Annotated in this window: 45 protein-coding genes (1 of these 45 cut by a window edge); 21 read left to right on the top strand and 24 right to left on the bottom strand. The window is 44.6% G+C overall.

The features are described from left to right. Positions 1–567, bottom strand: partial view of an OmcA/MtrC family decaheme c-type cytochrome gene (locus L3V27_RS10530; protein WP_237311818.1) — the beginning only. It extends 1698 nt beyond the left edge of the window; the window shows 567 of its 2265 coding nt (coding positions 1–567); it begins with the start codon at positions 565–567; its stop codon lies off the left edge, out of view. A 452-nt stretch (positions 568–1019) separates the two neighbouring features. Here L3V27_RS10530 and L3V27_RS10525 point away from each other — a divergent pair, with 452 nt between their 5' ends. Together L3V27_RS10525 and L3V27_RS10520 are read left to right on the top strand one after the other, a co-directional pair. Beyond that, complete coding sequence (locus L3V27_RS10525) at positions 1020–1643, top strand: c-type cytochrome (RefSeq protein WP_006742630.1); 624 nt, start codon at positions 1020–1022, stop codon at positions 1641–1643. A gap of 22 nt (positions 1644–1665) precedes the next feature. Beyond that, positions 1666–2250 (top strand): NapC/NirT family cytochrome c, encoded by a 585-nt coding sequence (locus L3V27_RS10520; RefSeq protein ID WP_012841927.1) that lies wholly within the window; start codon positions 1666–1668, stop codon positions 2248–2250. On the opposite strand, the gene L3V27_RS10515 is transcribed toward L3V27_RS10520, so the two are convergent. Continuing rightward, the gene (locus L3V27_RS10515; protein WP_012841926.1) at positions 2207–3685 is read right to left on the bottom strand and encodes a DUF2867 domain-containing protein; all 1479 of its coding nucleotides are present in this window, start codon (positions 3683–3685) and stop codon (positions 2207–2209) included. The genes L3V27_RS10520 and L3V27_RS10515 overlap by 44 nt on opposite strands. A gap of 95 nt (positions 3686–3780) precedes the next feature. On the opposite strand from L3V27_RS10515, the gene L3V27_RS10510 reads away from it, so the two are divergent. From L3V27_RS10510 to fabV, 8 genes are all read left to right on the top strand, one after another. Continuing rightward, a complete protein-coding gene (locus L3V27_RS10510; RefSeq protein WP_237311816.1) occupies positions 3781–5157 on the top strand; it encodes an MATE family efflux transporter in 1377 nt (458 codons plus the stop codon). Positions 5158–5344: 187 nt separating this feature from the next. After that, positions 5345–6016, top strand: a complete 672-nt coding sequence (locus L3V27_RS10505; protein WP_005378040.1) for an ABC transporter ATP-binding protein — start codon at positions 5345–5347, stop codon at positions 6014–6016. Continuing rightward, positions 5997–8450 carry an ABC transporter permease gene (locus L3V27_RS10500; RefSeq protein WP_237311814.1) on the top strand — a complete coding sequence of 818 codons (2454 nt, stop codon included), beginning with the start codon at positions 5997–5999 and terminating at the stop codon, positions 8448–8450. Before L3V27_RS10505 ends, L3V27_RS10500 begins: the two co-directional genes overlap by 20 nt. Next, positions 8450–9574 carry a lipocalin-like domain-containing protein gene (locus L3V27_RS10495; protein ID WP_203342304.1) on the top strand — a complete coding sequence of 375 codons (1125 nt, stop codon included), beginning with the start codon at positions 8450–8452 and terminating at the stop codon, positions 9572–9574. Before L3V27_RS10500 ends, L3V27_RS10495 begins: the two co-directional genes overlap by 1 nt. A gap of 329 nt (positions 9575–9903) precedes the next feature. Continuing rightward, entirely contained in the window at positions 9904–11055 is a 1152-nt protein-coding gene (gene nhaA / locus L3V27_RS10490) for a Na+/H+ antiporter NhaA (RefSeq protein WP_006742626.1), read from the top strand. Between the two features lie 722 nt (positions 11056–11777). Further along, entirely contained in the window at positions 11778–12422 is a 645-nt protein-coding gene (locus tag L3V27_RS10485) for a TetR/AcrR family transcriptional regulator (protein ID WP_005393225.1), read from the top strand. Between the two features lie 62 nt (positions 12423–12484). Beyond that, positions 12485–14767, top strand: coding sequence for an acyl-CoA dehydrogenase (locus L3V27_RS10480; protein ID WP_237311812.1), 2283 nt, complete (start codon positions 12485–12487; stop codon positions 14765–14767). 174 nt (positions 14768–14941) lie between these two features. Next, on the top strand, positions 14942–16144 hold the full coding sequence (fabV, locus tag L3V27_RS10475; RefSeq protein ID WP_006742624.1) for an enoyl-ACP reductase FabV: 1203 nt from the start codon (positions 14942–14944) through the stop codon (positions 16142–16144). Between the two features lie 76 nt (positions 16145–16220). Here fabV and L3V27_RS10470 read toward each other — a convergent pair whose 3' ends face one another. Beyond that, entirely contained in the window at positions 16221–17903 is a 1683-nt protein-coding gene (locus L3V27_RS10470; protein ID WP_006742623.1) for an aspartate:alanine antiporter, read from the bottom strand. A gap of 174 nt (positions 17904–18077) precedes the next feature. Then, complete coding sequence (locus L3V27_RS10465; protein ID WP_005378026.1) at positions 18078–18344, bottom strand: GrxA family glutaredoxin; 267 nt, start codon at positions 18342–18344, stop codon at positions 18078–18080. A 376-nt stretch (positions 18345–18720) separates the two neighbouring features. Here L3V27_RS10465 and L3V27_RS10460 point away from each other — a divergent pair, with 376 nt between their 5' ends. Continuing rightward, positions 18721–19965 (top strand): iron-containing alcohol dehydrogenase, encoded by a 1245-nt coding sequence (locus L3V27_RS10460; protein WP_237311811.1) that lies wholly within the window; start codon positions 18721–18723, stop codon positions 19963–19965. A 78-nt stretch (positions 19966–20043) separates the two neighbouring features. Here L3V27_RS10460 and L3V27_RS10455 read toward each other — a convergent pair whose 3' ends face one another. From L3V27_RS10455 to L3V27_RS10435, 5 genes are all read right to left on the bottom strand, one after another. Further along, complete coding sequence (locus L3V27_RS10455) at positions 20044–20898, bottom strand: MurR/RpiR family transcriptional regulator (protein ID WP_005378021.1); 855 nt, start codon at positions 20896–20898, stop codon at positions 20044–20046. Between the two features lie 311 nt (positions 20899–21209). Further along, positions 21210–22856 (bottom strand): pyridoxal-dependent aspartate 1-decarboxylase PanP, encoded by a 1647-nt coding sequence (gene panP / locus L3V27_RS10450; RefSeq protein ID WP_237311810.1) that lies wholly within the window; start codon positions 22854–22856, stop codon positions 21210–21212. 200 nt (positions 22857–23056) lie between these two features. Next, positions 23057–23569, bottom strand: coding sequence for a hypothetical protein (locus L3V27_RS10445; RefSeq protein ID WP_012841922.1), 513 nt, complete (start codon positions 23567–23569; stop codon positions 23057–23059). 206 nt (positions 23570–23775) lie between these two features. Then, positions 23776–24681 (bottom strand): lysine exporter LysO family protein, encoded by a 906-nt coding sequence (locus L3V27_RS10440; RefSeq protein ID WP_006742620.1) that lies wholly within the window; start codon positions 24679–24681, stop codon positions 23776–23778. 152 nt (positions 24682–24833) lie between these two features. Further along, positions 24834–25754, bottom strand: a complete 921-nt coding sequence (locus L3V27_RS10435; RefSeq protein WP_005393212.1) for an HDOD domain-containing protein — start codon at positions 25752–25754, stop codon at positions 24834–24836. A 369-nt stretch (positions 25755–26123) separates the two neighbouring features. On the opposite strand from L3V27_RS10435, the gene L3V27_RS10430 reads away from it, so the two are divergent. After that, a complete protein-coding gene (locus tag L3V27_RS10430; RefSeq protein ID WP_005393210.1) occupies positions 26124–26711 on the top strand; it encodes a TfoX/Sxy family DNA transformation protein in 588 nt (195 codons plus the stop codon). 190 nt (positions 26712–26901) lie between these two features. Here L3V27_RS10430 and L3V27_RS10425 read toward each other — a convergent pair whose 3' ends face one another. The 3 genes from L3V27_RS10425 to L3V27_RS10415 form a co-directional block, all read right to left on the bottom strand. Further along, positions 26902–27450, bottom strand: a complete 549-nt coding sequence (locus L3V27_RS10425) for a hypothetical protein (protein ID WP_005393208.1) — start codon at positions 27448–27450, stop codon at positions 26902–26904. A gap of 289 nt (positions 27451–27739) precedes the next feature. Next, positions 27740–28237, bottom strand: a complete 498-nt coding sequence (locus L3V27_RS10420; protein WP_012841921.1) for a response regulator — start codon at positions 28235–28237, stop codon at positions 27740–27742. Beyond that, entirely contained in the window at positions 28234–30174 is a 1941-nt protein-coding gene (locus tag L3V27_RS10415; RefSeq protein ID WP_237311809.1) for an ATP-binding protein, read from the bottom strand. Before L3V27_RS10415 ends, L3V27_RS10420 begins: the two co-directional genes overlap by 4 nt. A gap of 186 nt (positions 30175–30360) precedes the next feature. Between L3V27_RS10415 and L3V27_RS10410 the strand changes: the two genes are divergently transcribed. From L3V27_RS10410 to L3V27_RS10400, 3 genes are all read left to right on the top strand, one after another. After that, positions 30361–31629, top strand: coding sequence for a DUF945 family protein (locus tag L3V27_RS10410; protein ID WP_005393205.1), 1269 nt, complete (start codon positions 30361–30363; stop codon positions 31627–31629). A gap of 138 nt (positions 31630–31767) precedes the next feature. After that, complete coding sequence (gene serC / locus L3V27_RS10405) at positions 31768–32862, top strand: 3-phosphoserine/phosphohydroxythreonine transaminase (protein ID WP_085343139.1); 1095 nt, start codon at positions 31768–31770, stop codon at positions 32860–32862. Between the two features lie 83 nt (positions 32863–32945). Next, entirely contained in the window at positions 32946–34277 is a 1332-nt protein-coding gene (locus L3V27_RS10400; protein ID WP_237311808.1) for a D-serine ammonia-lyase, read from the top strand. Positions 34278–34374: 97 nt separating this feature from the next. On the opposite strand, the gene cydC is transcribed toward L3V27_RS10400, so the two are convergent. From cydC to trxB, 3 genes are all read right to left on the bottom strand, one after another. Continuing rightward, positions 34375–36096, bottom strand: a complete 1722-nt coding sequence (gene cydC / locus L3V27_RS10395; protein ID WP_237311807.1) for a cysteine/glutathione ABC transporter ATP-binding protein/permease CydC — start codon at positions 36094–36096, stop codon at positions 34375–34377. Then, positions 36089–37876: a cysteine/glutathione ABC transporter permease/ATP-binding protein CydD gene (gene cydD, locus L3V27_RS10390; protein ID WP_237311806.1), complete on the bottom strand. Its 1788-nt coding sequence runs from the start codon at positions 37874–37876 to the stop codon at positions 36089–36091. Before cydD ends, cydC begins: the two co-directional genes overlap by 8 nt. Positions 37877–37979: 103 nt before the next feature. Beyond that, positions 37980–38939: a thioredoxin-disulfide reductase gene (trxB, locus tag L3V27_RS10385; RefSeq protein WP_005393195.1), complete on the bottom strand. Its 960-nt coding sequence runs from the start codon at positions 38937–38939 to the stop codon at positions 37980–37982. A gap of 359 nt (positions 38940–39298) precedes the next feature. On the opposite strand from trxB, the gene L3V27_RS10380 reads away from it, so the two are divergent. Together L3V27_RS10380 and L3V27_RS10375 are read left to right on the top strand one after the other, a co-directional pair. Next, positions 39299–39955, top strand: a complete 657-nt coding sequence (locus L3V27_RS10380; protein ID WP_005393193.1) for a 2OG-Fe dioxygenase family protein — start codon at positions 39299–39301, stop codon at positions 39953–39955. Continuing rightward, positions 39939–41174: a cysteine desulfurase-like protein gene (locus tag L3V27_RS10375; protein ID WP_167426683.1), complete on the top strand. Its 1236-nt coding sequence runs from the start codon at positions 39939–39941 to the stop codon at positions 41172–41174. The genes L3V27_RS10380 and L3V27_RS10375 overlap by 17 nt, the downstream gene beginning before the upstream one ends. A 95-nt stretch (positions 41175–41269) precedes the next feature. On the opposite strand, the gene L3V27_RS10370 is transcribed toward L3V27_RS10375, so the two are convergent. Continuing rightward, positions 41270–42094: a DUF2797 domain-containing protein gene (locus L3V27_RS10370; protein ID WP_005393189.1), complete on the bottom strand. Its 825-nt coding sequence runs from the start codon at positions 42092–42094 to the stop codon at positions 41270–41272. Between the two features lie 336 nt (positions 42095–42430). On the opposite strand from L3V27_RS10370, the gene L3V27_RS10365 reads away from it, so the two are divergent. Beyond that, positions 42431–43768 carry a GGDEF domain-containing protein gene (locus tag L3V27_RS10365; protein WP_167426682.1) on the top strand — a complete coding sequence of 446 codons (1338 nt, stop codon included), beginning with the start codon at positions 42431–42433 and terminating at the stop codon, positions 43766–43768. Between the two features lie 142 nt (positions 43769–43910). Here the strand turns inward: L3V27_RS10365 and L3V27_RS10360 are convergent, their stop codons facing one another. From L3V27_RS10360 to L3V27_RS10350, 3 genes are all read right to left on the bottom strand, one after another. Next, the gene (locus tag L3V27_RS10360; protein WP_005395853.1) at positions 43911–45281 is read right to left on the bottom strand and encodes a DASS family sodium-coupled anion symporter; all 1371 of its coding nucleotides are present in this window, start codon (positions 45279–45281) and stop codon (positions 43911–43913) included. Positions 45282–45500: 219 nt separating this feature from the next. Continuing rightward, positions 45501–46235 (bottom strand): ElyC/SanA/YdcF family protein, encoded by a 735-nt coding sequence (locus L3V27_RS10355; RefSeq protein WP_031780501.1) that lies wholly within the window; start codon positions 46233–46235, stop codon positions 45501–45503. Between the two features lie 154 nt (positions 46236–46389). Beyond that, the gene (locus tag L3V27_RS10350) at positions 46390–48078 is read right to left on the bottom strand and encodes an NAD-dependent malic enzyme (RefSeq protein ID WP_237311805.1); all 1689 of its coding nucleotides are present in this window, start codon (positions 48076–48078) and stop codon (positions 46390–46392) included. Positions 48079–48291: 213 nt separating this feature from the next. Here L3V27_RS10350 and L3V27_RS10345 point away from each other — a divergent pair, with 213 nt between their 5' ends. The 3 genes from L3V27_RS10345 (at position 48292) to L3V27_RS10335 (ending at position 53315) form a co-directional block, all read left to right on the top strand. Further along, on the top strand, positions 48292–50646 hold the full coding sequence (locus L3V27_RS10345) for a helicase-related protein (RefSeq protein ID WP_237311804.1): 2355 nt from the start codon (positions 48292–48294) through the stop codon (positions 50644–50646). Between the two features lie 288 nt (positions 50647–50934). Next, a complete protein-coding gene (locus L3V27_RS10340) occupies positions 50935–51312 on the top strand; it encodes a hypothetical protein (protein ID WP_005377965.1) in 378 nt (125 codons plus the stop codon). Positions 51313–51641: 329 nt separating this feature from the next. Continuing rightward, positions 51642–53315, top strand: a complete 1674-nt coding sequence (locus tag L3V27_RS10335) for an alkaline phosphatase D family protein (RefSeq protein ID WP_164666180.1) — start codon at positions 51642–51644, stop codon at positions 53313–53315. A gap of 78 nt (positions 53316–53393) precedes the next feature. On the opposite strand, the gene L3V27_RS10330 is transcribed toward L3V27_RS10335, so the two are convergent. The 5 genes from L3V27_RS10330 to L3V27_RS10310 all read right to left on the bottom strand — a co-directional run bounded on the left by L3V27_RS10330 (position 53394) and on the right by L3V27_RS10310 (position 57580). After that, on the bottom strand, positions 53394–54497 hold the full coding sequence (locus L3V27_RS10330; RefSeq protein ID WP_237311802.1) for a phosphoribosylaminoimidazolesuccinocarboxamide synthase: 1104 nt from the start codon (positions 54495–54497) through the stop codon (positions 53394–53396). 203 nt (positions 54498–54700) lie between these two features. After that, positions 54701–55093 carry a SulA-like leucine-rich domain-containing protein gene (locus tag L3V27_RS10325; RefSeq protein WP_237311801.1) on the bottom strand — a complete coding sequence of 131 codons (393 nt, stop codon included), beginning with the start codon at positions 55091–55093 and terminating at the stop codon, positions 54701–54703. A 413-nt stretch (positions 55094–55506) separates the two neighbouring features. Further along, positions 55507–55689, bottom strand: coding sequence for a hypothetical protein (locus L3V27_RS10320; protein WP_005377960.1), 183 nt, complete (start codon positions 55687–55689; stop codon positions 55507–55509). Positions 55690–55866: 177 nt separating this feature from the next. After that, positions 55867–56844 carry a J domain-containing protein gene (locus L3V27_RS10315; RefSeq protein ID WP_237311799.1) on the bottom strand — a complete coding sequence of 326 codons (978 nt, stop codon included), beginning with the start codon at positions 56842–56844 and terminating at the stop codon, positions 55867–55869. Positions 56845–56920: 76 nt separating this feature from the next. Next, positions 56921–57580: an OmpA family protein gene (locus L3V27_RS10310; RefSeq protein WP_005377956.1), complete on the bottom strand. Its 660-nt coding sequence runs from the start codon at positions 57578–57580 to the stop codon at positions 56921–56923. Positions 57581–57671: the final 91 nt, after the last annotated feature.

Genomic DNA, 57671 nt, shown 5'->3' with positions numbered 1-57671 from the left:
GTTGCCTTGCTCGCCATACGCCATGACGATTCGGTGGAGTTTATCCGCATCCCAAGCGATAAAACCATTGTTGCTAGAAGAGTCGGCAGTATAAGGATCGGACACTTTCAAAACGTCAGGAATGGCAAACGTGTAGCGATACCCCTCGTCTGTTTTTACTAGTGTTCCATCCCAAACACTCTCCATGCTGGCACGGTTATTTGCGGTATTACTTGAGTGATGGAAACTCTTCCAATAAGTGTTGCCATGGCGCCCATTGAAGGCAAAGGCTGGATCGCTCGAGTTTTGTGTATCGACACGAGAGGGCATTGCTTTAAGAAGTGCGATGCGAAAATCTTTCGTTTCGTCTAGCTCATGAGGTCTGTCACTGCCGTCTTTAACGGTAAAATCGACCACCAGTTTGGTTTCTCCGGTTTCTTGAGTGACCAATGATGGCTTGGAAACACTGATCTCGAAATCACCAAGTGCAGGTGGTGGTGTATTCTGATCGTTTTTGCTGTCTGGACCACATCCGGTGAGCAGTAAAATAAAAAATATTAATGTAGCGATCGACTTTAAACCGTTCATAGTCCCTCTCGATTCGTCCTAAAGTAAGTGGGAATGCATGGGAATGGTTGAATATTTCAATAAACGATTGATTGAAATATTAATTTCATATTCAAGGCAAAAGAAAAAATATCCATATTTACATCGCTTGAATAAATCGAAACACATGGCTTGTAAGAGTATAGACGCAATATGAAATATTATTAAAATAAACCACTATTTTTGTATGTGAATTTTGGGGTTGAATTTATTGTCATTTTAAATCAATTATTTGGGTTGGATTTTCTGCGATTGAAGAGGTCGGCGCAGAAAAAGTAAGGGTATTGAACTACGATACTTTAAATAGTTGACGGCTTAATATTTTTATCTTGGATATCGTTGGTTTTAAGTCGCATTTATAAATTGATTTTCTTATCGTTTATTCGTTGTCTGGTTTTGATTAATAAAGATAATTACTACGGAGTCAGTCTAATATGCACCAACTAATTAAATTCTCTCTAAAATTTTCCTCGGTGTTAGTCATTAGCTCAGTTTTGGCCTCCCACAGTTTAGCGTCACCAAGTGAGCTAATTTCACAATACGAATGTGAAGCTTGTCATGGGCCAAACGGTGTTAGCTCAGACACGAATATTCCTACCATCGCAGGGATTCCCGAGTTCAACTTTTTTGACCAGATGTTGCGTTACCTTGAAGGCAGACCCTCAGCTTCGGTTAATCACGTATACGGAGACACGAGCCAAAAAGGCGACATGGTGTCGATAGTTAAATCTTTATCTGAGGCGCAGATTGAAGAGTTAGCAAAGCATTATGCTGGGCTTGAGTTTGTGCCAGCTAAGCAGTCTTTTGATCAAGCGTTAGCGATGAAAGGTAAGGCTATCCACGCGAAAAGTTGCGAGAACTGTCATTCGGATGGTGGCAGTAACGCTCTGGATGAAGCTTCGATTTTAGCTGGTCAGCAGAAGGGCTATCTCGCCACGACATTGAAACAGTTTAAGCAAGGCAAACGCTCCGTTGATAAGAAAATGGACGAAGCATTCAAAGGGCTTAGTGCCGATGATTTAAACGCGCTCGTAGAATACTATGCGAGTTATCGCTAGCGCTACTTTGGGATGAACACCAATGAGTTTATGGCGTAAACCAAACAGAAAATGGATGCTCGGCATACCAATTGGTGGCTTATTGGCGTTTATCCTTGGTGGGGCGGCCCTCAGTGTTTTCCACTTTGGAATGGATTACACCAATCGCAACGAGTTTTGTTACAGTTGCCATATTGGGATGGATACGATAGTTGAGGAGTACCAAGCATCTCCACACTTCAAAAATGCTCAGGGTGTGGTTGCCGCTACGTGCAGTGATTGCCATGTCCCTAGGGAGTTTTTTGCTAAAATTGCATTGAAAATCGGCGCTACAGCCGACATCTATCACAAACTGACTGGAGAAATTACGTTAGAGAACTTCGAGGCGGAGCATCGTCCGAGGTTGGCTGCTGAAGTCACACAGCAGTTTATCGAGAATAAATCAAAACAGTGTCGATATTGCCATTCCGTTGACAAGATGGATTTCGAAGCGCAAGGACGAACCGTTGCGCGTCGACATCAAATGATGGAAAGTCGAGAGCAATCGTGCATTGATTGCCATGCGGGGATTGCTCATCACCTGCCTATTTCTCTAGATTCTCCAGAGACTGTCCCACCTGAGGAGTAATACTGATACTTTCGGCTTCTTTCGCGATGGCTTTGACCATGCCTTTGAATATGAATAGATGGGCTGGCATCATGGCAAACCAGTAAAGCAGCCCGAGAAACCCCTGCGGGTGCCACCAAGCGGTGATATCCAGTTCTCGTTCATCACCATGGTCTTTGATGGTAATTTCTAAACGTCCAAGCCCCGGGCCTTTCATCCCAAAAAACAGTGAGAGGAACTGATCTTCCTCGCAGCGAATCACTTTCCAAGAGTCAATATAATCGCCGACTTTGAGCTCCGGCCCCGGAGGAGAAACGCGAATCGGTTTCCCGCCACCAAAAAAGATGTCGAGCCATTCACGTGTGCGCCACAAAATGTTGGCAAAGTAATAGCCTTTTTCACGACTCCCGATTTTTTGAGCCACTTTCCATAATGCCGCAGGGGAGGCTTGAGTTTTTATGCTCGCACCGGCTTGTTTAGGGTAGTAGCCATACCCCGGTTGCCATCGACGAAGTGCCGCTGGCTCAAAGCCCCAAACATTACTGCGCACAAACGTGCCTTCATCTTGGATGGTATCGGATACCGCTTGCTCGTAGTTGATCAGCGTTTGCGGAAATCGTGCTTCAATCGCTTTGGAATCGGCAATGTAGTCATGCTCTAACCCCGCGAGTAATGCTTTGCCGATGTTTGCTGGTACAGAGGTGACCAAGCCGAGCCAGTACGATGCCATTTTGGGGGTAAGCAACGGTGTCGACCACAGCCGATAAGGCTTGTTGGTGATTCGGCAAATGACTTTAAACTGCTCGCGGTAGCTGAGTGTATCTGGCCCACCAACTTCATAAATTTGGTTTTCTTCTGGGGGTGATGCTTCGGCCAGCTGCAATAAATAGTGATTGAGGTTGGGTAGGGCAATAGGGTTGGCTTTTGAGTCGACCCATTTAGGCGCAATCAAAATAGGTAAGTTGTAGACAAAATCTCGCATGATCTCGAAAGCCGCGGAGCCGGGGCCAATGATGACGCCTGCACGCAATTCAGTTACTGGAACGCCAGACTGTCGGATAATTTTGCCCGTTGCTTTGCGTGCGGCTAAATGGCGCGAGTTTCCGGTTTGCGGTTGGATGGCACTTAAATAAATGACATGTTTGACACGGCTTTGCTCCAACGCGTATTTAAAGTTCAAAGCAAGGTTTAGCTCGTACTCAACAAAGTCATCGCCTTGTGCCATTCCGTGTACTAGGAAAAATACCAAGTCAAAATCGTTCACCACAGCGAGCGTGGCTTCTGCGTCGGCTAGGTCTAGATACCGCAACGTTAAATTAGGATGGGGCCGAGTCCTTGACTCCAAATAATCGATATGTCGCGCCGCAGCCGTGACGGCGTAACCTTTATCTAAGAGTAACGGAAGAAGTTGAGAACCAATGTAACCCGAGGCGCCTAGCACCAACACCTTTTTCATTATCTGTCCTTTTAATCGTTGGTGGAATAAACACCACAGAGTATAATCATGAGACACTTTCCCCATTCTATCAATAAGTTGTCGTTGGAGCGCTTGTGACTTTTCTCTCTCAACTCTCAATACATGCAGATAAAGCATTCTTACGTCGCTTATTTGCGATCGCGCTACCAATTACACTGCAAAGCATGATGTTTTCTAGTCGAAGCCTCGTTGATGTGCTTATGCTCGGCCAACTTGGTGAAGCTGAAATAGCCGCTGTTGGGGTAGCGGCGCGCGCGACGTTTGTTACTACCATCATGTTAGTTGGGGTGACGACGGGTGGTGCATTACTGACCGCACAATATTGGGGGGCAGGCGATAAAGTCGGGGTACGTCGCAGTACCGCTTTAACATGGATGATAGCCATGGTGTTTGCCGCCATTGCTGTTGCTTTGTTTGTTATTTTCCCACAGCCAGTCATGAAACTGACGACAGACTCACAAGAAGTGATTGAGTTAGGGGCCAGCTATCTAATTATTTCATCCGTTAGCATGTTTGCTGTTGCGTGTGTCGCTAGTATGTCGGTGGGGTTGAGAGCGATGCACCAACCGGGGCTGAGCACATTTTTTAGTGGTATAGGCATTCTGTCTAATGTTTTTCTCAACTGGGTGTTAATTTTTGGTCACTTAGGTTTTCCTGCTTTAGGGATTACAGGGGCAGCCATTGCAACGGTTATCAGTGGCGCTATCGAAGTCGGTTGTCTATTTGGCTATTTATGGCTGAAGAAACACATAATTGCATTTGGTTGGGATGATATACGCGCAGGTTTGGTTGTAGACAAAATAACGCGTTTCTTGAGCCTTTCCTTACCGACCACGTTTAACTTTTTGGCATGGGCTGGTGGATTGTTCTCTTACCATGCCATCATGGGGCAAGCGGGTGTGCAAGGTTTGGCAGCGTTGTCGGTGATGACGCCCGTTGAGTCAATCGCATTGGCGATGATGATTGGCCTATCGAATGCAGCTGCGGTTTTAGTGGGTAACCAACTCGGCGCGAAAAACTTTGAACCTGTGTATTACCAAGCTTGGGCTACGGTTATTTTGAATGTGTTTATCGCATTTGTGGTCGCTGTTGTATTGATCGTGTCCAATCAATGGATCCTTAATGCGTTTAGTGCACTGACAGCGGATACTCGCCAGTTAGCTGAACAGTTTATGGTGATTCTTGCTTTAGGTGTCGTATTACGCTCGGTACCGATGATGGTCATTGTTGGGGTATTACGTGCGGGTGGTGACGTTAAGTTTTGTTTGTATCAAGACATTCTTGCGCAGTGGGTGATCGGGATTCCACTCGCGGCATTTGCTGCGATTCAGCTCGGTTGGGACCCACAATGGGTTTACTTACTCTTTTTGACCGAGGAAGTTGTGAAGTGGACGATTTGTCTGCCAAGAATGGTGAGCCGAAAATGGATGAAAAACCTTATCGGTCAATAAAGGTAAACAGAGCTTTCTGCAGCTGCAAAAATCTGCTCAATACGTCAACAAAATTAGGAACAGAAAGTGAATCGAGTTGCATTTGTACTCTCATAGTGTGATCAAGCATTCAAAATACTTTCTACTAACAGGATTTTAGTGTAGATTCTGATCCCAATTTTTAAATACCATCCGAGCGGCATAATCAATGTTAAAACTGTCAGACCTATGTAAAGGCTATGTAGATGGGGGAGAATTTCACCCTGTATTACAAGGGGCAGAATTAACATTACAGCAAGGTGACCAAGTCGCTCTGATGGGAGAAAGTGGTTCGGGTAAAAGTACTCTGCTGAATTTAATCGCCGGATTAGATACTGCTGACTCTGGTGAAGTGCAGTTTCCAAATTTTGCTATGCATGAAGCACCGGAGCATTTAAGAACCCTTTATCGCCGCAACAATATTGGGAATATCTTCCAACAATTCAACCTGCTTCCTACACTCAATATTGCCGACAATATTCGTTTTTGTCGTCAGTTAAAAGGTCTGCCGGAAGATAAAGAGTTGTGGCGTCAAATTCTTTCTGCTTTGGACTTAATGCCATTGCTAGGACGTTATCCGGAAGAGGCGTCTGGTGGTCAGCAACAACGTGCGGCGATTGCTCGTGCACTCTATATGGAACCTAAAATCCTACTCGCTGATGAGCCAACTGGTAGCCTAGACGAGCGAAACGCAGAAGCGGTAATGCGCTTATTGACGAGTCTCGCTCGCCAACTGGAGTGTACTTTGCTGTTAGTGACGCACAGTGAAAAAGTGGCGGCCCATATGGAAGGTAAGATTCGACTTCAAGGAGGGCAACTGCATGTTATGGCCCGTAGTTAAGGCACTACTCGGTCATTACCGTCGTTACCCACTACAAATTATTCTTGTCTGGCTAGGGTTAACCTTAGGCGTGTCCCTTCTTGTTGGTGTTACTTCTATCAACCAGCATGCAAAACAAAGTTATGCGACAGGAGAAAAGCTTTTCTCCAATCCTTTGCCATACCGAATCCGAACTAAACACTCTGCCAATAAAATCCCTCAAGGTTTCTATATCCAGTTGCGTCGAGCTGGGTTTAACCAATGTGCGCCGTTTGACGTGCTACATCTAGATGCTAAAACCGATATGAGCTTGATGCTGGTGGGGATTGATCCTGTCGCGATGATTCCATTGCAGCAAGGCAAATCTTTGGGTGAGATGCCCGTTCTATCATTAATGAAACCTCCTTATCCCATTCTAGTTAGTCAAGATTTGGCCGCTTACATGAGTTGGCAGGATGGGGACTTTATTGAGATGAATGACGGAAGTCGTCTCGGACCGATTCAAGTCGATAAAAACAAAATGCTCTCAGGGACTCGGCTGGTTACTGATATATCGTTGTTGCGTATGCTCAAGCGGAGCTCAGGTTTATCTGCGATTTCTTGTGGTGAAATGCCAGAGGAAAAGCTAATAGCACTGAAAAATATGCTACCTAATGGCATGACGCTCGTTAGGAATACGCGCACGGAGCTTGAATCGCTAACTAATGCATTCCACATGAACCTCACCGCGATGGGGATGCTGTCATTTTTGGTCGGGTTGTTTATTTTTTATCAAGCGATGTCTTTGTCATTTATTCAGCGACAACGTTTGGTGGGTATTTTGAGACAGACGGGGGTCAACGGAACGCAGTTGGCTCAAGCATTGTTGTTAGAGTTGTCGTTGCTCGTCTTTATTGCGTGGGCGTGTGGTAACTTTTTTGGTTTGATCTTGGCAAATGAGCTGATCCCTGCAGTCTCATCGAGCCTGAGCGATTTGTACGATGCCAACGTAGGCTTAACAATAGGATGGTCTTGGCAGTCCAGCTTATATAGTCTGATCATGGCAGCGATGGGCGCATTAATATCGTGTTTGTGGCCATTGATTCGTTTGTTGAAGTCACAGCCAATTCGTCTATCTTCTCGACTGTCATTAATGCGATTTGCAGGGCGTGAGTTCTCTTGGCAGGCGCTTGCTGCGTGTGCGTTTTGTGTCGCGGCAATCGCAGTGTATCAAGCACCGAAAACACAAGAAACTGGCTTTGCCATTATTGCGCTGATGTTGGTTAGTGTGGCCTTGTTCATGCCATTTATTATGTGGCATATGTTCCAGAGCTTTTCTTACACCATGCGTTGGGTACGTGTACGTTGGTTTTTTGCCGATGCGGCTGCGAGCATGAGTTATCGCGGTGTGGCAACAATGGCGTTTATGTTGGCACTGGCGGCAAATATCGGCGTAGAAACGATGGTAGGCAGTTTTAGGGATACAACCGATAAATGGCTCAACCAGCGATTAGCAGCGGATATTTATATCTATCCGACAAATAACTCAGCAGCTCGGATGAGTGCGTGGCTGCAAAACCAACCAGAAGTCAACTCGGTTTGGTGGCGTTGGGAAAAAGATATGCCAACCGAACATGGTGCTTTGCAAGTGGTGAGTACAGGCTCTTCTGAAGGTGAGCTAGATGCACTGACGGTAAAACTAGGTGTCCCGAATTACTGGTATCAACTGCACGCGACCAAGAGCTTGATGGTGAGTGAATCGATGGCCTTGAAGTTGGATATTCGCCCAGGAGACTTCATTAGTTTGCAGGAACCACTAGGTGGAGACTGGCAAGTCGTTGGTGTTTATTACGATTATGGAAACCCGTATAACCAGGTGATGATGTCGCACCGGAATTGGCTGTATGCATTTGCAGGGACGGGCAATGTTGGCCTTGGTGTGGTGTTAAAAGATAGCGTTAATGGGGAGGGGCTGAAAAATCGCTTAGAAAATGTATTCCGCCTCCCGCAAGACCGTGTGTTTGATAATGGTAATATTTATAGTCAGGCAATGAGGGTATTTGATCATACCTTCGCTATTGCAGGAACCTTGGGCAACATCACGCTGATTATTGCTGTGTTTGGCTTATTCTTCGCGACATTGGCGGGCGAGTTGTCGCGGCAGCGGCACTTCTCTTTGCTGAGATGTATGGGGGTATCCGGAAAGGAACTTGTCGCATTAGGTGGTTTGCAGTTGTTTGTTTTCGGGGCCATTTCCGCGATTATTGCGGTGCCACTTGGTCTGGCACTTGCACACTTGATCGTTGATATTATCATTAAGCAATCATTCGGCTGGTCTCTGGAGCTTCAAACGATCCCTTGGGAATACGCTCAAACTATTGCTTGGGCGATGCTTGCCATCATGATTGCTGGCGCATTGCCAGTTATTAGAATGATTAAGAGTACGCCAATGAAGTCATTAAGGGACGCGTTGTAATGAAAAAAGTGGGCTCTAAAAAACGCTTGTTAGTTTCAACGATCATTGTTATTACGTTTGCCTTTTTGACCGGGGCTGCTTTTTACTCAACTTTTTGGTTGGAAGCGACAGCAACACAAGAAAGCGAGCTTAATTCTATTCTAACGCGTGAAAATCAAACGATTTTTGAACCTGTATTACCTGACGAGCATGTCTCTTTACCGTCAGACTTTCGCTTTCATCCCGAGTACCAACATGAATGGTGGCACTACTTTGCGAAACTGAAAGATGAACAAGGGAAAATATACAATGTTCAATGGAGTTACTTCAGGGTCGCGACAGACGAGCGAGAAACCAGCGGATGGCAAAACCCTCAACTGTACATTTCACATGTTGTCATTAGCCATGGTTCGCACGTCTGGAAAGAGCAACGTGTAGCGAGAGGCGGGATAGGCCAAGCTGGCATGACTAATCGTCCTTTCAGGTTATGGATTGATAATTGGACATGGCGTTCACTTGGTGCAACGCCTTTCCCTGGTAACTTGAATGTGACTACCGATACGTTTGGTTTAGATCTCAATACTATGACAAATGGCCCCTTTGTCGTGAATGGAGACAAAGGTTTTCAGGTTAAACACGCGTTGCAATCTGTTGCCTCTTTCAGTTTTAGTGCGCCATTTTTAAAGGTGAAAGGGAGTTTGAACATTAATGGCAAACGCTTCTCTGTTGCTGGCTCTGCTTGGGCTCAGAAAGAGTGGGGCAGTGGCTTAATTGGTGAAGGGCAACAGGGTTGGGATTGGTTTGTATTCAATTTAGATGATGGTCGAGCACTGACAGTCAGCCGCTATCGCCACCATGGACAAACACCGCATGTATTTGGCACCTTGTCCACACGCTCAGGTAAAGTCATTAATCTCTCAGATGATGATATCAGTATTAAACCAATGCAAGTGACCAGTTTATCAAATGGAAGAAGGCTGCCTTTGCAGTGGATTATTAATATTCCAAAGCATCAAATTAACTTGACCACTCGTATTATCAAATCAGATATGTGGCTTCCGTTTGTTATACCGTATTGGGAAGGTCCTACCTTAGCTTCTGGCTCCAACGAGGCTTGGGGCTTTATGCAGCTCACTGGTTATTAAATTCTGATAAAAACCACCCTAATGGGTGGTTTTTTAGTGGATGAAACTTCCTGAATTTTTCTCAAAAGTATGGGGTTATCATGACAGTACATGCCATGTTATGCTGATTTTCTCATAATCTTGATAAACATTTGGCGCGATAACCACAAGTACGCGCTGTGATCAAAATTGAGTGTTATGTTGGAAAATACGATGTATAGTAAACTTCATATCGGAAAAATCGAAGTTTATACTCTGAAGAAGCGATTATTCTAAAGTTTTCGACCGCTATACACTCTTATCATTCTTTGTTAATCGTTTATTAAGATAATAAATATAAGGACGAAACCATGAACGATGTCATTCGTGACTTTTTCAAAATGGAATCAGCTGGTGGTATTCTTCTCGTGATTGCCGCGGCAATTGCGATGACCATTGCTAACTCACCGCTGGGCGAAACTTATCAATCTGTACTGCATACTTATGTATTTGGTATGTCAGTTTCTCACTGGATTAATGACGGCCTAATGGCTGTTTTCTTCTTACTCATTGGCCTTGAAGTTAAGCGAGAGCTACTTGAAGGTGCGTTAAAATCAAAAGAAACCGCAATTTTCCCTGCGATTGCAGCGGTTGGCGGTATGTTAGCTCCTGCTCTTATTTACGTAGCCTTTAATGCCAACGATCCTGAGGCGATTTCTGGTTGGGCAATTCCAGCGGCGACAGATATCGCTTTCGCTTTAGGTATCATGGCGTTATTAGGTAAGCGTGTACCAGTAAGCCTAAAAGTGTTCTTGCTAGCGCTTGCTATCATCGATGATTTAGGTGTGGTTGTTATTATCGCGCTATTTTACACCGGTGACCTGTCGACCATGGCGTTGCTTGTTGGCTTCATCATGACTGGTGTCCTATTCATGTTGAATGCGAAGGAAGTAACAAAACTTACGCCATACATGATCGTCGGTGCGATCTTATGGTTCGCGGTGCTTAAATCTGGTGTTCACGCAACATTGGCAGGTGTAGTGATTGGTTTTGCTATCCCACTAAAGGGAAAGCAGGGCGAACATTCTCCACTTAAACATATGGAGCACGCGCTTCACCCATACGTGGCATTTGGTATTCTGCCTCTATTCGCATTTGCCAATGCGGGGATTTCGTTAGAAGGCGTATCGATGTCAGGTCTGACTTCAATGCTGCCACTCGGTATTGCTTTGGGTCTGCTGGTTGGTAAGCCTCTAGGTATCTTTACCTTTAGCTGGGCAGCGGTAAAAATGGGCGTTGCTAAGTTACCTGAAGGCGTTAACTTCAAGCATATCTTTGCGGTATCTGTGTTGTGTGGTATTGGCTTTACAATGTCTATCTTCATTTCCTCTTTAGCGTTCGGAAATGTAAGTCCTGAATTTGATACCTATGCTCGACTCGGTATCTTAATGGGTTCGACGACAGCAGCATTACTTGGCTATGCCTTACTGCACTTTTCTTTGCCTAAGAAAGCGCAAGCGTAAGATAAAAATGCGCTATTTTGTAAAGCCTCCCAATCGGGAGGCTTTTTTATACCCATAGTTCAGTACATCAGCGACTTAATAGCGACACTTTCGTATTGAGCGGATGTCTAGACCATGGAGATGAACGGAATCATCGAAAAGGTAGGTTGGTAGATCTGCGGGCGAAAAAAAGCCCAGCCGAAAATTTGACTGGGCGGATACAAACATAGGAGTTAATAAGAAAAAAGCAGCAACGTAACAATTAGATGGAAACAAGTTTGACGGCCAGTGAAACTTAAAATGCCCTAGTTGTTACATTTATTCAGACCGAGCCTTTTCCAAACAGTTCCATTTTTTTTCAAAAAAATTCGATTTAATTCTTTCTGCCCGCTTGTATCGTAAAGAAGTAAGAGAAGAGGCGAACAGCGTAACCAACTTAATGGCGGTTTGAAACTCGATAGCCCTCTTTTCTATAGTAGCTATAAACTTAAATTGCATTTCAAACCCGCACCTCCTGCTCCGACCGCCCAACGACATTGCTAGTGTTCAAATACGATGGTTTGCGAAACGTGGTCATTTTCTTCAGGCGAGCATCATTTGCTTATTAGACTTAAATTCAAAAGATTAGATCACACCTTCTAAGTTCTGGTCAGACCAATTGGTGAAAGTGTGATGTTAATCATTTGTTAATCTAAAGTTTCAGGAGTATATTTTCAAACAGTTGTTTAATACGAGTGATTAAAATGGCCCCGAGAACATCAACAAAAGAAAAAATACTCGATGTCGCAGAAGGACTCTTTGCTGAACATGGTTTTAATGATACTTCGCTAAGAACGATAACAGGTAAAGCGAACGTCAACTTAGCATCGGTAAATTATCACTTTGGCGACAAAAAAACGCTAGTTAGAGCGGTTTTAGATAGATACCTAGAAGCGCTCATGCCGAGCATTAAAACCTCACTAATTGAGTTAAATACGCGTGATAGCTACGACATGGACGACGTCTTTGAGTCATTGCGTTTACCTTTGCGTACATTAAATGATGTGCGCCCCAATGGTACTGCATTATTCATGTTGTTAATTGGCCGTGGTTACACAGACGTACAAGGTCATCTGCGTTGGTTCATCACCACTCGATATGAAGAGGTACTTAACCTCTTCACCTTCTCGATAATGAAGGCAAACCCGGAACTATGTGAGGAGCAGCTGTTTTGGCGACTGCACTTCACGCTAGGTACCTGCGTATTTACGATGGCTTCAAGCCAGGCTCTTTCGGAGCTTGCTGAAAGTAAATTTGAAAAGGAAGTCGATGTGAAATCTGTCGTCGATTTACTGATTCCTTATTTGTCAGCAGGAATGTCAGCGAAGCAGTTGGCACAAGACAAATAAGAAAGTTAAACCAATAATAAAATTATGCCCAGAGCGGTTACGTGAACAAAAGGATCTGAACTATGAGCTCTCTACGAAGAAAATGGATTAGTGACCCAGCTTTTAAAGTGTTCAAAAAAGTATTGCCACCTCTCTCTAGCACCGAGAAAGAGGCGATGGAAGCGGGTAGTGTGTGGTGGGATGCCGAACTATTTTCAGGCAAGCCTAACTTCACTACATTGCACCATTATCCAACGCCGACACTGACAGCAGAAGAGCAGTCATTTATGGATAATGAGCTTGAAACCCTGCTAGAAATGCTTGATGACCAGAAGATTGTCAAAGAAGACAGGGATTTACCGCCTGAAGTATGGGAATACTTACGTAAAGAGCGATTTTTCTCACTGATCATTTCAAAAGCGTATGGTGGTCGTGAATTTTCCGCTTTAGCGAACTCAACCATTGTTTCTCGTATTGCTACTCGAAGTATCAGTACCGCGGTATCGGTAATGGTACCGAACTCTCTTGGTCCAGGTGAGCTTTTATCGCACTATGGCACGCAAGAGCAAAAAGATTACTGGTTGCCTCGTCTTGCTGATGGTACCGACATTCCTTGTTTTGCATTAACAGGGCCCGAAGCGGGATCTGACGCCGGTGGTATACCAGATCAAGGCGTAGTTTGTTATGGCACTCACGAAGGCAAAGAAGTGCTTGGCGTGCGAGTTAGCTGGAATAAACGCTACATCACACTTGCGCCAGTGGCGACAGTGCTCGGATTAGCATTTAAGCTACAGGATCCAGAAGGGCTACTTGGTGATAAGAAAGAGGTTGGAATCACATGTGCGCTGATCCCCGCTGACCATGAAGGTGTCGAGATAGGCGAGCGCCATGATCCTCTGGGTTCTGCATTTATGAATGGTCCGACTCGTGGTGAAGATGTCTTCATCCCTATGGACTGGTTGATCGGTGGCGCTGATTACGCAGGTAAAGGTTGGCGTATGCTGGTTGAGTGTCTTTCTGCTGGTCGTGGTATCTCTCTCCCAGCGCTTGGCACAGCGATTGGTCATCTTACTACACGTACAACCGGTGCTTATGCTTACGTGCGTAAACAGTTTGGTATGTCGATCGGTAAGTTTGAAGGTGTCGCAGAAGCAATGGGGCGCATTGGTGGTCTTACTTACCTACTAGAAGCGACACGTACGCTGACGACGACTTCTCTCGATATGAAAGAAAAACCTGGGATCGTAACCGCGATTGCCAAGTACCACATGACGGAAATCGCGCGTACTATTCTAAATGATTCGTTTGATATCCATGCGGGTCGTGCGATTCAAGATGGCCCAATGAACTATCTTGCTAAACATTATCTCGGTATTCCAGTTGCTATCACTGTTGAAGGCGCGAATATTCTGACTCGTAACCTGATGATTTTTGGTCAAGGTGCGACTCGTTGTCACCCATATGTACTGAAAGAAATGGAAGCCGCGGCGAATCCAGATTCTGAACAAGGGGCGAAAGAATTTGACAACTTGCTCTTTAAACACATCAAACATGCGGTAGGCAATACATTTGGTGCATTTGGCGCGGCGCTAACTGGTTCTCGGTTTGTCAAAGCACACATGAGTGGCCCAACACAGCAATACTACAAAGAAATCACAAGAATAAGCCGAGCGCTTGCTGTTAGTGCTGACTTCGCGATGTTAACACTAGGCGGTGATTTGAAGCGTAAAGAAATGATTTCTGCACGTCTGGGTGATGGCTTAAGTTATCTATATATGGCGTCTGCCGCACTGAAAAAGTATGAAGATGAAGGACGTCAACAAGGCGATCTAGATTTTGTCCACTACGCCGTTCAACATTGTTTGTATAACGCATCTAAGTCATTAAATGAGGCTTATACCAACTTCCCTGTGAAATATGTTGGCGGTGTGCTGAAAGGGTTATTGTTCCCACTTGGTAATCATTTTAATAAGCCAAGCGATGAACTGTGTGTGAATCTGGCGGAAGCGATGATGACGCCAGGAGCACAACGTGATCGACTCACGCATCTTTGCTACATCGGAAAATCCGACGACGACAGCGTAGGCTTAATGGAGAAAGCCTTCCTCGCAATGTACGAAATCAAACCTTTAGAGCGTAAGCTTATGAAGGCGGCGAAGGATGGGAAAGTGGCTCGTAAAGGTCTTTTACACGACCGTTTGCAGCAAGCATTTGAAGCTGGCGTGTTAACTGAGCAAGAAATTGACCAAATCATGGCGGCAGACAAATTGCGTTACAAGGCGATTCAAGTTGACCACTTTAGTCATGACTTTTCTGAAGTGCGAACTGATTGCCCAAAAAAGTCGCATTTGAACCCGGCGGCATAGTAAACCGTTAATACTAAGAAAAGCACCTCAATGAGGTGCTTTTTTGTGTTTTTGCAGAGTGGATGTTGGGATAGTGCTCCAACCACTTGCCTTTTCAGAGCATTTTTACAGAAATTAGATGCGAAATCCCGACGAAACTTTTATCCTAACAAGGTTTTTTAAAGGAAGTTGAATATGATCATCAAACCTAGAATTCGTGGATTTATCTGTACTACAACGCACCCTGTTGGTTGTGAAGCTAACGTAAAAGAACAAATTGCGTACACTAAAGCGCAAGGCCCAATCAAAAACGCACCTAAGCGCGTTCTTGTTGTCGGTGCATCAAGTGGCTACGGTCTATCTTCTCGTATCGCTGCGGCATTTGGTGGCGGTGCATCAACTATCGGTGTTTTCTTCGAAAAAGAAGGTACGGAGAAGAAACCAGGTACGGCAGGCTTCTACAATGCGGCTGCTTTTGAAAAGCTAGCGCGTGAAGAAGGCCTGTACGCAAAAAGCCTAAACGGCGACGCTTTCTCAAATGAAGCGAAACAGAAAACTATCGAACTGATCAAAGAAGATTTAGGTCAGATCGATATGGTGGTTTACTCACTGGCTTCCCCAGTACGTAAAATGCCAGAAACTGGCGAGCTAGTTCGTTCAGCGCTTAAGCCTATCGGTGAAACTTATACATCAACTGCTGTTGATACCAACAAAGATGTGATCATCGAAGCAAGTGTTGAGCCTGCAACAGAAGAAGAAATCAAAGACACAGTAACCGTTATGGGCGGTGAAGACTGGGAACTTTGGATCAATGCACTGTCTGATGCTGGTGTTCTTGCTGAAGGCTGTAAGACAGTCGCGTACAGCTACATTGGTACTGAGCTAACTTGGCCAATCTACTGGGATGGCGCACTAGGTAAAGCGAAAATGGACCTAGATCGTGCGGCGAAAGCGCTAAACGACAAGTTAGCAGCGACAGGCGGCAGTGCAAATGTTGCTGTACTTAAATCTGTTGTAACTCAGGCAAGTTCCGCAATTCCTGTTATGCCACTGTACATTGCAATGGTATTCAAGAAAATGCGCGAAGAAGGCGTACACGAAGGCTGTATGGAACAAATCTACCGTATGTTCAGCCAACGTCTGTACAAAGAAGATGGTAGCGCAGCAGAAGTGGATGAGATGAACCGTCTACGTCTGGATGATTGGGAACTTCGTGACGACATTCAGCAGCACTGTCGTGAACTATGGCCTCAAATTACGACTGAGAACCTAAAAGAACTGACTGACTACGTAGAGTACAAAGAAGAGTTCTTGAAACTATTTGGTTTCGGTGTTGAAGGCGTAGATTACGAAGCTGATGTAAATCCAGCGGTTGAAGCTGATTTTATCCAAATCTAATCGAATGACTGATTAGACAACCGATATACAAAAGGCGCTCATTGAGCGCCTTTTTTGCTTTCATCAGTCAAAGTTATTAACTTAATATTATCAGGATCGTACCGGCTAACGTCATCAGAATATTAGCAATCGCATAGGTACCCGCATAGCCAAGAGCAGGGATGGTGGATTTAGCGTAGTCGTTGACGACATCCATAGCTGGGGCACAAGTTCGGGCACCAATAATGGCACCGAAGAGCAGGGCACGGTTCATCTTGAGTATGTGTGCGCCCACTAAATAGGCCAGTACCACAGGCACAACACTAACAATGAATGCTAAACCAATCACTTTTGGACCAACTTGAGTCAAGTGCTCGAACATCTTTCCGCCTGCACTTAGACCTATTCCCACCATAAAGAACATCAAACCCAAATCTTTGACCATATTCAGCGCCCCCTGCGGGACATAGCCGAAAGTAGGGTGATTTGCTCGTAAGAAACCAAGTGTAATACCAGATAACAAAAGACCTACCGCGTTACCCAAGCTGAACGAAACCTGGCCGAATGTCATCGTGATGAGGCCAAACAGAATACCCAAAATAAAGAAGCTGCAAAAAGCGAGTAAATCGGCCATTTGACTGTGGATCGAGATGAAACCGATTTTTTCCGCGAGTCCATGTACTCGGCTTTTCTCGCCGCTCACCTGAAGGACGTCCCCTTTAGCGAGCACAATGTCTAAGTCCATCGGCATTTCTATTTGCGCCCGTACCACGCGGTTTAAGAAACAGCCAAACTCAGATAAGTTTAAATCAGATAAACGCTTGCCTGCGATAGCGTCACTTTTTACGACAATTTCTTCTTCAACGATGCGCAAATCAAGCAAGTTACGATCAAATACTTCTTTACCGTTGCGGAAGCTAGGATCCAAGCGAGCATGACTATCAGGGAAACCAACCAGTGCAATTTCATCACCCTCTTGCAAAATGGCATCACCATCTGGATGGGCGAGAATACCGTTACGGCGGATTCGCTCAATGTAACAGCCAGTTTGACGATAAATGCCCAGTTCACGCAAGTTCTTGCCGTCAGTCCAGTCAATCAATTCTGGACCGACTCGGTAAGCACGAATAATCGGTAAGTACACTTTTCTTTGGCTTGAATTTCCAAGGCCACGTTCTTGAGCAATTTGCTGCGCAGAATCAGACAGGTTCTGCTTCTGTAGTTTTGGCAATAGCTTCGCGAACATGATCATGCTAATTAAGCCGACCAGATAAGCCATCGCGTAACCCACGGATAGATTTTCTAATACCAAAGAAAAATCCATATTGCGCGGTATAGTCGCAAGGCCAGAGTTAAGAGCGTCTTGTGCACCAACCAGTACAGGTGTTGCTGTCAACGCGCCAGCCATCATACCGGCTGACAAGCCAAAATCGAGGCCGAAATAGTGGCTCAAGCCATACGTTAAGCTGACTGCGGACACGAGAACGGTCATACTTAAGATAAAGTAATGCTTACCATCTCTGAAGAATATGCCAAAAAAGTTTGGTCCAGCTTCAATGCCAACGCAATAAATAAACAGCATAAAGCCAATGGTTAATGCTTCTGCATTGAATGAGAAGCCAAGGTGACCCATTACCAACGAGGTAATTAGAACGCCTATGGAGTTGCCTAGTTGTAATTTGCCAAATCGGATTTTTCCGATGGCAAGGCCAATGGCTAATACGACGAAGATTAGAAGGATAGGGTTTTGCTCAAGAAGGTATACGACGTCTATGTTCACTGTGTGGCTCGGTAAAGTGTGTGCCAAAAAGATTAAGAATTGCGAATTGTAACTAAATATAGCAAAAAGATAAGTGAATTTTTTTAGGTTTTACCATTAGTTGACGTAAGGTAATAACCAACTGAAAAATAATAAAAAAGCCGCATGAAGCGGCTTTCTTAAAAACTGTCTTGATTACTCGTCAAATAGACCTAGGTGCTCTTTCGCGTATGCTTCGAACTCGTCGCAGCCACCGATGTGCTCTTGGTCGATAAAGATTTGAGGAACAGTTTCAACTGGTTTACCAACTGTTTTCTCAAGATCTGCTTTAGAAATGCCTTCAGCATGGATATCAACGTAACGGTAGTTGAAGTCGTCACGCTTCGCTTTTAGCGTTTCTGCGTGTTCTTTTGCACGAACACAGAAAGGACATGCAGGGCGACCAAAGATAACAACGAACATAATCTTATTTCTCCTAAATCTATTCTTTTTTGAAAGCGTACAAAACATAGCGGCTGAGTGCGCTCTCTTTTGTTGCAGTAACTATGCCCGATCCAGATACGGAAATAAAGCGGCAATTACCTCTTGGTTCTATAGGTGAAATCTATCGAATAAAAACTAAACGCGCTCCCTTATTCTATGGCTCTAAAGTATGTGAAGTGACGCATAAAAAACATACATTTAAGGGGTTAATGATGGCAAGGTGGAATTGGTCAATTTTTTTTATTCAAAAACATAGCAATCTAATCTGGCTATACGCAAATGACTTCAACTCTTACATAAGTGTTAAATCAGAGGGCAAGAGGTTATTTGGGTATATTATTTTGGGAGGATGTGTATGTTTCAGTTTATGACTGCAACAAGGATTATATTTGGTGAAGGTGCACTTCAGTCTTCATTATCCGTTATCAACCAATTTGGCTACAGTGTTTTGCTGGTAACTGGGAAGGACACCCAACGAGCCACGCCCATCATTAACTACCTTAAAGCTCAAAATATGCGTTACCAACACGTAGCAATCAATGGCGAACCTTATATCACAATGGTAGAAGAGACCGCGGTACTCGGTAGAAAATTCCAGCCTGATATGGTGATTGCTATTGGCGGTGGCAGTGTCATCGATATGGGTAAAGCCCTAGCCGCTATTATTCCTAATCAAGGCAATGTTTACGATTACGTCGAAATGGTAGGAAGAAACGTACCATTAAAGGCAAAACCTCTTCATTTTATTGCAATTCCTACGACAGCAAGCACGGGCTCAGAGGTGACTCGAAATGCGGTGTTGAAGTCTGGACAAGATAAAGTGAAAGTGAGTCTTCGAAGCCCTGATATGCTGGCAGACGTTGCCATTGTGGATCCGACGCTCACTTATGGAACCGATCAATACACATCCGGGCGTGGCGCGATGGATGCGTTCACTCATTTGATGGAAGCGTATGTGTGTGGTGAGCCAAACCCTCTTACAGATATGGTGTGCGAAGAGGGACTTCGTCGTTTAAGCCGTTCAGTGATTGCTGCTTGTAAGCAAGATAATCATAAGGCTCGCTCGGATTTATCATTCGCTGCGTTGCTCGGTGGCATGGCCATTACTAATGCCAAATTAGGTGCTGCGCATGGGCTTGCGTCGGCGTTAGGAGGTAAGTTAGATGCTCCCCACAGCGTGATCACGGCGCGTCTTGCACCGCACGTGATGCAGGAAAATATTAACGCCGCGAAGCTCGCTGGTAGGAATGATGTGATAAATCGTTATCGTAAACTTGCCCAACTGGTTACCGATCGTGCGAACGCGAATGAGCACGATGGGGTTCTTTGGGTAAATATGGTGTTAGATAAGTTAGCGTTGCCGTTACTTGGCCAATTCGGAGTATGCCAAACTTCTTTTGAACAAGTGGCGAACGATGCGCTTAAGTCGATGGCGATCAAAGGCAACCCGCTACCCCTTAATCAGGAACGTTTGATATACATATTGCAGCAAGTCTGTGATTGCAGTGGAGAGTGTGTGGCAGAGAGCACACAACACGTGAGCTCTGTAGAAGTGCTTGAATCAAGAACGGACTTATCGAGTGTGAACGACTTGGGTTGATGTATTGATCTAAAACACATTGAAAAAAGGGGGAGCGTCGAGCTCCCCTTTATTAAATCTTTCACTAAACAGCAGGACTTAGTACTGACTTAGCTTGTCATAGCGACTATCTTTCAACGCATCTTTTACGCGTTTTAGGTTCTCACGGAAACCTGTACCACGGCGGAGTGTGAAGCCAGTTGCCAGTACATCAATCACCGTCATCTGTACAACTCGACTCGCCATTGGCATATAAACGTCGGTATCTTCAGGAATATCAAGCGTAATAGCGAGTGAACTTGCCTTTTCTAACGGTGAGTCCTTTGCTGTAATCGCAATGACCGTCGCGCCGTTTTCACGAGCAAGGTTTGCTATTTCGACCTGACTCTTCGTTCGACCTGTGTGAGAAATAAGAACCACAACATCATTATCACTGCAGTTAATACAACTCATACGCTGCATGACAATGTCTTCAAAACAAGTAATTGGAATATTAAAGCGAATAAACTTGTTTTGTGCGTCTCGGGCGACAGAAGATGATGCACCAAGGCCAAAGAATGAAATGCGTTTCGCTTGCGTTAGCAAATCGACCGCACGGTTCACTTGCATTGGATCTAAACTGTTCTTTGCGACATCTAAACACGCCATGGTCGATTCGAAAATCTTATGGGTGTACGCGTCTGGGCCATCGTCTTCTTCCACATTACGGTTAACGTAAGGGGTACCGTTGGCTAGGCTCTGTGCCAAGTGAAGCTTAAAATCTGGAAAGCCCTTGGTGTCCAGACGACGACAGAAGCGGTTTACAGTGGGCTCACTAACATCAGCCATTTTAGCCAACGTTGCAATGCTTGAATGAATTGCAGTTTGTGGAGACGCCATAATTACTTCCGCAACTTTGCGCTCTGACTTACTGAAATTCTCCAGGTTTTTTTGAATTTTTTCTAATGTATTCATAGTGTTCACGAGGGTATAGAGAACAACTCGCTGGCTCTGTTAACGAAAGGAAACACGAAGATTCCAGAGTAGAGTGGGGCGTTAACGAAAACAACCAGCGCCATAGAATCAGTATAAACCTGATCATCAATCAGTCTAAACCAATAACGGATACTATTTAGTGAGAATTTGACAGGCCTCAAACAAAATGTTGTAAAAACTACAGAATTGGATGTGTAATCGATGTTTTGTTGCGCCAGTCGCACGAGAATGATGTTTGAGTTACATCAAAACGAAAAAAAATTTCAAATTGATGTAACTCTTTCGGGCCATTAAGACGATTGGATATCAGTGACCACCTGCTGAATTCTTTCCATCAAATTTGGTGCTTGCTTGGCGATTTCACGCTGTTCATCAAGCACAGAACTCAAAATCTCTTTGGTCGTCAGCGGATTAGCCAAAACCACTCGGAACACAATCGTGTTCATGCGCTGCCATTGGTCTGGGTTCAGTCTTGTACGTGAAACAAACGATTTGCCCGTTTCGCGCTGACGCTTTTGAATAAACTGTGTTAATTCATTAATCAGTTCATTCAGTTGTTCTTTTTGTGAACCTTCCGCTTTTGCTAATGCCTCACGGATGAATGGCGGCAAGTAGCGGTACGTGAGGAGACAAAGCTCTGGTTCAGAAACCAATTCGAAATCATCTTGCTGCTTGATTAAATCTGCAAAGTAGCGAGCTTTTTCAATGCTTTGGTCTATCAGCAGCTCATAGCCAGGGCGGCTGATGATGTGCATTGCGGCATAGACTAACATTGCCATGCCCGAACGAGAGCCTTCTAATGTATGGCTGCCTAGGTCTTTTGAGCCTTTACGCAAGATATATTGAGCGTGATGCTCTATGGATTTCATTGCGTCAGGATCTTTGAACAGAACCATACCAGCGCCCATCGGGATGTAGAGTTGCTTGTGCGCATCAATGGTTACTGAGTCTGCCATTTCCACACCGTTAAGAAGGTGACGGTGGTGATTAGACATAAGTGTTGCGCCACCCCATGCGGCATCCACATGGAAATGACAACCGTGAGCTTGGCAGACTTCTGCGATTTCAGGTAGCGGGTCGACATTACCAGTCTCTGTTGTACCAGCTACACCAATAACAGCAATAGGCTTGATGTTTTGTTTCTCTAGTTCAACAATTTTCGCTTTAAGGTCGTCGACAATAATACGGTTGTTGGCATCTGTTTTAACCGCAACCAAGCCATCTTGACCTATACCTAGTACATCGGCTGCTTTCTTAAGGGAGTAGTGACCACGCTCAGACACCAATACCGCTAAGCCATCGTAGCCATAATGCTTCATGGCTTTAAATAGGCCTTCTTTCTCAACGCCTTTAAATGAACCATTGGCTCTTAACGCCTTGTTACGTGCTACCCAAAGTGCAGTGATATTGGCAATGGTACCGCCGGAGCAAAATGCGCCCAATGAGTGGTTTGCGCTATGCATCCACTGATCGTAAAACGTATCGCTCTGACCATAGATCAAGCGATGTAGCATGCCCAAAACTTGACGTTCAAGCGGGGTAAAGGCTTTAGAAGTCTCTATCTTTACCAGGTTTTGGTTTAAGGCGATCATGATCTTTGACAGTGGCATCAAGAAATAAGGCAGCGCCGATGTCATATGACCAATGAAGCTTGGTGAAGAAGTGTGAACGGAGTGCGACACCAAAGTGTCGAGTAAGTGTTCTGTATGATCTGACACGAACTCTGGCTGCTCAGGAATCTGAGCAGAAGAAAAGTCTTTTTCGATTTCGCGTAAAGGCTTTTCTTCTGCCACGATGTGTTCACGAAGAAATTGATTTAGATTTCGCGAGAGGCTCTCGTCAATTTTGGTTAACGTTGAGTCAGGACCTTCTGGGACAGTGAAGATCTTTAGCAAGCTCTCAAAGCTAACGTCAGCGGTTTTTTGTTCCTTAACCATAGCAAAGAATCTTTGTAGTTATTGTGGTAATGCGAGCGGCACAATCTAAACTAAAACGGGCGCAAAGTCCCGTTTTAATTGTTGAAACCCATGTTGCTGAAATGAAAATTTTAGGTGAGGGCTACAATCTTCGCATTAAAAAATCGTTGATTTTAATGTGTTAAAAACACTCGGCGTTTTCGAGCATCCTCAACGATTAATTAATCACACTTCTGCTTTTCAATCTTCTCTATTGACTGATTGTACTTATTAAGCGCGGTATCAATTTGTTGTGGATGGCTAAGCAGGTCGGCGAATGCTGAACGAAGCTCGTAGTTTTTGGGGTGGTTAGTCGATTGACGGTCACTAAACGTTTGTTTTGCAACTTCACCTAACTTATCACTTCGGCTTGCTAGCTGCTTAACGTCGTGTTGTTCCAATTTTAGCCATGCTTCGATTGGCTGTTCTGTTGCAACACGGCTAGGATCGTTCTCTAGAAAATAGTGAACTGCTTCACGGTTTAATTCAAAGTGATGTTTACGGCCGTCCAAGAACCACTGGCTAACTTCTTTTAGATCTGGATACTGTGTAACCGTCAAATCAACAAGATCTTGATACCACTGTAGTGAGGCATCAACATAGCCGTCGTATTTGCTGGCAAGACATTGTTGATCTGCGGCAAACGTAAAAGTTGAGCTTGTAGCGAGGAGCGCTGCAACGACAAAGCGTTTCATTCTTCTTCCTTCTGGTTGTTATCCCTTTATTAACGCAAGGCACATAAGTTGATGTTTCACCCTTCTTTCTCTTTAGTCGTGATAAATCATTGGGCTAATTGACAAAAAGAAAGCGGATTATTGCCAAAATCTTGATCACTTTGACGTTAACTAGGTATTTGAATTTTTGCCGTATTGTAATGGATGTTAAAGCGAAAACCTGAGATCTAGCTAGCAAGTGATACAAAGAAAAGCATCATAACTGGTACCAGTAAACTCAAAATAAACCCACTAACGATGGCGACTGGGACACAACGCACACCACCTGTAGTCTGAATAACAGGTAGGGTAAAGTCCATTGCTGTTGCACCTGCATAACCAATTGCTGTGCACGGATAGCTGCGAATAAAGAGAGGAATGGCTACCAGCGCGACCAGCTCTCTCATCAATTCGATCAGGAAAGATGCTCCCCCAAACACGGGGCCAAAAGCGTCTCCCATCAAAATTCCTGCGAGTGAATACCAGCCAAAGCCTGAAGCCATCGCGAGGGCTTGATAGAGAGGAAGGTCCAAAAGTATCGCTGCAATAACGCCACCAAGCATACATGTTGCGATCACAACTGCCGCAATGGCCATACCCTGTTTATTTAATAAAATTTGGCGGAGAGTAAGACCACTATTGCGAAGCTGAATACCAATAAAAAATAGGAGCAGGAAGAGTATCCATTCGCTCGCTGTATCCACCCAACTTAAATCGATGGGTAACAGCAGACCAACTACTAGCCCGCCACCAACGACAACAATCAGCTTTACTGATTCTAAAGCCATCGAGGATAGTGGCAGCTTCTTTTGATTCTGATTGGTCTGGAGAGGAATAATCCTATCGATAATAGGCAGCGCTAACAGGTTACAGGTACTTAAACATAAAAAGAAAGTACTCGCATAGAGGAGAATACTCTGTAAGTTGCTACTTAAGTTATCGAGCGCTGCTAGGCTAAGTCCCATCAACGACAAAATGACGTAAATAAGGTAGGACGTTGATTGATTGATCTTCTCCAGTAACGAGGCTCGAGATATAGGAATTAGATACCCCACAACAAGTGGAGCGAAAATAAATAGCATCCCTGAGAACATAAAGCTCTATGATTCCTTTTTTGAGATAATACCAACACACATAAATCAAATTATTTATCGGTTGAAATTAGAGAGATATTTCACCAAATACCAAACGCTGCTCAGCCTTGAGCGAATCGTTTATCGCGAATTAGGTGTGAGAAAACGATAAATTACAAGCCGCTAGCACTTAGCACTGCACGTATTTGGTCATTGAAGTCAGTATCACTCATATTGCTGAGTTCATACAAGACCTCTGCACCTGTTAAGTTGAATTCAACTTCGTGTTCATCAATGCGCTCATCATGATTGCGGAACATCAATAAGTGATGCGCGATTCTTGCAATGTCTAAATAACTTACTTCCGGTCGCGTTTGCTCGTACTTCTCGTTTGAGGAGACCTCTCTAAAGTCATTGTCAAATCCCCAGCGCTCGAGCACCAGTTTGCTTGTTGCTGAACAACGAGTTTGGAAGATTTGCAACGCAATTTCAGGATCTAGGTAATTGCCTCTATCTAAGTACAGGTGGTACTCGTTAATTAGACAAAACAAACCGATATCGGCTAGCAGACCAACCAGCAATGCTTTTTCTTGCTCCAAGTGCCCATAAGTACCTGGCTCGTGTTTACGAAACGCTTGAACTAATATCACCATGACGGCACCGAGTTCTCGGGATACCGCTGCACTTTTCACCAAGATAGCATTACATTCTTTGGTTAAATTTACTGAATGTTTAAGTTGTTCAATCGCTTGTGCGGTAACAATATCACGCACGCGCAGTATACCAAGGCGAGATACCGCGGTGGTTAAGTCATTGCAGGTAATGTTTCTGCGATTGAAAATTACAGAGTTTGCTACTCGCAGAACGACCGCCGCCAAGCCGGGGTCTTCTAACAAACAGTTAGCAACATCTGAAATAGTGGTGTGTTCTTCGACACATAACTGCTGAATTTTAAGCACGACATCAGGAATAGGGGGTAATGAAATCTTACCCGTTGAGATGGACTGTTCTACCAGCTGAGCAAACTCGGATTCCAGTGCGTTTATAAGCTTATCTTTATTATTTGGCAGCCAAAAAAATGATAAATGTTCCATTGTGACGCTGTACTTGAGATCTTTCGTACAGTGTACCCTTACAGCGTATTCTTTATCAATTAAATGCGTATCACGTGCTCGTAATTGCCAGCGAGATCATAATGATGGCGTGTTTTGGGCATGCCGTGCGTCAAAAAAATATCACCACATGAATAATAAGTGTGAAACTAATCACGTATGCCGAATATATACTTTTTTATATGTGACCTATGTCCTAACTTATTTTTCAACGTTAAGTATGATTAAGCAAGTTGGTGAGCACAACTCACAAAAATATCGCCAACAAATCGACATTTATAATTCGCTATAAGCTGCTGTTTATCTGGTGACATCGCTAATCGGGGTAATTTATTCAGATTAAAGAGGTCAATGGACATGACAGACCAAGCTTTTTTTAAATATGTACGCAACTTTAGTGAGTATCAAAAACGTTCTATGTTCGGTGGTATCGGTTTATTCACCGATGATGCTATGTTTGCGCTTGTCAGCAATGATTGCTGCTACTTACGTGGTGGTAATGGATTGGACGAAGTGTTTACTCAACTGAATTGCGAAAAATATAAGCACGTCAAAAAACAGACGACGGCAACCGTAAATTATTATGACGTAACAGATTTGTTTGAATCCGGATATGCAGGACTCGATGAACTGGTACAAAAATCAATTGAATACTCAATTAAGGAACGAAAATATCAAAAGTCTTCTGCCAGTAGACGTTTGAGAGATCTGCCAAATATGCAGTTAACTCTTGAGCGAATGGTCAAGAAAGCAGGTGTTGATGACGTAGAAACCTTTTTAGAACTTGGACCTGTAAAAGTCTTCAACAAAGTTAAAGTGGCTTATGGCAATGACGTTGATGTTAAGTTGCTTTGGAAATTCGCTGGTGCAACTGACGGTGTTCATTGGAAACTGATCCAAGAGCCGCGTAAAAAGCAGTTATTGGCGCTGTGTGAGTAAGCAAACTGAACGCACGATGATTGACTCGTTTTGATGGAGTTAGCGGGTCGTAAAGGCAAGTGTTGAAAGCGGAAAAAGGACATTGAAGTTTTTGACCACTTCATTGAGTTAGTCATTAGATTAGACAAAAAACCGAGGCATGGGCCTCGGTTTTTGTTTTTTAATTTGCTCTTTTATTAAAGCAAAAATCTTAAAACTTAAAACGCGTAGTGAACATTACCTGATCACCATAAAAGTCGTTGATACGCGCTTCAGCGCCTAGAGAGAAAAGCTCAGTTGAGTGGAAACGAGCGTATGCTGCACCGGTCCAGTCGTCATCGTTATCAATAGAAACGTAGCCGACTTTGCCGCCTACTTCTAATTGAGGACCTAACCATTGACGAACACCTAAGTTCAGTTCCATACCTACGTCAGTGCTGCTATCGCTTGAAGGTTGTACAACGCGCATTAGCATTTCACCTGTAAGATCAGCCCAGTTGTTTAGTGGCGAATGAAAGCCAAAACCAGCGGCTGAGTCAAAATCACTTTCAAACTCAGAGTCGATACGAGCAATAACATGTGCGTTAGGGTGAATTGATTTGCTGAATCCAGCACCAAATGTCACAGGACTTGCGCCAATACGTGCTTCGAAATAGTCGTAGCTAAAGTTGCTCATAGTTGCTGGCGCATTGCGGTCGTTTGCGGCTAGGGCATGGCTTGATGCCACTAGTAAGGCAGCGGCTAATAGTGTTTTACGCATAACTAACGATAAACCTTGTTCATTATTTCCATGGATTCAAGCAACCACTTGAACCGTAATCTGATTTGTCCGACATCATAATAAAAAGGAAGGTCCACGACCAACAAAAATGTGTCGATGTTTTGTCAATTAACTTAATAGTTAGTTGGTTTAAGCAAAAACTACGCCATATACATAACGTCTAAGAGCATCAATCGGATAAATAGTGATGCTTTTCCATACTCGCGCTATTGCGCGAAATAACGTGGATCAGCTGGCTTTGGTGACATTCAAGCTAGAGCCACGCATATTACTCGCCGAAGCTTGCTCTGCGTTCAGCCATGGCATTGAGGATCGCCTCAGAATCAAGGACTTGAGTCCAAGATAATAAGTTATCATCATTTGCAATCATAAAAGCAGTAAGCTGAGACACGATTGCTTTTCTCAACTCTTCACCTCTCCATGGTTTGGCTATGTAATAGTCCAGACTTGCGTTATTGACGGCCTCAACGGTGTCTTCTAAGCCGGCTTGTCCTGTAAGTAAGACTTTGCGGGCCGCTTTTGTGTCACCATTTTGACTGAGTTCGATTAAGAAGCTAATCCCAGTTTGCTCCGGCATAATGTGGTCGCATAAAATGAGCGCAAGCTGAACTTCCTCTTCCGCCATCTCCTCGATCACTTGCCTTGCTTCAGTGACTGATTCCGCTCCCTCGACAATAAAATGTTCCTCAAAGGGAGCGAGATCCTGGAGCACGCTATCCAAGACTTCTCGTTCGTCATCGACACATAAAATTAAATACTTGGTCATATTTCATCTCCTTTTTCGATGACTGGTAACCAGACTGTCATTCGTGTGAACTTGTCGAGCTCTGATTCGACGTCAATCCATCCCTTATGTGCTGTCACGATTTGCTGGCAGATGGACAGCCCAATGCCTAAACCAAAGTTGCCTTCTTTTTTCGTCGTGAAGTTGAGCTCGAAAATGGCATCTCTTTGCGATTCAGGAATGCCACACCCATTATCTTCAAACGAGATAACGGCGTAATGTGTATGATCTTTTTCTGCAAGACGTGTTTGTATTTTTAAAACGCCTTTTTCCGGAAATGCATCAATGGCGTTAGAGACCAAGTTCGTCCATACCTGTTGGAGCGCGATTGGTTGACAAAGGATGGGAGGTAAATCCGCATAATCAGTGGAGACCTGATGCATTTTTAGTTTGTTTTCGAAGATCACCAAGGTATCTTCAATACCTTCATGAATATCAGCATAGTGCTGGATCTCATCATCTGAGCGTGCGTAACCTTTAAGGCTTTTCACCATATCTGCAATTCGCGCAGCACAGACGTTAATTGAGCGAAGAGTAGAACCTGCTTTGTGGTATTGCTCAAGAGTATCGAGAACATGAGAAGACACTTGCTGTTTTTTCGTTAGTTGAGTGAGTAACTCGTGATCTGACTCTAGCCCAAGGTTCACCACTTTCTTTGCCAATGTTCGGTCTGGAAGGGCATGATTAAGTGCTTTAACGCGTGATCTGAGCTCAGCGGTTGAAGCGGGCTTTGCGGTTTGAGCTTTGCCCAACAACTCAATGCCTTTGATTTGTACATCGGAACTGGGTACTTCGTTAAGTAATCGTGCAAGCGTATGCGTTAAATTCTCTACGCCCCTCAATATCGCTGCTATCGGATTATTTAGTTCATGCGCCACGCCCGCAACCAACTGGCCGAGCATCGCCATTTTTTCTCTTTCAATGAGTTGCTGGTGGGCAGACTCCAGCGATTCGAGCGTTTTTTGAAGTTGCAGCTTGGTGTTGATGCTTCTTTGTAATCGGCGGTTGAAGTGGCGTAAAAGCAAGTTTGTAAAAAGAGGCAGCAAGTTTGAGTCGCTTTGCATCACTTTATTGAATACGTTGCGATCGAGTTTGATGACCTCTGTCTTTGTCAGCGTTAGGGCTGTCGAGAAAGAACATTCCCCAGTAACAAACGACATGCCTCCGACAATATTACCTTTGTTATGGCGTACAACCTCTCGCTGCATGCCTTGTTCATCGCGCTTGTACAGAGCCACTTCACCATCGGTAATAAACCACAAAAAGCTATTTGGCTCGCCTTCCACGGTTAATAAGTGTTCAGGTGAGTATGTACGGCACGCTCTTGTTTCGTCGTTATCTTTGAAAAACTGCTGGAGAGCGGAGATCACTTGCTCGGCTAACTCGGCATCAGACATCGAGTGGTAGTCGTGTAAAAAGCCCGCTTGATAATGGCTCATCTGATTATTGATGTGCGCTCGCAACAAGCTGTGATGATCCAATATCTGACTGTAACTTAGCAGGTCTTCTTTACCGTTTCGCAAGATAAATTGGGTCAGCTCTTTTTGCACTGTGTTAAATAAGACGTGATCTGGCAAAGGTTTAGTGAGGCAGTGGTCGAGCCTGCCTTCATTAACAGCGGTGAGAATTGCCTCTATATCAGACGAGCAGCTAATAAGAATTTTTCTTGCTTGCTCGGTATGCGGCATCCGGTCTAAACCAATAAGAAAATCCACGCCATTAAAATGAGCGTGATGGCTCGCTATGACTAAAGCAACAGTCTGTTCTCTTTCTTCCAGATACTCTAAAGCGCTTTGAGCCTCTTCTATCGATTCGACAGAAAAAATATCAAACTTACTTGAGAAGGCAGACAGCTCCAATCGAAACTGTTCAGCACTGATTGGGTTGTTGTCGAGACACAACACAGCATAACGATTCACAGATGTTTTAGCTCCGGTTAAAACTTCGCCACGTAAACTTTAACAATAAAAGGACATGATGAGTGGGAGCCAAGTATGATTCCTGATTAATGGACTAGAATAAGCATCAATAGTCTGATTTGTCTCAATGTTTTCTCCGCAGGTGGTTTGGGGTAGACTGACCGAAAATACCTAATAAGTGACGTTATGCAAAATCTTAAAAAAATCGGCGCCATTGGTGGTGCTATCTCATTAGCGCTGTGTTGGCCATTGGCTGTCGGACAAATTGGTCAGTCCATCATTGAAGATGGTATTACCAATATGAATGATGAAATGATTAAAGGCGAAGTGGTCGAGTATCAGCGTGGCTATTTGTCTTCAGTCGTGCTGACTCGTTATTCAGTTGTTGATCCTGAGCTTAAAACGCAGCTAGAGCGTGATGGCATGCCAACGACGTTTGATGTAACCAGTGATGTTAGCCACGGTCTAACAAGCCTAACAGCAGATTCAAAATTGGTGGACAATGACTTTTTGCCTCTCACGATGCATAGTCAGACTCAGCTTAATGGCAATACGGCATTCACCCTTGACCTAGACAGTTGGCATTATCGTAACGAAGCGCAAGGTGTTTCTGTTTCTACAAGCCCTGCAAAAGTGACAGGGGATGTGACGGTATTGGGTGATCTCAATTACCAAGTTTCTGTTCCTTCTGTTCAAGTGGATTTTGAAAACGGTGAAGAGCTTCATCTGAATGCATTGACAGGTCAGGGTAAAGGTAAGCAAGCAAAAGGCTATTGGCTGGGTGAGCAATCTTTTTCTCTAGAGAAGCTGGATGTGGTTGATTCGAACTTAACGCCTGTCTTTTTGATTGAGAATGCAAGTTACCGCGGCAACACTACGATGAATGAGTCTGGTGATAAGCTGAACAGTCAGCTGAACCTAGATGCTAAGAAACTGCGTTTAACTGATGGTACGGATGTCGATAACTTTAAGTTGGATTTCTCAATTGCAGATGTGGATAGCCAGTCATTTGACCAAATTATGTCTATCTATCAAAGCTCTCCAATGTTAGACGAGCAGGAAATTGCGAGCTTATTGCCGCATGTTGACACGCTGTTTAGCAAAGGTTTTGATTTATCCGTGAATGAGCTTTCACTTGCATTTGGTGACGGTAAATTCCATAACGAGTGGCAATTATCCATTCCTGAAGGTACTGACCACATTACTCAAGACCCAATGAAGTTGATGACGGCGACTACTGGTGAGCTCAGCACTTACTTCTCTGACGAATTAGTGACGCACTACCCATTTATTCAAGAAGGAATCGATGAGCTGCTCATCATGGAGTTGATCGAGAAAGTAGAGGGCGGTTATCAACTCAAAGCAGAAATCGGTGAAGGCAAATTGAAGTTCGAAAATGGACATGAGTTCCCATTAGTGGCGCTACTTATGCCTGCCTTGATGCAACAACAGTAGCCAAGTATTGTTGCGGAATTAATCCAATTTAACGCTTAGTCTTTAAAAAGAGGTCGTAAGACCTCTTTTCTTGTTTTTATCGCTGCGAAAACGTGATATTAATTTCGTAATATTTACATAGCAGGAGCAATGAGCATCATGGAACAAAATACGGACAACGTATTTAACTTCAGTGCAGGGCCAGCAGGTCTGCCTAAAGCAGTTATGCAGCAAGCACAACAGGAACTAATTGATTGGCAAGGTCTTGGTACTTCGGTCATGGAAATCAGCCACCGAAGCAAAGAGTTCATCAAAGTTGCAGAAGAAGCCGAGCAAGATTTACGTGATCTTCTGAATATTCCGGACAACTATAAAGTGCTGTTCTGCCAAGGTGGTGCTCGTGCTCAGTTTGCTGCTGTTCCTCTAAACCTACTTGGTGATGCCGAGACGGCAACTTACATCGACGGCGGTTATTGGGCTGAAAGTGCGGTAGCTGAAGCGAAAAAATACTGCGAGCCAGACGTATTTGATGCAAAAACAGAAATCAACGGAAAAGTAGCCGTTCTACCTGCAAACGAATGGAAAATTGCTCCAGAAGCGGCTTACGTGCATTTTTGTCCAAATGAAACCATTGACGGTATCGAGATTAACGATCTTCCAGTCACCGACAAACCAATCGTTGCTGACATGTCTTCGACGATTCTTTCTCGTGAGATTGATGTATCGAAATACGGTGTGATTTATGCGGGCGCTCAGAAAAACATTGGTCCTTCAGGCATTGCTATCGCTATCGTGCGCGACGACTTGTTAGGTATGGCGAAGCAGGTACTGCCAAGTATCTTGGACTATACTGTTCTGGCTGAGAAAGAATCAATGTTCAACACGCCACCAACCTTTGCATGGTACCTGTCTGGTCTTGTTTTCAAATGGTTGAAGGCGCAGGGTGGGGTAAAAGCGATCGAGCAAGTGAACCGCGCTAAAGCCGCACTACTGTATGATTACATCGATCAGTCTGATTTCTACCGTAATGGCGTGCACTCAGCAAACCGTTCTTTGATGAATGTGCCATTCCAACTTGCGAAACCTGAACTGGATGCGACGTTCCTTGAACTAGCCGATGCCAAAGGGCTGAAATCACTAAAAGGACACCGAGCCGTTGGTGGTATGCGAGCTTCCATTTATAACGCCATGCCGCTAGAAGGTGTACAAGCGTTAATCGATTTTATGCAAGAGTTTGAGAAAAACTACGCATAAAATCAAATTCACTGTTATTCATGAAAGCGTCGCAATTGCGGCGCTTTTGTTTATCTCAACTCACATCACTCCAGGAAGGTAAAATGACCAAGGCGAATATTGAAGCGCTGATCAAGCAGTTCCCACTCTTGGCGCCACTTATCGATCTTAAGGAGGTTTGCTGGTTTAACCCAAACATAACCTCTTTAGCAGAAGGTTTGCCCTATGTGGGGCTAGATGAGAAAGATATTCAAGCTGCGAGTGAACGGCTAGCACGATTTGCGCCTTATTTGATGAAAGCGTTTCCCGAAACGGAAGCTTCGCATGGCATCATTGAGTCTTCTGTGGTGGATGTTCCCAAGATGAAAGTGCGTTTGGAGCAGCAATACGACACGCCAATATTGGGTCGTTTAATGCTTAAAAAGGACAGCCATCTGCCAATTTCTGGTTCTATCAAAGCGAGAGGTGGCATTTATGAAGTGCTCACCCATGCAGAAAAGTTGGCGTTTGAAGCTGGCTTACTCTGCGAAACCGATGATTACAGCAAATTGTTCAGCAATGAGTTTCGGCAGTTTTTTAAGCAGTACAGTATTGCGGTTGGGTCAACGGGTAACCTCGGTATGTCCATTGGCATCATGAGTGCAAAGCTTGGTTTTTCAGTCTCGGTTCACATGTCTTCTGATGCGCGGGAATGGAAGAAAAATAAGCTCCGGTCACATGGCGTCAAAGTGGTGGAGTACCAGCAAGACTATGGTGTTGCCGTTGAGCAAGGTCGTAAAGAAGCTGAGCAAGACCCTAACTGCTTCTTTATTGATGATGAAAACTCGCAGACGTTGTTTCTAGGTTACTCTGTTGCGGGCGAGCGTCTAAAGCAGCAGTTTGATGACTTGGGAATCGTGGTTGATGAGCATCATCCGCTCTTTGTTTATCTACCCTGTGGTGTTGGCGGTGGGCCTGGTGGCGTGGCATTTGGTTTGAAAGTCGCGTTTGGTGATCAGGTTCATTGTATTTTCGCAGAGCCAACGCACTCTCCGTGCATGTTGTTGGGCGTGCATACCGGCTTGCATGACGAGATTGCGGTACAAGATTTGGGTATCGACAACATGACCGCTGCTGATGGATTAGCAGTAGGGCGTGCGTCGGGATTTGTCGGTAGAGCGATGGAAAGGCTAATTGATGGCTTTTACACCATTGATGATGCTCGTATGTATCACCACTTGGGTGAGTTAAGTGAACTAGAAGGCATTAACCTAGAGCCTTCTGCATTAGCTGGTATGGTTGGGGTAGTGCATGTCTCGAATAATCATGCTTATCAGTCTCGAATGCAATTTGACGAAGAAAAACTCAGAAACGCCACGCATCTTGTTTGGGCAACAGGTGGAGGCATGGTTCCGGAAGATGAAATGGCGGCTTATCTCAAAAAATCAGGTCGGTAAATCAGCCCTGTATACGTACTTAACTAGGCAATTGACAATATAGGAATAGCAAAAGGGCCCATCGTTTGATGAGCCTTTCTCGTCACAGAATATCGAATTATAGAGACTGTAATAGCTGGTAGTAACGACCTTTCTGAGCGAGTAGCGTTGGATGATCGCCTTGCTCGATGATCTCACCTTGTTCCATCAAACAGATGCTATCCATGTTTTCTAATTCTATAAGTCGGTGTGTAATGAATACCACTGTCTTATTAGCAAAGTGCTCATTGAAAAGCGCCATCACTTTTTGTTCCGTACGCTTATCGAGGCCTTCAGTCGGTTCATCTAAGAGTAGGATTGGGGCATCACGTAGCAATGCGCGAGCGATACCGATTCGGCGTTTCTCACCACCAGATAACTGACGACCACCGTCGCCTAACCAAGCATCTAACCCTGGAGCCTCAAGAAGGCCACCAAGTTCGACTTTTTGAAGAATCTCAGACAGTCGCTCATCACTTGCTTCTGGAGCGGCCATAAGTAAGTTGTCACGCAGTGTTCCATTCAGTACATCAACGCGTTGACTGACCACTGTCATTGCTTCTCGCAGGTCAGACTCGCTCCAATCTTGCAGTCTTGTACCACCGATTCGAACTTCACCTTGGTTAACATCCCAGTAGCGACAAAGAAGCTGAATGAGTGTTGATTTACCTGAACCTGTTTGACCTACAATTGCTGTTTTAGTGCCCAACGGTAGTGAGAGTGACAAGTCTTTCAGCACCTTTTGCTGACCGTCAGGGTAAGTGAAGTCAATGTTGTCGAATTCAATGTCTAACGTTGTGTCTTTATATTTTGATTGCTCAGGGAAGACAACGTCAGGTTCAGCCAAAATTACTTCATTTAAACGATGAGCAGAAGTCAACGTTTGACCCAGGTACTGGAACGCGCCCGCAATAGGCATCAAAATTTCAAAACTTGCCATCGTTGCAAATGCAAACAACGCAATCCAAGGATCAGGAGCACGACCTCCTACGCCGTCTGCAGCAAACCAAAGCATCACAACCAGTGTAAGACCGTTCACAAGCATAAGCAGGCCTGAAGCCATGCCCGTTAAATTCGCGTTCACAAACTGATTAGACAAAAGCTGCTTTTGCTTCTCTAGAATGAGATTGCGATAACGCTCTTCTGCTCCAAAGATACTCAGTTCGCTGTAGCCTTGAAGCCAGTCCAGAGTCGCCACTCGCAACTGCGCTTTATGATGAGTGAGATTCTCGCCATTGTTTTTACCCAGTTTATAGAACAGCACCGGCCATACAAACAACATGACGGTAAGAATCGAACCAAGCAGCAGGGCGAGATGCCAGTCAAAAAATGCCAGGACAGCCGTTAAACTTAGTATCCCAAAAATACCAATCACGACAGGGCTGATAAGTCGAAGATAAACGTGATCCATCGCATCTACGTCCGCCACTAGGCGGTTGAGCAGATCAGCATCACGCATCGTAGAGACACGACCCGGAATCAGTGGTGCAAGTTTCTTAAAGAAGAAGATACGTAGATCGGTAAGTAACTTGAACGTTGCATTGTGGCTAACGACACGTTCTCCCCATCGACCTGCGGTTCGAGCCATTGCAGCGCCGCGTACCCCGGCACCTGGTAACATGTAGTTGAAGGTCTCACGAGCAACCGTCAAGCCTGCCACCGCAGCGGCTGAAATAAACCAACCCGATAGCGTTAATAAGCCAATAGATGCAGCTAAGGTTAGAAATGCCAATAGCATACCTAGAGAAAGACCAAACCAATGTTTCTTATAGAGTTTTAGATAAGGGAGTAAATCACGCATCTAAGTTCCCCTTGTCTGTTTCACGTTGTGCGAGGTTCGCTTCCAACATGTCTTTAAATAAGCCATCTTCTGTCGACAGTGTGTCGTAATCACCACGTTGAACAATCTGGCCGTCCTGCATAACAAGAATTTGCGATACGCTTTGTAAAGGTGCCAACTGGTGAGTAATCATCAAATTCGTTGTGGCATGTGCGTACTTGTTAATGCCTTCCATGACGAGTTTTTCACTACGAGCATCTAAGCTTGCGGTCGGTTCATCTAATAACCAAAAACGACCATTTTGTAGCATAGCGCGAGCCAACGCTAAACGCTGGGCTTGGCCGACAGATAAACCACCAGAGCGGTCAGATATCGGGTAATCCAACCCATGCATTTCAACAAATTCAGCAGCATGAGAGTCATTCAAAACAGAATGAACGTCTGCATCTTGAATGTTGTGTTTGCCTAACGTGACGTTATCTCGAATGCTGCCATGTAATAGCATTGGGTTTTGACCAATCCAGCTTACGGCCTCTCGCCATGTGGTGAGATCCAGTTGTGACAATTCACAACCATTAATCTTCAAGCTACCTTGATAAGGCATGAAACCGAGGATGGTGTTTACCAAGCTTGTTTTACCTGCGCCACTTGGTCCAACTAAAGCCGTACTTTTGTTGGCTTCAAGAGAGAAGGATAGGGGACCCGCGAGCTGCTTACCTTCCGGACTAAAAATGGTTAACTCGTCCGCTTCAATATGGATGGGACTACTCTTATCTAACGCTTGGGTGCCATCTTTGACTTGATCGACTTCCAAATCCAGAAACTCGACAATGCTTTCTGCTGCGCCAACCGCTTGCTGTTTCGCATGATAGAACGTGCCCAAATCACGTAATGGCTGATAAAACTCTGGCGCAAGAATCAGAATGAACAAACCAGCAAACAGCGTAACACCTGTGCCGTAGTAGCCGAAATCGAGCTCTCCGATATAACTAAAGCCAAAGTAGACGGCGGTAATTGCGATAGAAATGGAAGTGAAAAACTCTAAAACCGCAGAAGATAGAAACGCGATTTTCAGAACGTCCATGGTGCGAGTACGAAAGACTTCCGAAGCACCCTTAAGAGTTTCAGTTTCAGATTTTGTTCTATCGAATAAGCGAATGGTCGTCATTGCTTGCAAGCGGTCATAAAAGTGACCGGACAAACGCTGCATCGCTTTAAAGTTTTTACGGTTTGCTTCTGCGGCTTTCATCCCAACCAGTGCCATGAAAATAGGCACCAGTGGTGCAGTGACTAGGAAGATCAAGCCTGCCGCCCAGTTTACTGGGAATACGACAACCAAAATAATGAAAGGCACTAGTACCGATAATGACATCTGAGGCAAGTAGCGAGAGAAGAAATCTTGCATATCTTCTACCTGCTCTAAGATGAGCGTCGCCCAGCTGCCGGCAGGTTTGCCTTTGATGTAAGCTGGCCCAAGTTTATGAACTTTATCTAAAATGAGTTGGCGAATATAAACTCGAATTTGCTCACCGCAACGGTAACCGGCAAGCTCTCGACCCCAGGTACAAGCAGCTCGACCGATAACCGTGCCACCAAGCCCAACAAAATGCCAAATGAGGTCGGCTTTGTCGACTTGGTCAATGATTAACTGGTGCAGAATGGAGGCGAGCAGGGCTGCTTGAGCCAATAAAAACACGCTTGAAAGTACGCCTAGGCCTATCGCAATCATAAGCCAGCGCTTGGCTAACTTACTTTGTTGCTTAAGCCACTTATTCAAGCTGCTTTGCTTTTTCTTATCCATCGTGAAGGCTTAATGATAATTGTTTTAATGAGGCGGTAGTATACAAAAGAAAACCCAGCGGGAATACCGCTGGGCTTTAAGGATATGACACAAATGTGAAAAGTTATTTGTCACCAAGTGAGTCTAAGAAACGCTCAGCATCTAATGCCGCCATACAACCTGTACCTGCTGATGTGATAGCTTGACGGTAGTTATGGTCCATAACGTCGCCTGCTGCAAATACACCTTCAATGCTAGTTTGTGTAGCGTTGCCTTCTAGGCCAGACTTAACGATGATGTAGCCATCTTTCATGTCTACTTGGCCTTCAAAGATTTGTGTGTTTGGCTGGTGGCCGATCGCAATAAACGCGCCCATCACTTCAAGGTCTTCAGTCGCACCTGTGTTGACGTCTTTAATACGAACGCCAGTTACGCCCATGTCGTCGCCAAGTACTTCATCGAGAGTTCGATCGGTATGAAGAACGATATTACCGCTTTCAACTTTATCCATCAGACGTTTCACAAGGATCTTCTCTGCACGGAATGAATCGCGGCGGTGGATCAGGTGAACTTCTGACGCAATGTTAGATAGGTAAAGTGCTTCCTCAACAGCAGTGTTACCACCGCCCACAACTGCAACTTTCTGATTACGGTAGAAGAAACCGTCACAGGTTGCACAAGCAGAAACGCCGCGACCTTTAAATGCTTCTTCAGACTCAAGGCCAAGGTATTTTGCTGATGCACCCGTAGAAATAATCAATGCGTCACATGTGTACTCGCCAGAATCGCCTTTTAAACGAAATGGGCGTTGTGATAGTTCTACTTCGTTGATGTGATCAAACACGATCTCAGTTTCGAAACGCTCGGCGTGCTCTTTCATGCGATCCATCAATGCAGGACCTGTCAGACCTTCAGCGTCGCCGGGCCAGTTTTCAACTTCAGTAGTGGTGGTTAGCTGACCACCTTGTTGCATTCCCGTCACAAGCACAGGGTTTAGGTTGGCACGCGCTGCGTAGACGGCAGCTGTGTATCCTGCTGGACCAGAACCAAGAATTAATAGTTTACAATGTTTTACGTCGCTCATTATGGCTCCAAAAAGGGCTGAACATTTCCCTCGATTGTATGGAAATTCTTAGTGCTTTAAAAGCATAAACAACGATTGTGATCGAATAATTGGTTATAGATTAGAACCCACTAAAGATTGATAAAGAACGTTGACTTCTAGCATAAAATTCTATTCGTAGTAGAGAAGTCTAGTTTCAAATATCGCCAAAGCGCAAAACTGAAACATGGTTCTGTATTTTTGCTTTGGATTGGTTTGTTGTGTTGTTTTTGTTGTTTTGTTGAAGCTATCAACGTTAAAAGCTGGCAATTACAGAATATTTGCGTAACCTAGTGTGTAAATTAAATGTTAATTAATGTGCCTCATTAAAGGAGACAATGATGTTACATTCACGTGAGAATACTCTGCATTTAACACAGCTCAGCATGGCAGCAATTGAGCAGCTTTCCCCATCGTTTGAAGAACTGCCTCGTACCGAGCATGCAGATGGTCAGTATCGACTAAGACGTTATTCTGTGGTTGGTTTTGATAACGGCAAAGTCATTGACTTAAACAAAAACAGCTTTGTTCAATCGTCTGATATCAACCGATTCCAAGGTGATGTTGTAAGACAATTTGAGCCGATTGAGAAGGATATTCTCACCAGTGATGGTTTCCGAGAAATGTGCGAATTGTTTGTCAATGCGAATCATTTGCCTAACGGCCAGGAAATAGAAATTCACCAAATCCGAATCACAGCGCTAGAAGAAGAAACTCAAGTGGCACCTGAAGGTGTGCACCAAGACGGTTTTGATCACATTGCAATGGTTGGCGTAGGACGTCATAACATCATTGGTGGTGACATCATGCTGTACAGCAGTCATAACCAAGCCCCATTTTTCCGTAAGGTGTTAGAAACGGGTGAGGTTGCAATATTGGCAGACAGTAAACTGTGGCACAATGCGTGCCCAATCCGTTCTGTCATTGATGATGAAGCGGGTCATATGGATGTGTTTGTACTCACGGCTACGGATAAGCGCAATGAACTTCAATCTTAATCTGATCAGGGAGCAGTTTCCGGCGCTCGCTCAATACCATAACGACAAACCTGTGACGTTTTTTGATGGTCCAGGCGGGTCACAGGTACCTCAATCAGTGCTAGACAGCATGGTGGGATATTTAGGTCGTTTCAACGCCAACTTAGGCGGGCATTATTTTTCTAGCCAAAAGACGGTTGACGTGATGCAAAATGCACGCGAGTCAGCGCAAGCTCTGCTAAACGCGCCGTCGTCTGGCAATATCGTCTTCGGCGCGAACATGACATCGTTAACCTTTCAGCTCAGCCGTGCGATTAGCCGAGATTGGCAAGAGGGAGATGAGATCATTGTTTCTGCTTTGGACCACTATTCGAATGTGTCTAGCTGGCAGCAAGCGGCAGAAGATAAAGGCGTTACGGTTCATCAGGTTCGTATCAACGAAGATGATTGTACGTTGGACTTGGAGCATTTAAGCAGTCTTCTTTCTGATAAAACGCGCCTTGTAGCGGTGACCTATGCATCGAATACGACTGGTTCTATCGTGGATGTGCAGCGAGTAGTAAGCATGGCGCACAACGTTGGGGCACAAGTTTATGTGGATGCCGTTCATTATGCGCCGCATCATTTGGTTGATGTTCAAGCGTTAGGCTGTGACTTTTTAGCTTGCTCAGCTTACAAGTTTTTCGGCCCGCACGTTGGTATTGCTTACATAGCCGATCAGTGGCTGCACAGTATTCGTCCGTACAAAGTCGAGCCTGCTACCAATATTGGCCCAGGCCGATTTGAAACGGGGACGCAAAGTTTTGAAGGTCTTGCTGGTGTCGTTGCTGCGGTTGAGTATCTGGCTCAATTTGGTGAAGCCAGTTTACCCCTTCGTCAACGATTGGAGCAAAGTTACCAATTGTATGAACAACATGAGCAACGCTTGAGTGAGCGATTCTTACAGCGTCTGAGTGCAGTAGATGGTGTCAATCTATTTGGCATTGCGAAAGAAGATAGCCAGCTCCGCACACCAACTTTTGCGCTAACATTCGACCGATATTCTCCAGAGTTTATCGCGAAAACGCTGGGTGAACACAACATCTGTGTTTGGAACGGCCACTTTTATGCGCTGGGCTTAGTTCGTCAACTTGGTCTAGAAGAGTCGGGTGGTGTGGTACGAATTGGTTGCATGCATTACAACACAATAGAAGAAGTCGACATGTTGTTCGATGTACTAGAAAACATCCTTGATGCGTAACTGATTATATCTTCCTGATAGAAAAAAAAGCTCGAGTCAAACTCGAGCTTTTTCGTTTTTATTTCAACAAACCAGCTATATATATGTATATGCAGCTAGGCGCTTACTTCCACTTCATAGGAAGTGAATTTTCTTACGTTGATCACGCCAGTGTCAAAAATGAGGTATTGACCTTTGATGCCTTGCAAAGTGCCAGTAACAACCGGGTTTTTATCGAAATTATGCGAGGTGATCTTAGTTGGGTGCTGTTGCACCGGGTAGCTAAGGTCGGTAATGCTTTCGCTTAATATTTCAATTGCATCTTCACCGAATTGCTGTTTTATCTCAGCAATCTTATCTTCGACTAAAGGTAATAGCTCAGCAAAACGATCTTGCAGTGCCATTGGTTCACCGTCGCCTTTCAGCAGTGTGCGCCAATTGGTTTTATCTGCGATATGTTTCGCCAGTTCAACTTCAATTAAACCGGAGATATGGCGAGTTTTTACCTTAAAAATTGGCAAACCCTGAGTCGCACCTTGATCAATCCAACGAGTTGGGATTTGCGTATGACGAGTGATACCAACTTTTAAGCTGGATGTATTGGATAGGTAGACAAAGTGATCCACCATGCAGTTCTCTTCGCCCCATTGTGGTTCGCGACAAGTCCCTTGGTCGTAGTGACAAGTCTCTGGCTTCATGATGCACATATCGCAGCTTGCTAGCTTTTTCATACAGACAAAACAATGGCCTTGCGAATAACTCTTTTTCGTTTTCTTACCACATGAGCAACAAAAAATATTGCCCGTGTGAGTCAGTGTGAGCGTTTTACCCAGAAACGGCGATAGATCAATCTCTTCCTCACCAACAGGTAGACGGTAACTGACAGCACCGTCCAGAGATGCACGCATTTTATTTAGCGTACCAGTTGCAATTAATGACATGACATTACTCATTATTGTGTTTTTGCACAGTATATCCGAAGTGGTGATGAGATGCAGGGTTGACAGACACATTAAAGCGAAATGTATAGCTCTGAAATGTTATGCACTGGCCTTCATGGGTTAGGAAATACGGCTGTGAAATGCTTCGCAAATAACAAGTGAACCGCATTTTTGAGAGATTTAAAAACGTGATAACGGTTCAAAACACGTTACCATGTATCGAAAGTAAGAACGAAGGCTAAAAGTAATTTTGTTTCTTGATAAATGACTTTGTTTGAAGTTCGAAAAATCATTGAGTACATTGTGTTGTATATAAGCTGAGCAGGTCACTCGCCCATGAAGTGGATCCATAAATTTATCTTTGCCCTCTCTATTTGCACTATTAGTTTGGTTGCGCTTTATAGTGTTCTTGGCGATACACGAAAGCTGACCATTACACCAGAACATTTCAATATCTATGCGACTAAAGACGCCAGCGAAGGTGGCTTGAGTGAGGCTGATATTATTTACGATAAGCAAAGCCTAGTTCTCAGCTGTGACTTAAAGCAAAGCTCGTATGCTTGGCCTTATTGCGGAATCTCTGTTTATACCGATTCCACAACGCCAACACAGGGGATTGACCTTTCCAATTACCATACGATTCGATTGAAAGTGAGATATGAAGAGGCGGGGGTGGGGCCCAATCCGAGCCATGATTTGCGTTTATATCTGCGCAACTATAACCCTGAGTATTCCAAACCAGACGACGAGTACACGATTAAATACAATGGCATGCAGTTTTCTCCGTCCGGTTCAAACGACATCATCGAAATTCCGATTAAAAATTTACAGGTGATGACGTGGTGGTTAGTAGACAACAAAGTCGCGATTGAACACTCTGCACCTGAATTTTCAAACATCACACGTATTGATATCGCGACCGGATCTGGTGCGGCACTTGGCGAGCACAAAATTGTGATTGATAAAATTGAGTTTGAAGGCGCTTACCTTGCACAAGAAACGTTACTGTATGCGCTCTTACTCTCTTGGATGGCGCTTGGACTGGCATTTTCGCTGCACGAATTACGAAAAAATCGAGTCGCTTATGAAAAAGCGAAAAAACGTCATCGTCATTTAGAGAAGGTGAATGGTACGTTGCGAGCTCAAAACTATGAGTTTGCAGAGTTGGCGCATCGCGATGCGTTGACGGGAGCGATGAACCGTCACGCAGTTCAGCACTGGCTTGAGCAGCAATCACGGCAAGTTCGCTGGGGGCATAGTACATTCAGTATCCTTTATATGGATTTGGATAAATTTAAGAAGGTGAATGACAAATTTGGGCACCAAATGGGGGATGACATATTGCGCGAATTTGTCATGGTGGTGGCAAGTTCCATCTACCCAGATGACCGACTTGTTCGTTGGGGGGGAGAAGAATTTGTTGTATTTTGCCCTGACACCAATATTGATCAAGCTGTGAAGAAGTCGGAAATGATTCGCAAAAATGTGGAGAGTCATTTGTGGGTACACGGTGAATCATTAACATGCAGCATTGGCGTCGCCCAAATGCAAAATGAACGCGTCTCAGAAACCATGGCGAGAGCAGACGAAGTGCTTTACCAAGCGAAGCGCAATGGTCGCAACCGAGTGGAAGCTCATTATGGTTTACTTGCTTGCGAAAAGAAACAAGCCTGATAGCCGTTCACTGAAAGGAAAGAAAAAAGGTGGCCAACTGGCCACCAAGAGGGAAACTGCTGAACACCACTTAGGGGGAAGTTTGGGTCATCGATGTGATTACCGTGAGCAGCAGTGTAGTGCTAATCGAGCTTGCTGTTTTTTACCAGAACAACCAAGCGAAAAGCGTTAGTGCAGCAATACAGGCAATATTTAAGACGAAACCAATTCGCATCATTTCTTTTTGCTTGATATGGCCCGTACCGAACACAATCGCGTTTGGAGGTGTTGCAACTGGTAACATAAATGCACAAGAAGCGGCCACGGCAATCAATGCTGAGAGAATGACCGGAGACATGCCTAAAGCTTCTGCGATGGTTGCAAATACAGGGACCAGTAGTGCAGCACTGGCGGTGTTACTCGCAAACTCAGTCAAGAAGACAACAAAAGCAACTACAGCAAGAATCGTCAGAAGGATACCTGCTTGCTCAAGGAAGCCCGATAAGCTATGAGCCAAAAATACGCTTGTACCGGTTGCTTTTAGGACGTTACTCAAACAGATGCCACCACCAAATAGGATTAACACACCCCAGTCGGTTGTTTTCTCAATATCTTTCCACTCGACGGCGCGAGAAGCCCCAAGCAGAAGGATCGCACCTATTGCGACAAGGGTATCGAACTTAGCGAAGCCACCTAGCATAGCGTTAATAGGCTTACTGAAAATCCACAACGTGACCGTCAGTAAGAAAATCGCCAGTGTAATCATTTTGCCGTTTGTCCACTCGACAGGTTGATGGTCAAGGTCAAACTTGTGGCTAAGGTCAGGCTTAGTCATGGTGTACAACACGAGAATAGCGATTGGCATTAGTACTAATGAGATAGGCACACCGAGCTTCATCCATTCAGTAAAACTTAGGCCAACTTCAGCTGCTGCAATTGCGTTTGGTGGGCTACCAACCAGCGTTGCAATACCACCAATCGAAGCACTGTAAGCGATGCCGAGCAGAACAAACAAAAAGGTATTGTGATTTTTCTTCGCGTCTAGCTTTGTCATCACACCCAGTACAAGAGGCAGCATCATAGCGGCAGTGGCGGTGTTTGAAATCCACATTGACAGGCCAGCACTCACACCAAATAGCATGAATACAGCGACAGACATTTTGCCTCTTGCGAGCAACAGCACTTTATCAGCAATAGCTTGGTCTAACTTCTGTTTATGCAAAGCTGCAGCAAGTGCAAAACCACCTAAGAATAGAAAGATGATGGAGTTGGAGAAGTTGTTCAGTGCGGTCTGAGTATTAAACACGCCTAAAAATACCGCAAGTAATGGTATGAGTAGCGCGGTTATGCTGACGTGAATCGCTTCGGTTAGCCAAAGAATAGCAACAAAAACTAAGATGCTCAGGCCGGTTACTACTTGTGGCTCAAAGGGTAGGGTATTAAACAAGATAATGAACAATACGATATTCGCGTTCAAAATCATGCTGTTGCGAGTGAAGAACCAGTTCTTCAATGTCACAGCGAGTGCGGTCATGGGTAGTGCTCCTTTTGCATTGCCTTTTGTCGGTTTTTTTATGGCAAAGTAACTGACTTGTAGTTATTTATTGATTAAATGTTACTTGGAATGCAAAAAAGAGTTTTGCCTGAATCGTAGAGCAAATTAGAAAATGTGATGTTGAGAATTGGAAATGGGTAGAAAACTACCCATTTGTTTTATAGAAATGTTATTAGCCTTGTGAGCTGCGTGATTCCTCTATTCGACGGGAACTTGCAGAGGCTCATTAGATATTTTTTCAGGCTCTTTTACTGCAACGATAGGTTCTTGAGGACCAAGAAACTTGGGCTGCGTATTAATAATGTAGAGGTCTAAAAAGGCTTTCACACGGGCGAGCAACTCTCGAATACGCATTGATGTTTTTTGTTTGTTTGTCGTAGGTCCTGCTACCGCAAGACACTGCGCATCAATGTTGTAAGCATCGGCAATAAACAGCGCTCGCTCACAATGGAAGCGCTGAGTCACAATCAGAAAGCGCTCCGAAGCAAAAATCTTTTTCGCCCTCACAATCGAATCTAGAGTACGAAAGCCAGCATAATCAAGGTGAATCACTTCCTCAGGCACGCCGGCTTTAAGTAAGTCGCGTTTCATCGTCCACGGTTCGTTGTAGGAGCGATGGGCGTTATCGCCACTCAATAAAAACTGTTTTACTTTGCCTTGGTTGTAAAGCTCAATCGCCGCATTAATGCGATGAGTGTAGTAAGTGTTGAGGATCTTACCGATGTATTTACTGGTACCGAGAACCACAGCAACCTCATGTTGAGGTATTTGTTCGTATTCAGTGAAAATGCTTTCTTTGGCTTGTAAAACCACCCACCGGTCGATGGCAATAACAGAAACAAGCAGACTAAGTACAGAGATCGACAAAATCAAAGCAAGTCGCTTCCAGGAAAATTTCAGCTTCCACTTTGATCTTATGCGAGAAAACAACAAAACGTTTTATATCCTTAACTAAAAATGTAGTTCTCATCATATCTGATAGAAACAAAAAGAGAGAAGCCCATTTATGCCAAAATCTGGTTAGGATGATAAAAAAATAAAAGCCCCTACATGGTAGGGGCTAATTATTAAACGAAATGTCTCAAGCTTAAAACGCAGTGCGTTTGTAGCGACGGTAAACCGGCTGCCAGAACGATTGCTCAATCGCTACGTTTAATGCTTCATCAGTAATTTCTAATGCCACACCTTGTTCGATTGCCTTCTTACCAACAGCAAACGCGATCTTTTTCGATACCGAGTGAATCTCTTCCAACGGTGGAAGTAGTGCACCACGACCGTTGATTGCTAGAGGAGAGCATGTTGCGAGCGCACGGCTCGATTCCATTAGCATTTCGTCGGTGACACGTTTTGCGTTTACAGCAAGTACACCAAGGCCAATGCCAGGGAAGATGTAGCTGTTGTTACATTGTGCAATAGGGTAAGTGCGACCTTCATGAACCACAGGCTCAAATGGGCTCCCTGTTGCAACCAGTGCTTCACCATTTGTCCAACGAATGATGTCGTTCGGTGTTGCTTCTACGCGGCTGGTTGGGTTCGACAGTGGGAAGACAATCGGACGCTTACAGTGTTTATGCATTTCTTCGATGACTTCTTGGCTAAATAGGCCAGGAGCACCAGAAACACCAATCAGTACCGTTGGTTTGGCGTTACGCATAACATCGAGGAGTGAGAAGCCATTTCCTTCATTTTCCCACTCTTTCGTATTGATATGCTTTTGCACCAAACGTTGTTGGAAATCAAGAAGGTTAGGCATGCCTTCTTGTAACAGACCCCAACGGTCAACCATGTAAACTTGTGAGCGAGCTTGATCGTCAGAAATCCCTTCCGATACCATTTGTGCGATGATCGCTTCTGCGATACCGCAGCCAGCAGAGCCAGCGCCCAAGAAGGTGATACGCTGCTTAGACAGCTGAGTGCCTGCTGCTTTACAGGCGGCAAGTAGAGAGCCAACAGTAACGGCCGCCGTGCCTTGAATATCATCATTGAAGCAGCACACGCGATCTTTGTAACGCTCAAGAAGAGGCATCGCATTTTTCTGAGCAAAGTCTTCGAACTGGATCAAGGCATCAGGCCAACGGCGCTGTACTGCTTGGATAAACTCTTCTACAAATGCATCGTATTCTGCACCCGTAATACGAGGATGACGCCAACCCATGTACATCGGATCAGCTAAGCGTTGCGGGTTATTGGTACCCACATCAAGCACGATTGGTAGCGTGTAAGCAGGGCTGATACCACCACACGCGGTATAAAGTGACAGTTTACCAATAGGAATACCCATGCCGCCGATACCTTGGTCACCCAAGCCAAGGATACGTTCGCCATCTGTCACAACAATCACTTTAACGTTGTGGTTTGCTGCATTATTCAGCAAGTCGTCAATACGGTCACGGTTCGGGTATGAAATGAATAGACCACGACCACGACGGTAAATGTTAGAGAAGTTTTCACATGCTGCGCCGACAGTTGGCGTGTAGATGATAGGCATCATCTCAGAAATGTGGTTTTGCACTAGGCGGTAATACAGTGTTTCGTTGGTGTCTTGGATATTACGCAGATAAATGTGCTTATCCATATCGCTTTCGAAACTCTTGTATTGCTGGTAGGCACGTTCCACCTGCTCTTGGATGGTTTCGGTAGACTCTGGAAGCAAGCCTTCTAAGTTGAATGAACTACGTTCTTCAGCAGAGAATGCACTGCCTTTGTTCAAAAGAGGGGTTGCTAAAAGAGCCGGACCCGCATATGGAATATATAGTGGGCGTTTATCGTTGTTCATTGGGTGCCTTATGTAGGGTTGAAGGATGCGCACTAAATTTTAACGGGTTCACCATTTAGTTGTAAACATGCGTTGATGCACATCAATGTAATGTCGCAAAAAAACTCAGATACCGCCGAAAATATCGGCAATATTGGTTGTTTAGAGATACCTAAAGCAGGATTTTTTTACTTGGGTATAATGTTCTGCATCATCAAATCAAATCCAATTTCTATGTTTCAACTACCTATCGACAGCCTGCAAGCTGAGTTTGACCAACATGTGAACCAAAACCATCTCGTGGTGGAAGCCGAAACCGGGTCAGGTAAATCTACCCGTTTGCCTATGTGGGCGGCAAAACACGGACGCGTGCTGGTTATTGAACCACGTCGAATTGCTTGTACCTCGTTGGCTGAATATCTTGCGGAGCAATCTGGTGAGCCAATAGGTCGCAAAGTCGGTTACGCGATCAAGCTTCATGCCTACTTTGATGAAAAAACCGAAGTTGTATTTGTGACTCCGGGAGTCGCACTGCGTTGGTTTGCGGAAAACAAGCTAGCAGGTTTCGATATCGTGATAGTGGACGAATTTCACGAGCGACGCTGGGATATTGATCTATTAACCGCAATTTTGAAGCAAGAAAATAAACATCGGTTGATCGTCACTTCCGCTACGCTGGAGGGAGAAAAGCTAGCGCGTTACCTGAATGCGAAGCGTCTGCGATCTGAAGGGCGTTGCTTTCCAGTCACGGTGACACATCGTTCTTTAGACAGCCGTTATTTACCGAGTAAGAAGGGATGTGAACAAGAGGTTGTCAGAGCGGTAAAAGAAGCATTGGAAGATGAAGATGGCGATATTCTTGTTTTCCTGCCTGGACGCAAAGAGATCACCCAATGTGCTCAGATGCTACAAAGTTGCGGCGAAGTCATGGTGGTCAAACTTCATGCCTCGGTTAGTGATGAAGAACGGCACCGCGCGTTAACTACGCAAAGACAACGAAAAGTCGTATTGGCAACCAATGTTGCGGAAACCTCCTTAACGATACCTAACATCCGAGTTGTCATTGATAGCGGCTTAGAGCGTCGAACCATTCAACGTAACGGTCGCACAGCGTTAACGCTGACCCACATTTCTAAGGCCAGCGCCGCGCAGCGAATGGGGCGGGCGGGCCGTGTTGCTGAAGGGGCTTGTATTCGTCTATATGGTGAACACGCGCCTTTAGAATTAGTGACGCCTCCAGAATTGCACAGAGAAGAGCTCGTTGAGCCCATGCTGGCAGCGGCTTGTTGTGGATACCGTCTTTCAACACTCGATTTTCTCGACTCAATTCCTCCAAAGTCGCTAGAGGCATCTCATTCGACGTTGTTATCTATGGAAGCGATTGATGAGGATGGCAATGTCACGCAGCATGGGAGAAAAGTATATCCACTACCCATTGATGCACTGTTTGCCGATCTCGTTACCAGAATTCAAGCGAAGACAGAGAAGGAAGCAATGATTGATTTGGCTGCCGCCTTATCTGTGCCTGCGCAGCTCTATCAGCGACAAAGTGGTGAAGTTGCTGAGCTTCTATCTCAAGAGGAACCATACGGATGTGATGCCTCTTTGCTTATCCGTTTGGTTCGGGGGGAACGACTTCCGGGCATTGTCATTGATGCCAGCGCACTCGAAGAGGCACAAGGTTTAGCGAAACAAATGCGAGAAGTATTTGAATTACCGGAACTTGACGTTGCCTCTCGATATAAACGTGAAGCGCTCTTTTTCTCCATCGCCTCATTGCACCCTGAGCTTGTGTTTGTCCGACGAGCTCGTCGAAGAGATGCTCTAGGAAATGGCGTAGTCGAGATGCTGGTTGGGCGTAACAGCCGCTTTCCTCATAAAGAAGAAGCGGCCATTGTGCTAGATAGCCATAGCGTGCCAGGACGAGGCGTTAAGCAAACACTGAACCTCGCATCGGTCATGATGCCTATCCCGCTGACGTTGTTACGCGAACTTGAATTTGGGGAGTGGCAACAAGGTGAGACGAATTATGAAGAAGAGACGCCAAGAGCAACAATGCATTTGGTCTACGCCGGGCGAACAGTCTGTTCTGAACACCAAGCGTTACAAGGTGATGTTGCTGTTCAGTCTATTGTCGAAATGATAGAAGACGAGACCCTGTTACCAGGTTTTGCTTCTCAAAGAAAACAACAAATCCAACACTGGAAACTCTACAACGCATTGGGCCTTAATGTCGAAGAAGAAGAGGTTAACGACTTGGCCTCCTTGACATTTTCTAGCTGGTTAAAGGAGCAGTTGGAAACATTAGGCGTTGAAAATGTCGATGATATGGCGTTGTTTGAACCGGAAGACTTAACATTTAACGGTGTTCCGGAATGGGAATACGACGATTTCACGGAGCAGTACCCTTTAGAACTTTCGCTGCCAGAACTCCAACTGGATGTTGAGTATTACGCGTCTCGCAAGCTGGTACAGGTCATTTATCGAGAGGGAAACCGTAAGGGAGACCCGAAGCGCTGGGAGCTGCCACGCTGGGCTGGTTGGAAGATACAGTATAAAAAGGCCAGTCGAGTGATTGATGTGAAGTAGGTAGGCGGATGACGTTGTGACAAGAATTGATATTTTTTTGGTGAATCTATAATAATTTCATATTGATAGCGTTACTTACGTGTTGTTTTTAGTTTCTTAATTGAAATATTAATCAATTGAATGCTTATATATGGCGAAGCTGTACATCAGTTGTTACAAAGCTGGTTTTAATATTTCCTTTTGTATGTAAATTAGGGCATAAAAGACGAATGTTTTATATCCCATTGCTATATCAAAACAGTTGAACGATATTTGGTATATCTCATTTTCGAGTGTCGGGGGCATAGAATGGATCAACAAGGAAAGACGTGCATTGAATTCGACTACACTAGCTTTTTAGGAGCGACAGGTAGTAAGAAATGGACCTTTTTAGAGGCATTTGCCACCATCGCGCCTATTTTCGGTTTGATGTGGAAACAGAACATTGCGGAATTGAGCAAGCCTGAAGATCGGTTGTGGGATGCCGCATTAAAATCGATGTCTTCTCGTAAAAGTGATGAATCCAATTTGGTCCGCTTAACCCAGCTAGCTAAACATGAAGGGATCAATGAATTGCGAGTCGTTATGCCATATTCGCTCGATGTTCAGCAAATCGAGTACATAGAATCTCGCAGTCAGTTGAAGGTGGATACGTCAGAACAAGATGTCCTTAACATCAAGTTTTAGGCTGAGCATTTCCACTTCATCGATGTACCACTTAACAATAGTGCAATGAAAAGCGACCTCAAAGTAGGTCGCTTTTTTATTTTGAGGTTTTTGTCACAGGTCTTGGAAGTGTGATGAATATAGAGTATTTGCACTTAAATTAACAAAAATGTAACGTTTGGAAATGCAATTGTCATAACTAGCTTCTAACTTTGTGTTTTTAGGACAAATTACCGACTAAGTGGTTGGTACTGTAAGTTCGAATTAACGTCCCTTATTGGCACACAAGGATGATTGAGTCACCACGTCATTTGGGCATAAAAACAAACACAATAAGAAAGGAAGTCAATATGTCTTTGTCTCGTCGAGACTTTATGAAAGCTGCCTCCTCAACGGCTATTGTTACCGGGCTGGTGGGCTGTGGTAGCGATGCTAGTGAGTCTGTTGCGGTTACCTTTGAGCACGGAGTGGCGAGTGGAGATCCTACTCAAACACAAGTAATCATTTGGACTCGTGTTACAACCTCAGCGAGCTACGCAGATGTAAGCTGGCAAGTTTCATCTAACGAAAATTTTACTGATATCGTGCAAAGTGGCACTTTTGCCACAGACACGAGCCGAGATTTCACGGTAAAAGTCGATGTTCAAAATCTCAACGCAAATTCTCGCTACTACTATCGATTCATGGTTGGAGATGTCACTAGCGAAGTCGGGCAAACTCAAACATTACCAGAGGATGGTGTAGAAAAGGCATCCATGGCGGTTGTTTCTTGTGCAAACTATCCTGCAGGCTATTTCCATGTGTATCGAGAGATCTTAAATCAACATGAACAAGACCCGTTTGATGTGGTGCTTCATCTCGGTGATTACATTTATGAGTATGGTGCTGGTGGCTACGCTAGTGAAGATGCTGAGGCACTAGGGCGAGAGCCAAGCAAAGGCACTGAATGTATTACCTTAGATGATTACCGAAAACGGTATGCGCAATATCGCCAAGATGCTGATCTGCAAGCGTTACATGCGAGCCTACCAATGATTGCTGTCTGGGATGACCATGAGCTTGCAAATGATACTTGGAAAAATGGTGCGGAAAACCATCAAGAAGAGGAAGGCAGTTTTAATGATCGTCGTGCAGCTGCGGCTGCCGCGTGGACAGAATGGTTGCCCGTTCGTGAAAACACTTTCTCAAACATGCTGATTTACCGTCAGTTTTCGTTTGGAAGTTTAGTCAATTTGATGATGCTCGATACGCGACTTGTGGGGCGTGATAAACCGTTGGATTACTTCTCGCTCAGCTCTCCAACGATGGAAGCGATTGGCGGTTTAGTTGCTCAGTCGCGCAGCGAAGACCGAGAGCTGTTAGGCGCTGACCAACTCGCTTGGCTGATGGATGCGTTCAGTACGCACGACGCAACTTGGAATGTGCTAGGGCAACAAGTGTTAATGTCTCGTATGGAGTTGCCAAGTTCGGTTATGGCCGCGATGTTTCAATTGTTTACTGCCACTGAAGAACAAAAAACAGAGGCGTTATTAGCAGTAAACTCTGCGATTACGGGTTACCTCTCTGACCCAAGTTCAGATACCATTGCTTTGCCATATAACCTAGATGCATGGGATGGTTACTACGTTGAGCGAGAGAAAGTTTATCAACTGGCCAAAGCCAACAGTGGTAACTTTGTCTGCTTGGCAGGAGATACGCACAACGCATGGGCAAGTGAGCTGAAAGACGTATCTAAGCATCCTATCGGGATAGAGTTTGCAACTAGCTCGGTGAGTTCCCCTGGGCTAGAGGCCTACCTAGCGTTAGATCCTGTTGCGATCGCTCAAATGGAATACACGTTGCCGCACTTAGTGTCAGAATTACAGTGGGCAGACATCAAACAGCGTGGCTTTATGCGCGTTACTTTTACGCCCGACAAGGCAGAGTCGACCTGGTATTTCGTATCAACGATTAAAGACAAAACATATCAGGTGACGACCAAGTCAGCCTCCACAACAGATGGCACTACGTTAAATATCGGCTAAACTGAGCCTAATACGAAAAAAGTCCGCAGGCTATTGCGGACTTTTTATTGGAAAGCGTTTAGCAATCTAGCGACAGTGCTAGTCAATCAATCCGTATTCTTTGCTCAGAACTTCGATGATTTCCGCTTTCGGATTCTCACTCAAATGAATCGGCTTGCCTGTAATCTTCTCGGCAATACCAATGTAGGTGCTCGAAATCGCCATCAAAGATTCGACGGGTAAAGCATTATCACGAGCGAGTGCTTCGCGCTCTGGCATACGTTCTTTGTTTAGCAAGATATCTGGGTCAGGGAAGTGGTTAAGTAGGAACTGGCGGAAACCTTCTTTTGAGTTCTCTACGATGTGACCTGCTTGGTACTCTTTAGCATCCCATATACGAGACGAGTCTGGTGTACCCACTTCATCCATGTAAATCAGCTTTTCATTGCCAGCGGCATCATGAACATAACCAAATTCGAATTTGGTATCGACAAAGATTTGGTCGATTTCTTCTAACGCTTGGCTGATAACGTTAAAGCCTTCTTTCAGCAGTTTTTCGTAGAGTGCAATATCGTCGGCACTTGAGAAGTTAAATGCTTCGTAGTTGTCTACGATGTTTTGACGAGTAATATTCACGTCGTCCGCTTCTGGCACACCGGGAATGCCTTTTAGAATGCCTTTTGTGGATGGGGTCATGAGCAACTCTGGCAGTGCTTTGTCTTTTTCTAACCCTTCAGGAAGTTGGATTCCACAAAACTCGCGCTCGCCATTTGCGTAAGCGCGCCACATCGAACCCGTGATGTATTTGCGGCAGATGGCTTCGATTTTTACCGGTTTGGCTTTTTGTACAATCCAAACAAAAGGGTGAGGAATGTCTAGAATGTGGCTATCTGCTAAGCCATTTTCTTTGAACAGTTTGAACCAGTGATTAGAAATCGCATTAAGCGCAGCCCCTTTACCCGGGACACCATTAAGACCACCTTCAGCATGCCAAATACAATCGAATGCAGAGATTCGGTCACTAATCACCATGATAGCCAAAGGCGCATCTGGAGCGACATCGTATCCTTTTTCTTTGATCAGTCGGGCGCTGTCTTCTTCAGTTAACCAGTAAACTGAACGAACTTTTCCGCTATGAACGGGGTTATGGGTGCGAATTGGCAGGTCGTCATTGACGGCAAGTACTTGATTAGCAAGGCTCATTGCGACATTCCTATCATCTTAATCAAACGTCAGAAAGAGAAGATATTCAGCAAAATGTGGGCGCTGAATAAATCGAATGTGGGCATCATACCAGAACTATTTTAACTCGCCAGAGAAAAAGCAAACGTTTGCCTGTTTTCTTTAATACAAAAAAAGCCCCCTTAAAAAGGAGGCGAGATGCAGGATGGATAACGTCGAACTTATTAGTGGTACTTATTAACTCTGCCTTCGACGAAAAAGACTTCACACTGATAGCGTTGCGCCATGTCGTGCAACATCGATTGATTCATAAGTGCAATTTTATTTGATGCGACAACAGCACTGGCATTACCTGATCGGATGGCTTTGATCACGATCTCGACTTCTGAAAGCTGTTGAGAAGGCTTCATTTGAATCACGTTTCTACAGCAAATATTAGAAGCAGTGAGTTGTTCAAAGTCAGGGCGAGGGCAGCCTGCTGTAAACAAAATCCATTGTTTCTGCTGCGATAAAACAGCCAGCTTAGATAGAAGCTGATCCGAAACGGCCATGGGCTTAGTTGCTTGTGCCAATACGTTGTAACGAGAGTATGTATGAGATTGACTTTGTAACTGCATCTTACTGTTCCTTTATACATGCTGTATGCTTGTACAGTAGTTTGTTTTGGCGACCTGATCAACCAGTTTCTCAAAAGTTATTTGCGTTTTTTTGAGAAGGAAACAAAAGGATTTTATTTTAAGTGTCTGAATTTATTTGGTTATTTTTCATTTCTGATATGTCTAACATCAATTTAAAAATGTGAGATGAGTAGAAAATTGGACGAGAGACATACAGGGGATTACTACTGTATATACAGGTGTTTTTTCACGGGCAGTGGTTTGTATACAGTAGGAGAGGGGCTGATAACCGATGCGACATGCTATGTAGGATAGGAGGGAATACGAGATAGAGATTGGAAATAGGGCTTGGCCGATCAAAAAAGCGCCTTAAAAGGCGCTTTTGAAAATCAGTTCCGTTGATTCCGTCTTGCTTAGCTCGCTCGTTGCAAGCGTTCGCGCATTTGCAATTCGCCTTGGTTAAATAGGCGCACGTCGATTTTCGCCATGTCGTAACAAGCTTTACATGAGTAATGGTGCTTGCCATCTAAATAATCGTGACGAGTTACAAGACTAGGTTTTTTACACCAATCACAGGTGCCTTCTTCAGTGAACATTGATTTTCTCCCCACCTAGATTAATTTGAGTCGTTAGGTGTTATTTTGCGCCGGGCATTATGGCATAAAAGCGAGACTTAAGTTAAATGTCTGTTAATTTGTTTGAGAGGGAGATCGATTGCGGCGCTTGATTATATGGGTCTAAAAGCATGCTAGCCAAAGTGTCTCGACCTGTTTTTACTGTTTTGTAACATTTTGTGAGACAAGCTTAAAGGCATGATTGAGTCGCTTCATTTCTTCTTCACTGCCTCTTGTGTCCGGATGATAAAGCTTTGATAGCTGTCTATAGCGTAGCTTTATTGCTTGTAAATCAGGGATGTGTTGTGGTGTGTAGCCAAACATGGCGCATGCGACGCTTAGCTTATGGTTCTCTGCCTGGGTTTTGGATTTCTTAAATTCTTTGAATACTTTCTCTAGCTGACGTTTCAGTTGCTTGTTCGTAAACTCTAGCTCTTTAACTTTTGCCGCCATTCGTTGATTTTGGCTTTCCTCTTTGGCTTCAAGCGCTTTTCTATTCTGCTTAAGTTTCTTGATTACGAGAAAACTTAAGCCGCTGATGATGAGTATCGCCGCTAGCCAAAGCAGCCATAGAAACTGCGAGTATTCTACGTTGGGTTTTGCAATTGTTGTGCTTTTCTCTTCTTGTGTTTGCTCCGCCTTTTTATCGAGCGACTTTATTTGCGAGACTTGTTTAGCTCGCAGTTGATTGAAGCGCTGCTCTAACAGTTGATTATAAGCCTGTTCTGCTGCTGGATTATGCTGAGAAGCCATTTGATACAAAGCTTCAGTCAATTGAGAAGCTGTGACCTTATCTTGATTGCGCTGAATAAAGTTAGCGAGAAGAAAGCCCCGATCGGTTGGATCATTGAGTGCGATAGAGGTTAGCCAATATAACGCTTGTGTTTCATTTTTTTCGCCATATATCCCCTCAGCAAAGTCGTTCGCGAGCTGTTTTTGCGCAGGGAGGTAACCTTGGTTGGCGGATTGCTCTAGCCAGTAGCGTGTTTCTGTTGAGGCTTCAGCTTTGTTTGATGCCAATAATTGTTGTGCGTACTCGTATTGTTCTATGGGGTCATTTGGAGCTTGAGAGGCAAGCGAGTAACCAGAAAAGCAGAGGCTAAATAAGAAGAGTAGGGCAGACGTTTTGACAGACATTGATATGTCAGGCCTAACGATTATGGTTAGGCCTGCTCCGGTAATTTTTTATTATTACCGCTATGGTGCAACCAAATTACTTCAGTGGCAAGATCTGGATTTCAACACGACGGTTGCACGCACGACCTTCAGAAGTTTGGTTTGAGCAAATTGGGTTACGTTCGCCGTAGCCACGTGCAATTGCACGACCAGGTGCAACGTTTTGAGATACTAGGAATTGACGTACGGACTCTGCACGACGCTCAGACAACGTTTGGTTGTATGACTCACTGCCCGTGCTATCAGTGTAACCGTCGATAACAAGGCTGGTATCTGGGTATTCAACCAAGATGCGAGCAACACCGCGTAGCGTATTATGAATGCTAGCATCAAGCTGGTAAGAGCTTGAAGAGAAGCCGATACCATTTTCCATACGCAGTAAAAGCTGGTTCTCACCAACACGCTGAACTTGTACACCAGAGTTTAGCAAAGCGCGACGCAATTCTGCTTCTTGTTGGTCAAAGTAGTAACCAACGCCAGCGCCAGTCGCTCCGCCTGCGGCCGCACCAATGAGTGCATGCTGACGACGTTCTTTAGCGTCATCGCCCGTTGCTAGACCGATTGCTGCACCAGCGATAGCACCAATAAGCGCGCCTTGCGTGGTTGAGTTAGTTTCGTATTCACCCGTTGTTGCATTTTGGCGTTGAGTGGCTTGACAGCCAGTAAGAGCTAGCACTAGAGCTAGTGCAATAGGCATCTTTTTCAAGGGAAAATCTCCGTATAAAACTGAGGCGAAACCATGCCTCATAATGGGATGCGAATTATGAATAAGTAAGCATTGATATTTG

It is taken from the genome of Vibrio sp. J2-3(2022), from assembly GCF_021725735.1.
In the GTDB taxonomy this organism is placed as follows: Bacteria; Pseudomonadota; Gammaproteobacteria; order Enterobacterales; family Vibrionaceae; genus Vibrio; species Vibrio diabolicus.
This window is presented reverse-complemented; position numbering and strand designations above follow the sequence as displayed.

Coding starts and splice junctions, on each gene's coding strand:
- L3V27_RS10325 (WP_237311801.1), bottom strand. CDS start 55,093: ATGCAGTTACAAAGTCAATCTCATACATACTCTCGTTACAACGTATTG.
- L3V27_RS10330 (WP_237311802.1), bottom strand. CDS start 54,497: ATGAGCCTTGCTAATCAAGTACTTGCCGTCAATGACGACCTGCCAATT.
- cydD (WP_237311806.1), bottom strand. CDS start 37,876: ATGGATAAGAAAAAGCAAAGCAGCTTGAATAAGTGGCTTAAGCAACAA.
- L3V27_RS10445 (WP_012841922.1), bottom strand. CDS start 23,569: ATGAAACGCTTTGTCGTTGCAGCGCTCCTCGCTACAAGCTCAACTTTT.
- L3V27_RS10410 (WP_005393205.1), top strand. CDS start 30,361: ATGCAAAATCTTAAAAAAATCGGCGCCATTGGTGGTGCTATCTCATTA.
- cydC (WP_237311807.1), bottom strand. CDS start 36,096: ATGCGTGATTTACTCCCTTATCTAAAACTCTATAAGAAACATTGGTTT.
- L3V27_RS10465 (WP_005378026.1), bottom strand. CDS start 18,344: ATGTTCGTTGTTATCTTTGGTCGCCCTGCATGTCCTTTCTGTGTTCGT.
- L3V27_RS10425 (WP_005393208.1), bottom strand. CDS start 27,450: ATGCGTAAAACACTATTAGCCGCTGCCTTACTAGTGGCATCAAGCCAT.
- L3V27_RS10365 (WP_167426682.1), top strand. CDS start 42,431: ATGAAGTGGATCCATAAATTTATCTTTGCCCTCTCTATTTGCACTATT.
- fabV (WP_006742624.1), top strand. CDS start 14,942: ATGATCATCAAACCTAGAATTCGTGGATTTATCTGTACTACAACGCAC.
- L3V27_RS10495 (WP_203342304.1), top strand. CDS start 8,450: ATGAAAAAAGTGGGCTCTAAAAAACGCTTGTTAGTTTCAACGATCATT.
- L3V27_RS10380 (WP_005393193.1), top strand. CDS start 39,299: ATGTTACATTCACGTGAGAATACTCTGCATTTAACACAGCTCAGCATG.
- L3V27_RS10515 (WP_012841926.1), bottom strand. CDS start 3,685: ATGAAAAAGGTGTTGGTGCTAGGCGCCTCGGGTTACATTGGTTCTCAA.
- L3V27_RS10420 (WP_012841921.1), bottom strand. CDS start 28,237: ATGACCAAGTATTTAATTTTATGTGTCGATGACGAACGAGAAGTCTTG.
- panP (WP_237311810.1), bottom strand. CDS start 22,856: ATGGTTAAGGAACAAAAAACCGCTGACGTTAGCTTTGAGAGCTTGCTA.
- trxB (WP_005393195.1), bottom strand. CDS start 38,939: ATGAGCGACGTAAAACATTGTAAACTATTAATTCTTGGTTCTGGTCCA.
- L3V27_RS10400 (WP_237311808.1), top strand. CDS start 32,946: ATGACCAAGGCGAATATTGAAGCGCTGATCAAGCAGTTCCCACTCTTG.
- serC (WP_085343139.1), top strand. CDS start 31,768: ATGGAACAAAATACGGACAACGTATTTAACTTCAGTGCAGGGCCAGCA.
- L3V27_RS10500 (WP_237311814.1), top strand. CDS start 5,997: ATGTTATGGCCCGTAGTTAAGGCACTACTCGGTCATTACCGTCGTTAC.
- L3V27_RS10320 (WP_005377960.1), bottom strand. CDS start 55,689: ATGTTCACTGAAGAAGGCACCTGTGATTGGTGTAAAAAACCTAGTCTT.
- L3V27_RS10460 (WP_237311811.1), top strand. CDS start 18,721: ATGTTTCAGTTTATGACTGCAACAAGGATTATATTTGGTGAAGGTGCA.
- L3V27_RS10485 (WP_005393225.1), top strand. CDS start 11,778: ATGGCCCCGAGAACATCAACAAAAGAAAAAATACTCGATGTCGCAGAA.
- L3V27_RS10525 (WP_006742630.1), top strand. CDS start 1,020: ATGCACCAACTAATTAAATTCTCTCTAAAATTTTCCTCGGTGTTAGTC.
- L3V27_RS10455 (WP_005378021.1), bottom strand. CDS start 20,898: ATGAATACATTAGAAAAAATTCAAAAAAACCTGGAGAATTTCAGTAAG.
- L3V27_RS10350 (WP_237311805.1), bottom strand. CDS start 48,078: ATGAACAACGATAAACGCCCACTATATATTCCATATGCGGGTCCGGCT.
- L3V27_RS10340 (WP_005377965.1), top strand. CDS start 50,935: ATGGATCAACAAGGAAAGACGTGCATTGAATTCGACTACACTAGCTTT.
- L3V27_RS10520 (WP_012841927.1), top strand. CDS start 1,666: ATGAGTTTATGGCGTAAACCAAACAGAAAATGGATGCTCGGCATACCA.
- L3V27_RS10370 (WP_005393189.1), bottom strand. CDS start 42,094: ATGTCATTAATTGCAACTGGTACGCTAAATAAAATGCGTGCATCTCTG.
- L3V27_RS10375 (WP_167426683.1), top strand. CDS start 39,939: ATGAACTTCAATCTTAATCTGATCAGGGAGCAGTTTCCGGCGCTCGCT.
- nhaA (WP_006742626.1), top strand. CDS start 9,904: ATGAACGATGTCATTCGTGACTTTTTCAAAATGGAATCAGCTGGTGGT.
- L3V27_RS10345 (WP_237311804.1), top strand. CDS start 48,292: ATGTTTCAACTACCTATCGACAGCCTGCAAGCTGAGTTTGACCAACAT.
- L3V27_RS10440 (WP_006742620.1), bottom strand. CDS start 24,681: ATGTTCTCAGGGATGCTATTTATTTTCGCTCCACTTGTTGTGGGGTAT.
- L3V27_RS10310 (WP_005377956.1), bottom strand. CDS start 57,580: ATGCCTATTGCACTAGCTCTAGTGCTAGCTCTTACTGGCTGTCAAGCC.
- L3V27_RS10315 (WP_237311799.1), bottom strand. CDS start 56,844: ATGTCTGTCAAAACGTCTGCCCTACTCTTCTTATTTAGCCTCTGCTTT.
- L3V27_RS10335 (WP_164666180.1), top strand. CDS start 51,642: ATGTCTTTGTCTCGTCGAGACTTTATGAAAGCTGCCTCCTCAACGGCT.
- L3V27_RS10430 (WP_005393210.1), top strand. CDS start 26,124: ATGGACATGACAGACCAAGCTTTTTTTAAATATGTACGCAACTTTAGT.
- L3V27_RS10480 (WP_237311812.1), top strand. CDS start 12,485: ATGAGCTCTCTACGAAGAAAATGGATTAGTGACCCAGCTTTTAAAGTG.
- L3V27_RS10505 (WP_005378040.1), top strand. CDS start 5,345: ATGTTAAAACTGTCAGACCTATGTAAAGGCTATGTAGATGGGGGAGAA.
- L3V27_RS10435 (WP_005393212.1), bottom strand. CDS start 25,754: ATGGAACATTTATCATTTTTTTGGCTGCCAAATAATAAAGATAAGCTT.
- L3V27_RS10360 (WP_005395853.1), bottom strand. CDS start 45,281: ATGACCGCACTCGCTGTGACATTGAAGAACTGGTTCTTCACTCGCAAC.